The 55578-nt window shown below is 71.5% G+C and carries 55 protein-coding genes and 2 pseudogenes (2 of these 57 only partly in view); 31 read left to right on the top strand and 26 right to left on the bottom strand.

Features of this window, described 5'->3' with window-relative positions:
• Both ACFY1J_RS27760 and ACFY1J_RS27755 read right to left on the bottom strand, forming a co-directional pair.
• On the bottom strand, nt 1-611 hold part of the coding region annotated (locus tag ACFY1J_RS27760; RefSeq protein WP_390732167.1) for a maltotransferase domain-containing protein (this coding region is incomplete at its 3' end). 495 nt of the annotated region lie to the left of the window's left edge; 611 of 1106 annotated nt are visible.
• A gap of 68 nt (nt 612-679) precedes the next feature.
• Nucleotides 680-979, bottom strand: a complete 300-nt coding sequence (locus tag ACFY1J_RS27755) for a DUF5133 domain-containing protein (protein ID WP_390709684.1) — start codon at nt 977-979, stop codon at nt 680-682.
• A 305-nt stretch (nt 980-1284) separates the two neighbouring features.
• Between ACFY1J_RS27755 and ACFY1J_RS27750 the strand changes: the two genes are divergently transcribed.
• Both ACFY1J_RS27750 and glgX read left to right on the top strand, forming a co-directional pair.
• Nucleotides 1285-1785, top strand: coding sequence for a pep a2 (locus ACFY1J_RS27750; protein WP_363295528.1), 501 nt, complete (start codon nt 1285-1287; stop codon nt 1783-1785).
• A 23-nt stretch (nt 1786-1808) separates the two neighbouring features.
• The gene (glgX, locus tag ACFY1J_RS27745) at nt 1809-3926 is read left to right on the top strand and encodes a glycogen debranching protein GlgX (protein WP_390709695.1); all 2118 of its coding nucleotides are present in this window, start codon (nt 1809-1811) and stop codon (nt 3924-3926) included.
• 319 nt (nt 3927-4245) lie between these two features.
• On the opposite strand, the gene ACFY1J_RS27740 is transcribed toward glgX, so the two are convergent.
• Nucleotides 4246-5055 carry a VOC family protein gene (locus tag ACFY1J_RS27740; protein ID WP_390709683.1) on the bottom strand — a complete coding sequence of 270 codons (810 nt, stop codon included), beginning with the start codon at nt 5053-5055 and terminating at the stop codon, nt 4246-4248.
• Nucleotides 5056-5181: 126 nt separating this feature from the next.
• On the opposite strand from ACFY1J_RS27740, the gene ACFY1J_RS27735 reads away from it, so the two are divergent.
• Nucleotides 5182-5505: an ANTAR domain-containing protein gene (locus ACFY1J_RS27735; protein WP_390732166.1), complete on the top strand. Its 324-nt coding sequence runs from the start codon at nt 5182-5184 to the stop codon at nt 5503-5505.
• A gap of 3 nt (nt 5506-5508) precedes the next feature.
• Here ACFY1J_RS27735 and ACFY1J_RS27730 read toward each other — a convergent pair whose 3' ends face one another.
• Nucleotides 5509-6300 carry a SigB/SigF/SigG family RNA polymerase sigma factor gene (locus tag ACFY1J_RS27730; protein WP_390732165.1) on the bottom strand — a complete coding sequence of 264 codons (792 nt, stop codon included), beginning with the start codon at nt 6298-6300 and terminating at the stop codon, nt 5509-5511.
• Nucleotides 6301-6568: 268 nt separating this feature from the next.
• On the opposite strand from ACFY1J_RS27730, the gene ACFY1J_RS27725 reads away from it, so the two are divergent.
• The 4 genes from ACFY1J_RS27725 (at nt 6569) to ACFY1J_RS27710 (ending at nt 9480) form a co-directional block, all read left to right on the top strand.
• Nucleotides 6569-7057: a MarR family winged helix-turn-helix transcriptional regulator gene (locus ACFY1J_RS27725; RefSeq protein ID WP_390732164.1), complete on the top strand. Its 489-nt coding sequence runs from the start codon at nt 6569-6571 to the stop codon at nt 7055-7057.
• Nucleotides 7054-7935, top strand: a complete 882-nt coding sequence (locus ACFY1J_RS27720; RefSeq protein ID WP_390732163.1) for an ABC transporter ATP-binding protein — start codon at nt 7054-7056, stop codon at nt 7933-7935. Before ACFY1J_RS27725 ends, ACFY1J_RS27720 begins: the two co-directional genes overlap by 4 nt.
• Entirely contained in the window at nt 7895-8755 is an 861-nt protein-coding gene (locus ACFY1J_RS27715; protein ID WP_390732162.1) for an ABC transporter permease, read from the top strand. The genes ACFY1J_RS27720 and ACFY1J_RS27715 overlap by 41 nt, the downstream gene beginning before the upstream one ends.
• Nucleotides 8756-8946: 191 nt before the next feature.
• A complete protein-coding gene (locus tag ACFY1J_RS27710) occupies nt 8947-9480 on the top strand; it encodes a hypothetical protein (protein ID WP_390709669.1) in 534 nt (177 codons plus the stop codon).
• Nucleotides 9481-9494: 14 nt separating this feature from the next.
• Here ACFY1J_RS27710 and hemC read toward each other — a convergent pair whose 3' ends face one another.
• The 7 genes from hemC to ACFY1J_RS27675 all read right to left on the bottom strand — a co-directional run bounded on the left by hemC (nt 9495) and on the right by ACFY1J_RS27675 (nt 15945).
• Nucleotides 9495-10430 carry a hydroxymethylbilane synthase gene (gene hemC / locus ACFY1J_RS27705; protein ID WP_390709668.1) on the bottom strand — a complete coding sequence of 312 codons (936 nt, stop codon included), beginning with the start codon at nt 10428-10430 and terminating at the stop codon, nt 9495-9497.
• A 183-nt stretch (nt 10431-10613) separates the two neighbouring features.
• Nucleotides 10614-11081: a GNAT family N-acetyltransferase gene (locus ACFY1J_RS27700; RefSeq protein WP_390709667.1), complete on the bottom strand. Its 468-nt coding sequence runs from the start codon at nt 11079-11081 to the stop codon at nt 10614-10616.
• A complete protein-coding gene (locus ACFY1J_RS27695; protein WP_390709666.1) occupies nt 11078-11596 on the bottom strand; it encodes a hypothetical protein in 519 nt (172 codons plus the stop codon). Before ACFY1J_RS27695 ends, ACFY1J_RS27700 begins: the two co-directional genes overlap by 4 nt.
• A 79-nt stretch (nt 11597-11675) precedes the next feature.
• On the bottom strand, nt 11676-12452 hold the full coding sequence (locus ACFY1J_RS27690) for an NPP1 family protein (protein WP_390709665.1): 777 nt from the start codon (nt 12450-12452) through the stop codon (nt 11676-11678).
• Nucleotides 12453-12633: 181 nt separating this feature from the next.
• Entirely contained in the window at nt 12634-13611 is a 978-nt protein-coding gene (locus ACFY1J_RS27685; RefSeq protein WP_390709664.1) for an ATP-dependent DNA ligase, read from the bottom strand.
• Between the two features lie 272 nt (nt 13612-13883).
• Nucleotides 13884-14927 carry a zinc-binding dehydrogenase gene (locus ACFY1J_RS27680; RefSeq protein WP_390732161.1) on the bottom strand — a complete coding sequence of 348 codons (1044 nt, stop codon included), beginning with the start codon at nt 14925-14927 and terminating at the stop codon, nt 13884-13886.
• A gap of 10 nt (nt 14928-14937) precedes the next feature.
• The gene (locus ACFY1J_RS27675; protein WP_390709662.1) at nt 14938-15945 is read right to left on the bottom strand and encodes an SGNH/GDSL hydrolase family protein; all 1008 of its coding nucleotides are present in this window, start codon (nt 15943-15945) and stop codon (nt 14938-14940) included.
• A gap of 238 nt (nt 15946-16183) precedes the next feature.
• On the opposite strand from ACFY1J_RS27675, the pseudogene ACFY1J_RS27670 reads away from it, so the two are divergent.
• A pseudogene (locus ACFY1J_RS27670) lies at nt 16184-16354 on the top strand (LysR family transcriptional regulator); the annotation flags it as partial.
• A 45-nt stretch (nt 16355-16399) separates the two neighbouring features.
• Here ACFY1J_RS27670 and ACFY1J_RS27665 read toward each other — a convergent pair.
• A complete protein-coding gene (locus ACFY1J_RS27665) occupies nt 16400-17176 on the bottom strand; it encodes a DUF2690 domain-containing protein (protein WP_390732160.1) in 777 nt (258 codons plus the stop codon).
• A 193-nt stretch (nt 17177-17369) separates the two neighbouring features.
• A complete protein-coding gene (locus ACFY1J_RS27660) occupies nt 17370-17924 on the bottom strand; it encodes an SH3 domain-containing protein (protein ID WP_390732159.1) in 555 nt (184 codons plus the stop codon).
• Between the two features lie 174 nt (nt 17925-18098).
• Between ACFY1J_RS27660 and ACFY1J_RS27655 the strand changes: the two genes are divergently transcribed.
• The 7 genes from ACFY1J_RS27655 to ACFY1J_RS27625 all read left to right on the top strand — a co-directional run bounded on the left by ACFY1J_RS27655 (nt 18099) and on the right by ACFY1J_RS27625 (nt 25977).
• Nucleotides 18099-18623 (top strand): MarR family winged helix-turn-helix transcriptional regulator, encoded by a 525-nt coding sequence (locus tag ACFY1J_RS27655; RefSeq protein WP_390732158.1) that lies wholly within the window; start codon nt 18099-18101, stop codon nt 18621-18623.
• Nucleotides 18624-18696: 73 nt separating this feature from the next.
• Entirely contained in the window at nt 18697-19497 is an 801-nt protein-coding gene (locus ACFY1J_RS27650) for a DUF817 domain-containing protein (protein ID WP_390732157.1), read from the top strand.
• A 177-nt stretch (nt 19498-19674) separates the two neighbouring features.
• Nucleotides 19675-21159: a family 43 glycosylhydrolase gene (locus ACFY1J_RS27645; protein WP_390732156.1), complete on the top strand. Its 1485-nt coding sequence runs from the start codon at nt 19675-19677 to the stop codon at nt 21157-21159.
• Between the two features lie 40 nt (nt 21160-21199).
• Nucleotides 21200-22642, top strand: coding sequence for a family 43 glycosylhydrolase (locus tag ACFY1J_RS27640; RefSeq protein ID WP_390732155.1), 1443 nt, complete (start codon nt 21200-21202; stop codon nt 22640-22642).
• A gap of 97 nt (nt 22643-22739) precedes the next feature.
• Complete coding sequence (locus ACFY1J_RS27635; protein ID WP_390709657.1) at nt 22740-23120, top strand: MauE/DoxX family redox-associated membrane protein; 381 nt, start codon at nt 22740-22742, stop codon at nt 23118-23120.
• Nucleotides 23117-23584 (top strand): peroxiredoxin, encoded by a 468-nt coding sequence (locus ACFY1J_RS27630; RefSeq protein WP_390709656.1) that lies wholly within the window; start codon nt 23117-23119, stop codon nt 23582-23584. The genes ACFY1J_RS27635 and ACFY1J_RS27630 overlap by 4 nt, the downstream gene beginning before the upstream one ends.
• Before the next feature lie 53 nt (nt 23585-23637).
• Nucleotides 23638-25977, top strand: coding sequence for a SpoIIE family protein phosphatase (locus tag ACFY1J_RS27625; protein ID WP_390709655.1), 2340 nt, complete (start codon nt 23638-23640; stop codon nt 25975-25977).
• Here the strand turns inward: ACFY1J_RS27625 and ACFY1J_RS27620 are convergent, their stop codons facing one another.
• Complete coding sequence (locus ACFY1J_RS27620; protein ID WP_390709654.1) at nt 25978-26412, bottom strand: cupin domain-containing protein; 435 nt, start codon at nt 26410-26412, stop codon at nt 25978-25980.
• Nucleotides 26413-26534: 122 nt separating this feature from the next.
• Nucleotides 26535-27398: an oxidoreductase gene (locus tag ACFY1J_RS27615; protein ID WP_390709653.1), complete on the bottom strand. Its 864-nt coding sequence runs from the start codon at nt 27396-27398 to the stop codon at nt 26535-26537.
• Nucleotides 27399-27557: 159 nt separating this feature from the next.
• On the opposite strand from ACFY1J_RS27615, the gene ACFY1J_RS27610 reads away from it, so the two are divergent.
• Nucleotides 27558-28442, top strand: coding sequence for a helix-turn-helix domain-containing protein (locus tag ACFY1J_RS27610; RefSeq protein WP_390709652.1), 885 nt, complete (start codon nt 27558-27560; stop codon nt 28440-28442).
• 1 nt (nt 28443) lies between these two features.
• On the opposite strand, the pseudogene ACFY1J_RS27605 reads toward ACFY1J_RS27610, so the two are convergent.
• A pseudogene (locus ACFY1J_RS27605) lies at nt 28444-29043 on the bottom strand (aldo/keto reductase); the annotation flags it as partial.
• A gap of 74 nt (nt 29044-29117) precedes the next feature.
• Here ACFY1J_RS27605 and ACFY1J_RS27600 point away from each other — a divergent pair.
• On the top strand, nt 29118-30083 hold the full coding sequence (locus tag ACFY1J_RS27600) for a TauD/TfdA dioxygenase family protein (protein ID WP_390732154.1): 966 nt from the start codon (nt 29118-29120) through the stop codon (nt 30081-30083).
• A gap of 60 nt (nt 30084-30143) precedes the next feature.
• Here the strand turns inward: ACFY1J_RS27600 and ACFY1J_RS27595 are convergent, their stop codons facing one another.
• Nucleotides 30144-31646 (bottom strand): metallophosphoesterase family protein, encoded by a 1503-nt coding sequence (locus ACFY1J_RS27595; RefSeq protein WP_390709650.1) that lies wholly within the window; start codon nt 31644-31646, stop codon nt 30144-30146.
• A 322-nt stretch (nt 31647-31968) separates the two neighbouring features.
• Between ACFY1J_RS27595 and ACFY1J_RS27590 the strand changes: the two genes are divergently transcribed.
• Entirely contained in the window at nt 31969-34362 is a 2394-nt protein-coding gene (locus tag ACFY1J_RS27590) for a M4 family metallopeptidase (RefSeq protein ID WP_390732153.1), read from the top strand.
• Nucleotides 34363-34419: 57 nt separating this feature from the next.
• Here the strand turns inward: ACFY1J_RS27590 and ACFY1J_RS27585 are convergent, their stop codons facing one another.
• The 3 genes from ACFY1J_RS27585 to ACFY1J_RS27575 form a co-directional block, all read right to left on the bottom strand.
• A complete protein-coding gene (locus ACFY1J_RS27585) occupies nt 34420-35619 on the bottom strand; it encodes a glycoside hydrolase family 64 protein (protein WP_390709648.1) in 1200 nt (399 codons plus the stop codon).
• Between the two features lie 151 nt (nt 35620-35770).
• Complete coding sequence (locus tag ACFY1J_RS27580) at nt 35771-36526, bottom strand: dienelactone hydrolase family protein (protein WP_390732152.1); 756 nt, start codon at nt 36524-36526, stop codon at nt 35771-35773.
• A 121-nt stretch (nt 36527-36647) separates the two neighbouring features.
• Nucleotides 36648-37268: an L-threonylcarbamoyladenylate synthase gene (locus ACFY1J_RS27575; RefSeq protein WP_390709646.1), complete on the bottom strand. Its 621-nt coding sequence runs from the start codon at nt 37266-37268 to the stop codon at nt 36648-36650.
• Between the two features lie 338 nt (nt 37269-37606).
• On the opposite strand from ACFY1J_RS27575, the gene ACFY1J_RS27570 reads away from it, so the two are divergent.
• Nucleotides 37607-39112: a helix-turn-helix domain-containing protein gene (locus ACFY1J_RS27570; protein ID WP_390709645.1), complete on the top strand. Its 1506-nt coding sequence runs from the start codon at nt 37607-37609 to the stop codon at nt 39110-39112.
• A 150-nt stretch (nt 39113-39262) separates the two neighbouring features.
• On the opposite strand, the gene ACFY1J_RS27565 is transcribed toward ACFY1J_RS27570, so the two are convergent.
• From ACFY1J_RS27565 to ACFY1J_RS27540, 6 genes are read right to left on the bottom strand one after another with little or no spacing between them, the layout of a single operon-like run.
• On the bottom strand, nt 39263-40504 hold the full coding sequence (locus tag ACFY1J_RS27565; RefSeq protein WP_390709644.1) for a cytochrome P450: 1242 nt from the start codon (nt 40502-40504) through the stop codon (nt 39263-39265).
• Complete coding sequence (locus tag ACFY1J_RS27560) at nt 40501-41739, bottom strand: cytochrome P450 (RefSeq protein ID WP_390709643.1); 1239 nt, start codon at nt 41737-41739, stop codon at nt 40501-40503. Before ACFY1J_RS27560 ends, ACFY1J_RS27565 begins: the two co-directional genes overlap by 4 nt.
• Nucleotides 41736-42359, bottom strand: a complete 624-nt coding sequence (locus tag ACFY1J_RS27555) for an ATP/GTP-binding protein (protein ID WP_363295565.1) — start codon at nt 42357-42359, stop codon at nt 41736-41738. The genes ACFY1J_RS27560 and ACFY1J_RS27555 overlap by 4 nt, the downstream gene beginning before the upstream one ends.
• Complete coding sequence (locus ACFY1J_RS27550; protein WP_390709642.1) at nt 42331-42693, bottom strand: DUF742 domain-containing protein; 363 nt, start codon at nt 42691-42693, stop codon at nt 42331-42333. Before ACFY1J_RS27550 ends, ACFY1J_RS27555 begins: the two co-directional genes overlap by 29 nt.
• Complete coding sequence (locus ACFY1J_RS27545) at nt 42690-43112, bottom strand: roadblock/LC7 domain-containing protein (protein ID WP_390709641.1); 423 nt, start codon at nt 43110-43112, stop codon at nt 42690-42692. The genes ACFY1J_RS27550 and ACFY1J_RS27545 overlap by 4 nt, the downstream gene beginning before the upstream one ends.
• A complete protein-coding gene (locus ACFY1J_RS27540; RefSeq protein ID WP_390709640.1) occupies nt 43109-44569 on the bottom strand; it encodes a sensor histidine kinase in 1461 nt (486 codons plus the stop codon). The genes ACFY1J_RS27545 and ACFY1J_RS27540 overlap by 4 nt, the downstream gene beginning before the upstream one ends.
• Before the next feature lie 342 nt (nt 44570-44911).
• Here ACFY1J_RS27540 and ACFY1J_RS27535 point away from each other — a divergent pair, with 342 nt between their 5' ends.
• The 12 genes from ACFY1J_RS27535 to hypF form a co-directional block, all read left to right on the top strand.
• Entirely contained in the window at nt 44912-46699 is a 1788-nt protein-coding gene (locus ACFY1J_RS27535; protein WP_390732172.1) for an enoyl-CoA hydratase-related protein, read from the top strand.
• A gap of 70 nt (nt 46700-46769) precedes the next feature.
• A complete protein-coding gene (locus ACFY1J_RS27530; protein ID WP_390709639.1) occupies nt 46770-47858 on the top strand; it encodes a hydrogenase expression protein HypE in 1089 nt (362 codons plus the stop codon).
• A 71-nt stretch (nt 47859-47929) separates the two neighbouring features.
• Nucleotides 47930-49714: a nickel-dependent hydrogenase large subunit gene (locus ACFY1J_RS27525; protein ID WP_390709638.1), complete on the top strand. Its 1785-nt coding sequence runs from the start codon at nt 47930-47932 to the stop codon at nt 49712-49714.
• Entirely contained in the window at nt 49711-50256 is a 546-nt protein-coding gene (locus tag ACFY1J_RS27520; protein WP_390709637.1) for a hypothetical protein, read from the top strand. Before ACFY1J_RS27525 ends, ACFY1J_RS27520 begins: the two co-directional genes overlap by 4 nt.
• Entirely contained in the window at nt 50253-50894 is a 642-nt protein-coding gene (locus ACFY1J_RS27515) for a DUF5947 family protein (protein ID WP_390709636.1), read from the top strand. The genes ACFY1J_RS27520 and ACFY1J_RS27515 overlap by 4 nt, the downstream gene beginning before the upstream one ends.
• Nucleotides 50891-51562 (top strand): DUF6084 family protein, encoded by a 672-nt coding sequence (locus tag ACFY1J_RS27510; protein WP_390709635.1) that lies wholly within the window; start codon nt 50891-50893, stop codon nt 51560-51562. The genes ACFY1J_RS27515 and ACFY1J_RS27510 overlap by 4 nt, the downstream gene beginning before the upstream one ends.
• Complete coding sequence (locus ACFY1J_RS27505; RefSeq protein ID WP_390709634.1) at nt 51559-52980, top strand: hypothetical protein; 1422 nt, start codon at nt 51559-51561, stop codon at nt 52978-52980. The genes ACFY1J_RS27510 and ACFY1J_RS27505 overlap by 4 nt, the downstream gene beginning before the upstream one ends.
• Nucleotides 52977-53540 carry a hydrogenase maturation protease gene (locus ACFY1J_RS27500; RefSeq protein ID WP_390709633.1) on the top strand — a complete coding sequence of 188 codons (564 nt, stop codon included), beginning with the start codon at nt 52977-52979 and terminating at the stop codon, nt 53538-53540. Before ACFY1J_RS27505 ends, ACFY1J_RS27500 begins: the two co-directional genes overlap by 4 nt.
• The gene (locus ACFY1J_RS27495) at nt 53537-53641 is read left to right on the top strand and encodes a DUF6893 family small protein (RefSeq protein ID WP_390709632.1); all 105 of its coding nucleotides are present in this window, start codon (nt 53537-53539) and stop codon (nt 53639-53641) included. Before ACFY1J_RS27500 ends, ACFY1J_RS27495 begins: the two co-directional genes overlap by 4 nt.
• 148 nt (nt 53642-53789) lie before the next feature.
• Complete coding sequence (locus ACFY1J_RS27490; RefSeq protein ID WP_390709631.1) at nt 53790-54185, top strand: hydrogenase maturation nickel metallochaperone HypA; 396 nt, start codon at nt 53790-53792, stop codon at nt 54183-54185.
• Nucleotides 54186-54188: 3 nt separating this feature from the next.
• Complete coding sequence (gene hypB, locus ACFY1J_RS27485) at nt 54189-54926, top strand: hydrogenase nickel incorporation protein HypB (protein ID WP_390709630.1); 738 nt, start codon at nt 54189-54191, stop codon at nt 54924-54926.
• On the top strand, nt 54923-55578 hold the start of the coding sequence (hypF, locus tag ACFY1J_RS27480; protein WP_390732151.1) for a carbamoyltransferase HypF. 1735 nt of this gene lie beyond the right edge of the window; only the first 656 of its 2391 coding nucleotides appear in the window; its start codon is at nt 54923-54925; its stop codon lies off the right edge, out of view. The genes hypB and hypF overlap by 4 nt, the downstream gene beginning before the upstream one ends.

Genomic DNA, 55578 nt, shown 5'->3' with positions numbered 1-55578 from the left:
TACCACGAGCCGTACAGCGCGCGTTCACGCTCCACCAGCAGCGGCATCGGCTCGGACGCGGTCACCAGCTCCCGCAGCGGATACCGCGCCAGCACCCCGTCCACCTCCGGCGCCAACGCCGCCCCGAGACGGGCCTCCAGGGAGAGCGAGTCGTTGCCCAGCGCCCGGGCGGCGGCCAGGACCGCCTCGCGCTCGGGGCCCTCGGGCACTCCGGAGGCGGCCCGGGTGTGGAGGTCCATGCCCTCCTGAAGCACCAGCCCGGTGTCGATGCCCGCCGGGATCTTGATGCGGGCGGTCCGCCGCCAGGTGGCCACCGGATCGCTCCAGGCCTCCACCGTGTACGTCCAGCGACCGGGCTCGCCCGCGGTGACCTCCGCGCCCCAGCGGTCGGTGCCCGGGGCGAGTTCACGCATCGGCGTCCACGGGCCGGGGCGGCCCTCGGGGTCGCGCAGCACCACGTTCGCGCCGACGGCGTCGTGACCCTCACGGAAGACGGTGGCCGTGACCTGGAACGCCTCTGCGGTCACCGCCTTCGCCGGGCGCCTGCCGCAGTCCACGGCCGGCCGGACGTCGCGAACCGGAACTCGGCCGATGTCCGGGGTCGAACTCATGGGTCTCACCTCCGCCGTGCGCGAAGCCGGGCCCCGGGCCCGGCTCGGAATCCGAAGACACCGGAAGGTCAGTGCCTCCCGGCGCTGGAACGCCGGTCCCACGGCGGAGCCCGTCGCGCCGCGCCGCTCCCATGGGGCCGCCCGCCCTGCTCCTGCAGGTAGCTGCCCAGACTGGAGCGCAGATAGCGCTCGGCGGCGTCGGCGGCCTCCCGGGCGCACCGCTTGCCCATCAGCACGCACAGCGTGTAGCCCGAGTCCTCGAACGTGGCCCGCACCTCGCGGTCCGCCGGAGCGGCGAGCATCACGCGTTCCCACGCCCGGTACCGCCGCAACTGCCTGGCCACTTCGGCCTTAGCGGGTAGCAGCATGGCCCTCTTCACCCTCCACGCTCTCGACTGGGCGCGTTTCCCGACGGTCGGGTGGTCTCCGTGCACGGAGAGGCACGGAACCGTTACGGCGATCGAGGCACTTTCACTCATGGTGCACGTGTGACGACTCAGCGTCTTGTTGGATCTTCAACCACCACACGAGTGCTCTCGTGTTGCACGAATGGCGTAGTACCCGCACTGTGGATCTGACTCAGGAGCGATCGGTGCTCGACGCTCAGTGATCGGGGCCGTTGCCCGCGGGGGCGAGAACGAGCGGCAGCTTCGCCGGTGAGGAGCAAGCGACAATGAAGACCGCAGTGCCCTGCTACTACCACCTCGACGTGGAAGTCAGCCCCGAACGGGTCGGACAGGTCAGCCGCATCCTGGCCGCCCACCTTCGCCACTGGGACCTCGAGAACCTCGTGGATCCCGTCTGCCGCGGCACCGAACTGCTGCTGCGGGCCATTGACGAGCATGCGACGGACAAGCACACATCCATCGAGATGTGGTGGAACGGCCAGCATCTGATCACCGCCGTGGGCGAGGACGACCGCGATCTGCGCCCCGACCAGGACCTGCGCGGCTGCCTGACCCAGATCGCCGCGACGAGCGACGGCTGGGGATGCTGCGCCTCGGACACCGGCAGCAAGATCATCTGGTTCTCCCAGCGCGCCCGCAGCGGCGAGCGCGTCCCGCTGGTCCCGACGGCCCCGGAGCCCAGCCTGCGCTATGTGCGCCAGGTGCCCCGGGAGATGCCCGTCGCGGCACTGGCCACCTCGGCGGACCCGGTGGAGGCCGCCCGGTGACGGCACGACCGAAGCGGAAAGGGGTGCCCGTGTGGAGCGGGCACCCCTACCCGTTGGGCGCCGCCTTCGACGGACAGGGCACCAACTTCGCCCTGTTCAGCGAGGTCGCCCAGCAGGTCGACCTGGTACTGGTCGATCATGCCGGCACCGAGACCCGCGCGCCGCTGACCGAGGTCGACGGGTTCGTCTGGCACGGCTATGTCCCCGGGATCGGACCGGGGCAGCGCTACGGCTTCCGGGTGCACGGCCCATGGGACCCCGACCTCGGCCACCGGTGCAATCCGGCGAAGCTGCTCCTCGACCCGTACGCACGGGCCGTGGACGGGCAGATCGACAACCACGCCTCGCTCTACGAGCGCGATCCGGGCGGTGCTTCCCCGGCCGACAGCGCCGGGCACTCCATGCTCGGTGTGGTCACCGATCCGTACTTCGACTGGGGCGAGGACCGCCCGCCCCGGCGGGCGTACGCGGACAGCGTGATCTACGAGGCGCACGTACGGGGACTCACCCGTACCCACCCGGAGGTCCCGCCCCGGCTGCGCGGCACCTATGCCGCCCTCGCGCACCCGGCCGTCATCGAGCATCTGACCTCGCTCGGGGTGACCGCGGTCGAGCTCATGCCGGTGCACCAGTTCGTGCAGGACGGCGTGCTCCAGGACCGGGGCCTGTCCAACTACTGGGGCTACAACACGATCGGCTTCTTCGCCCCGCACAACGCCTATGCCGCCTTCGGCACCCGCGGCCAGCAGGTCAACGAGTTCAAGGCGATGGTGAAGGCGCTGCACGCGGCCGGCCTGGAGGTGATCCTCGACGTCGTCTACAACCACACCGCCGAGGGCAACCAGTACGGTCCCACGCTGTCCTTCCGAGGCATCGACAACGCCTCGTACTACCGTCTCGTCGACGGCGACTGGGCGCACTACTACGACACCACGGGCACCGGCAACAGCCTGCTGATGCGGCATCCCTACGTACTCCAGCTGATCATGGACTCGCTGCGGTACTGGGTCACCGAGATGCACGTCGACGGCTTCCGCTTCGACCTCGCGGCCACGCTCGCCCGGCAGTTCCACGAGGTGGACCGGCTGTCGGCGTTCTTCGACCTGATCCAGCAGGACCCGGTGATCAGCAGGGTCAAGCTCATCGCCGAGCCCTGGGACGTGGGGGAGGGCGGCTACCAGGTCGGCAACTTCCCGCCCCTGTGGTCGGAGTGGAACGGCAGATACCGGGACGCGGTACGGGACTTCTGGCGGGCGGAACCGGGCTCGCTCGGCGAGTTCGCCTCCCGGCTCACCGGCTCCTCCGACCTCTATGCGCACAGCAGGCGCCGGCCCCGGGCCAGCGTCAACTTCGTGACCGCGCACGACGGTTTCACCCTGCGCGATCTCGTCTCGTACAACGACAAGCACAACGAGGCCAACGGCGAGGGCAACCGGGACGGGGAGAGCGTCAACCGGTCCTGGAACTGCGGCGCCGAGGGCGAGACGGACGACCCCGCGGTCCTGGAGCTGCGCGCCCGCCAGCAGCGCAACCTGATGGCCACGCTGCTGCTGTCGCAGGGCATCCCGATGCTCTGCCACGGTGACGAGCTGGGCCGCACCCAGCGCGGCAACAACAACGCCTACTGCCAGGACAACGAGGTCTCCTGGATCGACTGGTCCCCGACCGGGGAACAGCGCACGCTGACGGACTTCACCCGCCATGTCATCGCCCTGCGGGCCGCCCACCCCGTACTGCGCCGCCGCCGCTTCTTCCGCGGCGCGACGGTGACCCACGCCGGGCAACGCCTGCCCGACCTGGTCTGGCTGCTGCCCGACGCACGCGAGATGACCGGCCGCGACTGGCAGCGCCCCGACGCGCACTCGGTCGGCGTGTTCCTCAACGGCGACGCCATCGCCGAACGCGACCCGTACGGCCGGCGCGTGGTCGACGACTCGTTCCTGCTGCTGCTCAACAGCTACTGGGAACCGGTCGACTTCCGGCTGCCCGACGGCACCTACGGCGAGCGCTGGACCACCCTGATCGACACGGCCGACCCGGAGGGAATCCCGGACGAACGCGAGCACAAGGCGGCCACCGGCCTCCGAGTCGAGCCCCGCAGCCTCGTCCTGCTGTCCCGCCCGTCCCGCGCCGACGGCTAGGGCCTGTCGTCAAATTCCCGTCTGCGCCGCGACGCCATGCACGCTCCCTCAAGCTCTTCGAGCAGGGGTGACCCCCACTCGCCGCACCGGGCCCCGACCCAAGTACACCCAGGACGAGGGTCGAGGCCCGGCACGCCGAGAGCACGCTTCCCCAAGCACTCGGCCTTGCTCGAGCAGGGGGGACCCCCATGGCGCCGCGGGGCCCGCCCTTCGGGCGGACGCGACGGGAGTTTGACGACAGGACCCAGGCCATGGCGTCGGATCCCCGCGGGGACGTGACGACAGCACCCAGGACGCGGCACCCGCGATGCAGCGGAGGTCAGTGTTCGCGGCGGGAGGTCACCGTGAACTGTGCGCCGTCGGGGTCGCGCAGTACGGCCTCCTCCTCTTCCTCGCTCAGCACGCTGCCGCCGTGCTTCTCCGCCGCCCGGGCGCAGTCCGTCACGTCGGCCACGGCGAAGTGGATCTGCCAGTGCGGCCGGACCGACGGATCGGGCGCCGCCTCCACCGCGCCGGAGTCGATGCGCGCCACCACGTCGCCCCGGCTGCGCAGCACCACCTCGCCGCCCTCGTACTCGACCTCGCAGCAGCCGGGCCGGTCCGTGGCCCAGTCGAGGATCTCGCCGTAGAAGAGGGCGGCGTCGAAGGCGTTGCGGGTGTGCAGCCGGATGAACGTCGGCGCCGCCCGCCGCCAGGTCTCCCAGTTGGAGATGAGCTCGCCCTCCCAGATGCCGAAGATGGCCCCGTCCCGGTCGGCGAGCAGCGCGGCGCGCCCGGGCGGGAAGGAGAGCGGGCCGACCGCCGCGGTGCCGCCGCGCTCCCGGACCCGGGCCGCGGCCTCGTCCGCGTTCGGGACGGCGAAGTACGGCGTCCAGGTCACCGCCATCTGCCACATGGCGGCGACCGCGGCGATCCCGGCGACCGGCACCCCGCCCGCCAGCGCGATCCGGAAATGATCACCGAGCTTGGCGTTCCGCCATCGCCAGCCCAGTACGGCCCCGTAGAACTCCTCCGTGGCCTTGAGGTCACGGCTGGTCAGACTCACCCAGCAGGGGGCGCCGAAGACGGAGTGCGTGGAGACGACTGCCTCCTTCTTCGCGCCGCCGGGGAGGGTCGTGTCATGGTTCATCGCACTCGCGTCCTGGTGTCCGGGACCGGTGGCCACCGGTCTTCCACCAGTGTCCAACCGGAAGCGGTCCGGGCGCCTGCCGAGCACCCCGGTGGCATACGGCCGGACGAGTGACACGATTGATGGATGGGCGAGCGCTACGAGGCCGAGACGGATCGCATCTTCCAGCTGCAGGAAGAAGTGCACCAGCTGAAGGAGGCTGTCGCCTCGCACGCCGTGGTGGACCAGGCGATCGGGATGGTGGTCGCCCTGGGCCGGGTGACGCCCGACCAGGGGTGGGCGGTGCTGAAGGACGTCTCCCAGCACACAAACATCAAGCTGCGCAATGTCGCGGAACTCATCCTCATCTGGGGACGCACCGGTGACATGCCCCCGGAGATCCGCGCCGAGCTGGAGGACGCCCTCGACCGGCACGGTCCGACGCAGGTTCCGGGGACACCGCCGCAGTGAGGCTCAGCGCGCCTCGGCCAGCAGATCCTTGCGCAGCCGGTCGAAGCAGCCGCTGAGCAGCCGCGAGACATGCATCTGGGAGATCCCGAGCTGTTCGGCGATCCTGCTCTGCGTCATCCCCCGGAAGAACCGCAGATACAGGATGAGCCGCTCACGCTCGGGCAGAGCCTCCAGACAGGGCTTGACGGCGATGCGGTCGACTATGAGGTCGTAGCCGGGATCGCTCTCCCCGAGGGCGTCGCTCAGGGCGTAACCCTCGGTGCCCGGCATCTCGGCGTCCAGCGACAGTGCGGAGAAGCACTCCAGCGCCTCCAGACCGGTGCGGACCTCGTCCTCGGTCAGCTGTGCGTGTGCGGCGATCTCGGCGACGGTGGGTGCCCGGCCCGGGATCGTCTGCCCGAGTTCCTTCGCGGTGCTCCGGACCCGGTTGCGCAGATCCTGGACCCGGCGCGGCACGTGCAGCGTCCACATGTGGTCACGGAAGTGGCGCTTGATCTCACCGGTGACGGTCGGTACGGCGTACGCCTCGAAGGCGCGGCCGCGTGCCGGGTCGTAGTGGTCGACGGCCTTGACGAGGCCCAGGGCGGCGACCTGGTAGAGGTCTTCCAGAGTCTCCCCGCGGTCACGGAACCGGACGGCGATCCGCTCGGCCATCGGCAGCCAGAGCCGGACCAGCTCGTCCCGCAGTGCCCGGCGCTCCGGGCCGTCCGGCAGTTCGACAAGCCGTTCGAACGCCTCTGCCGTGTCGGGGGCGTCGTCGTGCGGATGGGGCTTCGTTCTGGTGGTGGTACCCATGGCGGGTGCGCACCTCCCTCAGCGGGTGCTGGATGGGACAGACACCATGGGAGGAGAGGAACGCGCTGGGACCGTTGAGGGGGCACCCGGGGCCCGGCGAACCGGCTCCCACGGACGTGCCTCCTGTCCGAAGCACTTGCATCAGGATTCCCCCGACCGGACATGCCGAAACAAATCACCCGAAATGGTGACGGCGTCTGGCCGTCAAGTGTCCGACTTGACCGTTCCTTGGGGAGAGATACCTCTGACACAGAGGTAATCTCCAAGTGTGGAAGCCAAGGGACCGGAACCGAAGGGACCAGGGGAGCCGGAGGCCTTCCCGGAGGAGCTGGCGGACACCCTGGTCGGCATCCAGCGGCTGATCCGCCGCCGGCTGCGCAGCGGGCTGACCGCGCCGCGGCTGCGCGGCGCCGAGGTGGAACTGCTGCGCCTGGTCGAGGCCCGGCCCGGCATCGGCATCTCGGACGCCGCCAAGGAGCTGTACCTGGCGAGCAACTCCGTCTCGACCCTCGTCAACAAGCTCGCCAGGGACGGCTATCTGATCCGGGAGACCGACCCGGCGGACCGGCGTGCCGCCCGCCTGCAGCTCACCGAGGCGGCCCGCAACCGGCTGCGGGACTGGCAGCGACGCCGGGCGGACCTCGTCGGGCGCCATGTGGACCGGCTCGACGAGGCGGACCGGGAGGCGCTGCGCGCCGCACTCCCGGCGCTGCGCAAGCTGGCCGTCACCCTGCACGAGGAGGCCTTGGAATCATGACGCGGGACACCGCAGCCGAAGCGTGGGACACCGCCGCCGACGCGGCCGAAGCCGTCACCTGCACACGGCTCGCCTACGCGTTCGGGGAGACCAACGCGGTGGACGGGCTCGACCTGACCGTGCGGGAGGGCGAGGTCTTCGGGCTGCTCGGCCCCAACGGCGCCGGCAAGACCACGGCCATCCGCTGCATCACCACGCTGCTGCCCGTCCCCCCGGGCATGGTCCGCGTCTTCGGCCATGACACGGCCGGCGACCGCATGGCCGTACGACGCCTCCTCGGGTACGTCCCGCAGCAACTGTCCGCCGACAGCGGGCTCACCGGACGGGAGAACGTCGCCCTCTTCGCCCGGGTCTTCGACGTCCCCCGCCGCGAGCGGGCCGCCCGGGTCGCGCAGGCCCTGGCCGCCGTGGGCCTCGCCGACGCCGCCGACCGGCTGGTGGGCACCTACTCCGGCGGCATGGTCCGCCGGCTGGAGCTGGCCCAGGCCCTGGTCAGCGCACCCCGCCTGCTGATCCTCGACGAGCCGACGATCGGCCTCGACCCGATCGCCCGGACCGGTGTCTGGGAGCACATCAACGCCGTCCGGGCGGCCACCGGCATGACCGTCCTGGTCACCACCCACTACATGGACGAGGCGGACCAGTACTGCGACCGCGTCGGCCTGATGCACCACGGCCGCATCCGCGCCCTCGGCACCCCCGCCGAACTCAGACAGGGACTCGGTGAACGCCGTCGCGCCGCGGGCGCCCCGGCCACGGACACGCTGCCCACCCTGGAGGACGTCTTCCGCGACGTCGCCGGCAGCGGTCTCGACGAGAAGTCAGGAGATTTCCGCGATGTCCGAAGCACCCGCCGCACCGCCAACCGCGTCGGCTGATCCCGTCCCCACGGCGGACAGTGACCTGCTGCTGCGGCCGCCCCGGCCCCGCGCGGGCTGGCGGCTGCTGCCCGCCCGGGTCGTCGCGATGTGCACCGTCGAACTGCAGAAACTGCGCCACGACCGCACCGAGCTGTACACCAGGGCGATCCAGCCGGCCCTCTGGCTGCTGATCTTCGGCCAGACCTTCACCCGGATCCGGGCGATACCCACCGGCGGCATCCCCTACATCGACTACCTCGCGCCCGGCATCATCGCCCAGTCCGCGATGTTCATCGCCATCTTCTACGGCATCCAGATCATCTGGGAGCGGGACGCCGGCATCCTCAACAAACTGCTGGTCACGCCGACCCCGCGCGCGGCGCTGATCACCGGCAAGGCGTTCGCGGCCGGAGTGAAGTCGCTGATCCAGGCGGTCGTCGTCATCGTCATCGCCGCCCTGCTGGGCGTCGCGCTGACCTGGAACCCGTTGCGTCTGCTCGGCGTCGCGGCGGCCGTGGTCCTCGCCTCCGCCTTCTTCTCCTGCCTGTCGATCACCATCGCGGGCATCGTCCTCAACCGCGACCGTCTGATGGGCATCGGACAGGCGATCACGATGCCGCTGTTCTTCGGCTCCAACGCCCTCTATCCCGTCTCCATCATGCCCGGCTGGCTCCAGGCGGTCAGCAGGGCCAACCCCCTGAGCTACCAAGTCGACGCCCTGCGTGGCCTTCTGCTCGGCACGCCGGCGCATCTCGCCGCCGACTTCGGCGTCCTTGCCGTGGCCGCCGCGCTCGGCATCACCGTCGCCTCCTCGCTGCTGGGCCGGCTCGCCCGCTGATCTTGCCGGGACGTGATGTGCGGCACGCACCCGGACACCTTCCCGGGGCCCGCCGAGGGGATTCCCGCTGCGCAGCGCTTGATCAGCGATCAAAGCGGGCGAATCCCCTGGCCACAGCGCATTCTGCTCATTTGACAGTGCGCTCGGCACACAGATAGACAGCAGCTCTCCGAGGTCGATAGAGGGGCACCGTGTACGAGCCGAACGTGGTCGGGGACTGGCAGGAGCACGACGAGCATGCCGGTCTGCGTGTCCGCGTCCACAGCCTGGAGGCGGCCGAGCCGCCGCGCGGACGCGACGACGCGGCCGTCGGGCTGACGTACTTCAGTGTCCGGGTGACCATCGAGAACCGCGGCGCGCGCCACTTCAGCGTCCAGCTGGAGGACGGGCAGATCGACGTCCGGGTCGGCCCCGACGGGGAGGGCGCCTTCATCGACTGGCGCAACTCGCAGTTCATCGAGGGCTTCGACGTCTACCCGCTGCGCCGGGCCACCGCCGTGGTGTACGCGGCAGGGCCGGAGGCGGCGCTGACCCAGGTGGACGTCCAGGTCCAGCTGCGGGTCGACGAGGAGTGGACCGACCGCCGGCTGTGGGCGGGCGGCATCGGACTGCTGGAGGAGCCCGTCGCCGCCGCCTCCGCGGCGACCGGACCGGGCAGCCTGGCCCACCAGGTGAGCGTCTTCCTGAAGGACCTGGAGGACCAGACGGAGCCGGGCACCGCCTGACGGCTGCTACGGCGTCAGTGCGGGATGCCGTCGATGATCTCGCGGGCACCCTGCCGCAGCAGGGACACGGCGACCGAGGTGCCGAGCGTGGCCGGGTCGAGCCGGCCCGCCCACTCGTGGGCGTTCAGCCGCGTCTTGCCGTCCGGCGTGAACACACAGGCGCGCAGGGACAGTTCACCACTGCGGTCCACGCGGGCGTAACCGGCGATCGGGCTGTTGCAGTGCCCCTGCAGGACGTGCAGGAACATGCGCTCCGCCGCGGCCTCCCGGTAGGTGTCCGGGTCGCCGAGCCCGCTGACCGCGTCGATCAGCTCGGCGTCGCCCTCCCGGCACTGCAGGGCGAGGATGCCCGCGCCGATCGGCGGCATCATCGTCTCCGGGGACAGCACCTCACTGATCACCTCGCGCCGGTCGATCCGCTCCAGACCGGAGACCGCGAGCAGCAGCGCGTCCGCCTCGCCGGCCGCGAGCTTCTCCAGGCGGCGGTTGGCGTTGCCGCGGAAGGGCACGCACCGCAGGTGCGGGTGGGTGGCGGCCAGCTGGGCGACACGGCGCACCGCGGAGGTGCCGATCCGGGTGCCGGCCGGCAGCTCGTCGAGGGTGAGCCCGCCCGGGTGGACGAGCGCGTCACGGATGTCGTCCCGCTTCAGGAACGCGGCGAACACGGTGCCCGCGGGCAGCGGCCGGTCGGCCGGCACGTCCTTGACGCAGTGCACCGCGAGGTCGGCCTCCCCGGCCAGCAGCGCGGCGTCCACCTCCTTGGTGAACGCCCCCTTGCCCTCCACCTGCGACAGATCGCCCAGCCACTTGTCGCCGGTGGTCTTCACCGGTACGACCTCGGTGCGCACCTGCGGATGGAGGACCGCCAACTCGGCGCGGACACGCTCCACTTGGGCGAGTGCCATCGGTGAGTCGCGGGAGACGATACGGATCAGTTCCGGGACGGACATGGGGACACGATAGACCGTGGCGACGGACATCCGTGCCGATCGCCCGCATTGCTCCGCCGCGCCGCGAGTGCCGGTACCGTCATGACTCCGTGTGCCGGTCGAAGGGAAACAGGTCCGGGGGTCAGTCGGGCCCCTGGCCGGCGAGCAGCCCGCCGAACAACTGCCCGGCCGCACCTTCGGGGTTCATCCGGTGACCCGCAGGCTGTACCGGAGCTTCTCCAGGGAACGGGCACCGAGGCGGTCGTAGAAGCGGACCGCGCCCTCGTTCCAGGCGGGGGTCTGCCACTGCACCTCGCCGAGTCCCAGGGCGCGGGCCTCTGCGGCCACGGCGTCGACGAGCAGGGCGCCGAGGCCGAGACCCCGGTGGCCGGGGGTCAGGAACAGGCAGTCCATGTGGAGGTACTCCCGGCCCTCCCAGGTCGACAGCTCGGGCGAGCAGGTGGCGTAGCCGACGACCTCGCCGTCGGGAGTCTCGGCCACCAGACAGCGCAGGCGTGGTGCGGGTGCGTCGAAGAGGAGTGTGGCGAGCCGTGCGGCGAGATCCGGCACCGGTGGCGCGGCGTGCTCGTACTCCGCGTGCTGTGCGGCCAGTTCGGCGACGCGCGGCAGGTCGGCGCGCTCGGCGTGACGCACCGGGGGAGTGCCGGTCAACGGACCGCTCCCTCGACGGTGTCCGCGCTCCAGGCCGCGAGCCGGTCCGGGAGGGCGCCGGTGCCGCCGAGGACGTGCCGGGAGAACGCGTCGCGCTCGTGCGCGAGGACGGCCGCCTCCCACACGCAGGGCGCGAGCCCGCTCCGGCCCGGCCGGAGCTCCCCGGGGCGGCCTGCCGGGCCGGTGAACACGGCGAGGTCGGACATGTGGCCCTCGATCCAGGTGTGCACCAGGACGTAGTCCCCGTCGCCGCCCGCGTGCACGATCAGCACCGACAGCCCGAGCGAGCCGCGCAGCCGCCCCAGCGCAAGATGCGCCCCGGCGAGCTCCAGCGCCGCGTCCGTGCCGGCCTCGGTGACCGTGCGCCCCGGTGCTGCCAGCGCGTACACCTTCACCAGGTGCCCGGCGGTCTCCCGGGTCCCGGCCGGTCGTACGGTGCGGTCGTGATGGCCCTCGGCGAGCCCCAGCAGGGCGTGCGCGTCCACCGCGGAGGGCAGTTCTCCGTGAAGATCCATCCGGCCATGATGCGGCGCCGACCGGCGGGCGTCCATGGGTTCCCTGCCGCGCCCGGGGCGGCAGGGAACCCGCGGCGGCTCAGGCGTTGGGGTCGAACGGGATGCCGGACGGCTTGGCCGAGGAGAGGTGCGAGGCGAAGCTGTCGTCCCTGAGGCCGAAGTGGGCGCTGCCGAAGTCGTACGTGCTCAACTTGTCGCGCAGGCCCGCCGGGTAGCCGTTCCAGCCGACCAGCGGCGGGTACTGCCAGGTGTGCTTGTGGTTCTCCGGCGGCTCGTCGTTCGAGTTCGCGAGCCGGAAGCAGTGCGTACGGATGCCGTCCTTGTGGTACACGATCTTCGCGTGCGTGCCCTCGAAGCGGACGTCGGAGACCGGGTGCACGGTGAACGAGCCGTGGTTGGACGTGGAGACGTACTTGATCTGGCCGTTCTGCACCCACACCACGACGTGCTCCCAGTCGTGCCGGTGGCCGCCGATGCTGGTTCCGGGCAGCGCCTGGTCCTTCTCGAAGTACAGGCCGTACAGATAGCCGCACCAGCCGTTGTTGCACTTGTAGCGCGAGTAGCTGTTCGTGTTGTCCAGGTCGGAGGCGTCGTGGCACGAGCCGTTGAGGGCACCGGTCGGCTTCAGACCGCCGTTGATCGTGCCGTCGGGGCCGATGGCCGGACTGGAGTAGCAGCCGTCCGTGTCGTAGTCGAAGGCCGGCTGGTACGTCAGCTCCGAGGGCTCGGCGTTGGCCGGGAGCGCCGGCGGCGGGGCGGCGTACGCGGCGGTGGCGGTGGCGACGACGAGCGCGGCGGCTCCCGCGAGACCGGTGAGCCATCTTCTGCGGTGTGCCTTGAACTTCGGTGACGACACTGCGTCCTCCTCTTTGGGCGCAGCCCAACGGCTGTGGGGGCAAAGAGAGTTCAGCTTCCCCGGTTTTCAACTCCGGGCCAAGGGGTCACACACGTACCGGTGGTGAAGCAGGGCCCAACTCTTGGATCATGACGGAGGGTCAGACGGGAGGCGGGTCGGAGTCGGTCCGGTTCAAGCCGGTTCAAGCCGGTTCATCAGGGATGTCCGCCGACGACTCCTCCGGTGCGAGGTCGGGGCGCAGCCGGAGCCAGGACGGCTGGCGCAGCAGTCCGGCCCGGGTACGGGTGCTGTAGGCGACCTCGCCGACCAGTCGGGGCAGCACCCAGTGGGCGCCGGAGACTGGCGGGACCGGGTCGAAGGGGCACACGCCGGTCTCGGCGGCCCGCAGCAACGCGGCCAGTTCGGTGCGTTCAACCTCGCTCCAACCGGTGCCCACACCGCCGACGTACCGCAGGCGCCCGGCGGCCCGCTGGCCGACCAGCACGGCACCGGGCAGTCCGGTGAGCCGGCCCTTGCCGGGCAGCCAGCCGCCGACGATCACGTCCTCGCTGCGCATGTTGCGGATCTTGATCCAGGCGCGGGAGCGCACGCCGGGCTCGTAGACCGAGTCGAGGCGCTTGCAGACCACTCCTTCCAGACCGTGCTCGCGGGTCGCCCGCAGGGCCTCGGCACCATGGCCGATGACGGCGGCGGGCGTGGACCAGTGGGGCCCGTCGAGGCTCAGCTCCTCCAGCCGTGCCCGCCGCTGGGTGTAGGGGCGGGCGAGCAGGGAGCCGCCCAGGTGCATCACGTCGAACAGCACGAGGTGCACCGGGACCTGGGCCGCACGGCGCGCCGCGCGTGCCGGTGCGTGGGCCAGGCCCATGCGGCTCTGCAGCAGCTGGAAGTCGGCTCGACCGTGTGCGTCGAGCGCGAGGACCTCGCCGTCCAGGATCGCCGGGGTGCTGCCGAGGGCGCCGCCCAGCGGCCGCAGCTCGGGGTAGGCGGCGGTGATGTCCTCGCCGGAGCGGGCGCGCAGCAGCACGGTGCCGTCGCCGGGCAGATAGACCACCGCGCGCTGGCCGTCCTGCTTGGTCTCGTAGGCCCACCGGGCGTCCTGGGCGGTGGGCGGCAGCTTTCCGGGAGTGGCGAGCATCGGCGGGATCAGCGGCAGGGTCACGGCAGAACATGTCGACCACGCCGGACGCGGTCACGCCCGTTTCGGGAGCGGTTCCCCTGAACGGCCGCCGCTCGGCGCGCGCTGCCCGCCGCGGGGCGACCGACTGCGGGCGCGGCCCGCACCAGCCCCGACTGATGGGCCGTCACGGCGAGTTGGGCACGATTGCAGGTGGCGGTGCCACGCGCGGTCCCTCGTCGCGCACCGGGACGCGCAGCCCCGTTGCTCCGCTTCTCCGACGGCCCGCGTCTCCGCTTCTCCGACGCCTCGCGTAGCTACGCCGAGAAGGTCACCACGACCTTCTCCGCGGCCCCCGGGGTCAGTGCGAGCTCGAAGGCCCGCCCGGCCTCCGTGAACGGAACGCGGTGGCTGATGAGCTTCGCGAAGCGCTCGTGGTGCTCGACGAGTTCGGGGGTCACCTCGAAGATCTCCGTCGGGTAGCCCTGGGAGGCGATGAGGGTCAGCTCGCTGCGCAGCATGCCGCCGAGGTCTGTCTCGGCCCCCCTCTTCTGCACCGCCACCATGACCAGCTTGGCGTGCCACTTGGCGTTGGCGACCACGGTGTTGAAGACGGCGGCCGCACCGGCCGCGTCGATGTAGATGTCGGTGCCCGGCCGGGGCTGGCCGAGGGCGTTGGCGCTCTGCCCGTGCAGCTCGGTCAGGCGCGCGGTCACGTCCTCCTCGGCGGAGTCGATGACGGCGTCCGCCCCCACGGCCAGCGCCTTCTGCAGCCGTCCCGGGATGACGTCGGCCACCACCACGTGCTCGACTCCGCGCAGCTTCAGCCAGATCGCCGCGCCCAGGCCGATCGGCCCGGCGCCGAAGACGACCACCTTGTCGCCCGGCTCGGCCTCCGAGCGGTTGACGGCGTGCCGGGAGACGGCCATCGGCTCGTTGAGGGACGCGACGTCGAACGGCACGGTGTCGGGGAACACCGCGACGCTCCTGCCGACTTCGGCGTTCTCGATGAGCAGGTACTCGCTCATGCCGCCGTGCTTGCCGCCACAGCCGATGATGCCGCTGGGGGCGTCCTGCGGGTTGACGACCACGCGGTCCCCGGCCTTCAGGCCCGTGACCTCGGCGCCCACCTCGACGATCTCGCCGGCCGGCTCGTGGCCCAGGGCGACGGGGACCAGGTCACCGCCGAGGTGGGCACGCGCCGGCATGCCGCCCATGTGCAGGAAGGTGACGTCGGTGCCGCAGATGCCGCAGGCACGGATCTTCATCAACACGTCCTTCGGACCGGGGACGGGACGCTCGACGTCCACGACGTCGATCTTGCCGACACCTGCGGTCCTGACGGACTTCATCGTGGTCATGGGGTGACTCTCACTTTCTGATGTGCCCTGATGTGCCCTTATCTGAACTGACGTGCCGCAAGCTGCTGGGAGAGGGACGACGCCCGACCTGGGCACCCATGGCGTCCAGGACGGCGTCGGCCATGCCGCGCTCGCCGCGTTCGTTGGGGTGGACGCAGGCCGCGGAGGAGGCGGGGACGAGGGGTTCGATCCAGCGGGTGGCGGAGGCCGAACAGGCGTCATGCCCCTCGGAGGGCTTGTAGGTGTCCACGTAGCTCGCTCCGGCGGCCTCGGCCCGCCGCCGCAGCATGGCGTTGAGCTGCTGCTCCTTCTCGCGGAGGAAGGAGACGTCGCCCGGCGCGAGGCCCATCTCGCGCCCGCAGCCGTGTCCGTCGGCGGGCAGGATCGCCGGATAGCCGACGACGTAGACGCGGGCGTGCGGTGCGCGCCGCTTCACTTCGCCCAGTGTCCGTGAGAGCTTCCGCTCCGCCGTCTCGGTCTTCTGCCGCACCTCGTCGGTGTCCCCGGACACGTACTGCCCACGGCAGGGCGCGTCCCCCGGGAGGTTCCTGCCGTTGCCGGAGGCGAAGTAGACCGTCCCCGCGGTCACACACCGCTTGATCAGGCCGATGAAGTCGATGTCGTTGCCGCCGATCCCGACGGTGACCAGCCGGGTCCGCGTGGTCAGTGCCGACAGCTGGGGCGGGTTGACCCCGTCGTCCGTGGACTGGGCCGCCGAGAGGTCGGCGATGGTGGCGCCGCTGCAGCTCACGTCCCGGAAGCCGGCCGCGTCGAGGCCGAGTCGCCGGGCCACCAGGGTCGGGTAGTTGCGGTCGGACCGCTCGCAGCCGGCCGGTGTGCCCGTTCGGTCGGGAATCCTCGGGCCCGAGGTGTAGGAGTCGCCGAGCGCGACGTAGGGGCCCTTCGGTGGTGTGGGGTCGTCACCGGAGCCGTCGTCGTCCCGGACGATACCGATCGCGGCGCCGATGACGCCGCAGGCGAGCACCCCGGCCAGCCCGGCTCGTACGGAGTTCTTCATGGAGGCGTCCTGTCTCTTCCGTCTCGGCGACACGGAGAAGGAGGTGTCCCCGGGCCGGTGCCGGACGGGGGGACTGAACCGGCGGCCGGGCCCGGGGACCGCACCGGTCCCCGTCCCCACGGGTACGGCGCGAGGGGCCACCCCCGCTCAGGGCGGCCCCGGTCCTGGCGACTTACTTGAGTTAGGCAAGCATATGCGGGTTACTTGAGTCAAGCAAGTTACTCGGATCGCGGCCGATGGCACGACGGCGGAGTCCACCGCGAACCAGCACCCGCGGCCCGGCGTCGTCTACCGGCCGGTGCGCGACGCCGAGCCGGTCGCGGTCCGCCTGGCCTGGTGGCGGGACGATCCGCACCCCGCCCAGCAGGCGGTGATCGAGCTGCTCGGCGACCTGTACCGGGCGGGGTGAACGCTCGGCGCCGGGGCCCTCGCACGGCGTGCGGCGCCGCGCGTTTCAGGGCTGCTCGACGGACTCCGCGGGGTTGTCGGGGTCCAGCCCCGTGCAGGCCAGTTGCCCGGCCACCTCGGCGCACGCCTCCACGCCCCGCGGTGACATCACGGCGAGCATCGGGCTGGTGTAGCCGGTGGAGTCGTCGGCCGGATAGGTGGCCGAGAGCATGTTCTCGCCCGCGCGTACGGTGATCTCCCGGGCGTGCGGGGAATGCACCCGCACCTCCGACCAGGCGGTGCCGCAGGCCGGTGAGTAGCGCAGCCGGACATCGTAGTCCGGGTCGGTGACCGTGCTCTTGGTCTGCGCGTCGCGCGCGCAGGCCGACGGGTCGGGCAGCTGGCCCTGACAGGACTTCCCGTGGCAGCGGGGGGCCGCCGCGACGGCCTGCTTCCCCGGCGAGCCGTGCCGGGCGGGCAGGGCGAGGGCGGCCGCCGCGACGGCCGTCACGGTCAGCAGCGCGAGCGCCGCCGGCCGCTGCAACCGGCGCCTTGCCGGGCCCTCCTGGCCGGCCTCGTCGGGCGGGTTGCCGGCCGGCTGCTCGCCGGACACCTCCCACAGGGCCAGCACCGGGGCCGGGTCGACGCCGGCGATCCGGGCGAGCGCCTCCACGGCCGAGCGGGGCGGCCGCTTGCCCTCGGTCAGATAGCGGTGCCAGGCGGACTTGCTGTACGGGGTGCGGGCGGCCAGCGCCGCCAGGCTCAGCCCCGTACGGTCCTTCAGTTCGCGCAGTCTCACCATCAACGGCTCGTCCGGCGTGGTCGGTTCTGCGGGCTGCCGCATGGTGCGTTCCTCGACTCCGGTTACGCTATGGGCGTTTCGCCCCCTGTTGTCGGAATGGCTTCCCGGGGAAGGGGAAAGCGCAACCTGTCGTGAGGTATGAGGTACGTGAAGTGCGTACACGCCGAAGGCCTGTTCGGGAACGTGAGGTTCCCGAACAGGCCTCGGGGTCAGCGTGTACGACGGGGTGCAGCGGTCAGCACCAGGGGGTGACGGTGCCGACCCGGACGTAGCGGGCGGACACATAGCCCCTGTGGTGGGAGAGCCGGTACCAGGTGTGGTTGCCGCGCACCCGGGACCCGCTCGTCCGGCAGGTGAGTGCCACGAGCCGGTTCGGGTGCCGGTGGCCGACCACGCGGTAGCCGGTGCCCGGACCGGAGCGGACGTTCAGTGCGAGGCGGTGCGTGGTCACACGCCCCACGACGGAAAGGCCGCGGCGGTACCCGGCCGAACGGACGACGTGGCGGACCCGGTGCGTGCAGTGGTGCGTGGTGCGGTGCGCGTGGCGGACGCGGTGCACACGGTGCGTGACGCGGTGCGCGCGGCGGGACTTGTGGTGCGGCGTGCGGTGCTCGGCCTGCCGGTGCGGTGCGGGAGCGGGGAGCAGTGAGGGGGTGGTGTACTGCACCGAGACGTTGGGCGCGGGGAGCGGTACGGTGTGGTCCGCCTCGGCGGCGCCGGCTGCCGTGGGCAGGAGCGCGAGCACCGCGATCGTCGCCAGCAGGCCGCTCTTCACGGTCCGTCGGATCATCGAAACCTCCGGGCTGTCGATCTCGTGACCACGAAGCGTGATCACGAGACCCAGCGTTTCCGTGACGAACCGTCAGGATGCCGTCCCCGCGTCCCATGGAACGCGGGGGACGTCCCCGGGGACGGATCTTCCCCATTTACTTGAGTTACGCAACGATATGGTAAACTGGTGGGTATGCCCACGGAACCGCTGCCCGTCGCCCCCGTCGCCTCCCCGGAAGTCGTCGAGATCGAGCGTGCGCTCACGCGCATCACGTATCTGAGCACCCGGGCCCGGCAGCACGAGCGGCTGATGGCGCTCGCCGGTGTGCCGCTGGACCGGGCCGCGGTGGCGCTGCTGCGCCAGGTCGCCGACTCCGACCCGTTGCGGCCGGGGGAGCTGGCGCAGCGGCTGGGTGTCGAGGCCTCCCATGTGACCCGCACCGTGCAGCAGTTGCAGAAGTCCGGCTATGTCACCCGGATCCCCGACCCCGACGACCGCCGCGCCCAGCGCATCCAGCTCACCGACGCGGGCCGCCGGGCCATCGACCGGGTCCGGGAGGCCGGAGCCCGCGGCATGCAGCTCGCCCTCGGCGAGTGGAAGCCCGAGGAACTGCGACAGCTGGCCACGCTGTTCCACCGCATGGTCGACGACTTCCTGGCGTACGCCGTCGAGGACGAGCCCGGCCAGGAGGCAGGTTCGCCGGTGGGTGCGGGCTGAACGACTCGGCCCCTTCGCCGCCGGGGCTCCGGCAGGCCTGCAACCATCGGCTTCGAACAGTCGTCTTCCTGGCATGCACAAGATCAAGCAGCAGGCCGGGATGCTCGTCCGCCAGATCACTCTGTTCGGCTGGGTGCAGGCCCGCTGCTGTGCCTTCGCGGTCGCGCTGTTCGGCGGTATGGCGGCGGTCCGGATGCTGCCGCCGCTCCCCGTGGCGCGCTACGACCTCCTTCTCGCCTACGGGGTGCTGCTCACGGTCGTGTGCCGTCTGCTGGGCTGGGAGACCCGCCGGGATCTCGCGGTCGTCGCCGTCTGCCATGTTCTCGGACTCGTCTTCGAGCTGGTCAAGGTGCATGTGGGCGCATGGAGCTATCCCGAGCCCGCACTGACCAAGGTCGCCGGTGTGCCGCTGTACGGCGGGTTCATGTACGCGGCCGTCGGCAGTTACGGCTGCCGGACCTGGCGGCTGCTGGAGCTGTCGTTCACCGGCTATCGCGCCCGGGTCACCGCCGTGGTGGCCGCCCTTTTGTACGTCAACTTCCTCACGCACCACTGGCTGCCGGACCTGCGCTGGGTCCTCGGTGGTCTGCTGCTGTGCGCGACGTGGGGCACCTGGACGTACTTCACGGTCGGCGAGCGGCGCCACCGTATGCCGCTGGCCCTGTCCTTCGCGCTGGTGGGCTTCTTCCTGTGGCTGGCGGAGAACGTGGCCACGTACCTCGGCGCCTGGCGGTATCCCTACCAACTCCACGGCTGGGAACCGGTGTCGATGTCGAAGTGGGTCTCCTGGGCGCTGCTGATCACGGTGTCCTTCGTCGTCCGCGCCAACTGGCCGGGCAGGCCGGCCCGTCAGCCCGTCGCACGGTACCCGTGATTCCGTGGCATTCGGCCCCGCCTCCGGCTGGAAAACTCAACTCAACTCGCCCGACCCATTGACGTGTTATTGCCACACCCCTACCTTCTGGTCGAAGTTCCGTACATAGTTCGAAATACCGAACATCTCATATCTCGTACGTCTCGGACATGAGGCCGCCGGAAGGGACTACCGACCGTGTTCCGCACCCGCCACTGGCTCGTGCTCGGAGCGGCACTGCTGGCCGTGCTCGCGTCGCTCGTGACCGCACAGCCCGCAGCCGCGGCCGAGGGCCGCCCGTACACCAACCCGGTCAAGGCGCAGAAGGGCGCCGACCCCTGGCTGGAGTACGACAACGGCAACTACTACCTGATCAACACGACCTTCACCGGCGAGCTCACCATGCGGAAGTCCCCGACGCTCGCCGGGCTGGCCACCGCCCCGAGCGTGCAGGTGTGGGCCGACTCCACCGCCGGGCGCAACGCCAACATGTGGGCGCCGGAGTTCCACTACTTCAACGGCCACTGGTACCTGTACTACGTGGCCGGGCAGGCCGGCGCCGCCTGCTGCGACACCCAGCGCACGCATGTGCTGGAGAGCGCGGGCTCCGACCCCATGGGGCCGTACACCTACAAGAACACGCTCACCGGCTCCAACCTCAACCCCGGCGGCTGGCTCATCGACCCCAGCGTGCTGGAGTACGGCGGCAAGCTGTACCTGGTCGGCAGCGGCTCCGTCGGCGGCAGCGCACAGAGCCTGGTCATCGCGCCGATGAGCAATCCCTACACCCTCGGCAGCTCCACCTTCACGGTCATCTCCCGGCCCACACTGAGCTGGGAGACCTCCGGAGCCCCGGTCAACGAGGGCCCCGAGCCGCTGTACCACGACGGCCGGACCTTCCTGACCTTCTCCGCCAGCTACTGCCAGACCGCCGACTACAAGCTGGGCCTGCTGGAACTCACCGGCAGCGACCCGCTGAACCCCGCCGCCTGGACGAAGTCGCAATCCCCGGTCTTCCAGCGGGACGACGCGAAGGGCGTGTACGGCCCCGGGCACAACGGCTTCTTCACCTCGCCGGACGGCAGTGAGAGCTGGATCGTCTACCACGCCAACAGTTCGGCGAGCGGCGGCTGCGGCAACGCCCGCACCACCCGGGCCCAGAAGTTCACCTGGAACGCCGACGGCACGCCGAACTTCGGCACCCCCGTGGCCACCGGGACGACGCTGGCCGGCCCCGCCGGGGAGAGCGCCGCGACCCCGACGGCGTACACGCTGGTGAACCGCAACAGCGGCAAGTGCCTGGACGTCGTGGGCGGCAACACCGCGGACGGCACCAACGTCCTGCAGTGGACGTGCAACGGCGGTGCCAACCAGAAGTGGCGCATCGAGGACCAGGGCAGCGACACCAGCCGTCTCGTCAACGTCGCCACCGGCAAGGTCCTGGACACCGCGGACTGTTCCACCGCCGACGGAGCCGACCTCCGGCAGTGGTCGTGGCTGGGCAACAACTGCCAGAAGTTCCGCCTCGTTTACACGGGCGGCGACCACGTCCGGATCGTCAACGCCAACAGCGGCAAGGTCGCCGACGTCGCCAACTGCGGTACCGCCGACGGCATCGACGTACGCCAGTGGACCTGGCTGAACAACACCTGCCAGCAGTGGCGCCCGACGCCCACCACCTGACCGAGCCCCACCGACAGAACAGAGAGGAATACCGATAGCCGTGAAAGGCCTCGTCGGACGGGTGCTGACAGCCCTCCTCGCCGCACTCGCCCTGCTCGTCACCGCCGCCCCCGCGCACGCCGCCCCCGCCTCACCCGCCGTGATCTTCACCAACCCCCTCGCCGAACAGCGCGCCGACCCGCATATCTTCAAGCACACCGACGGCTACTACTACTTCACCGCGACCGTGCCCGAGTACGACCGGATCGTGCTGCGCCGGGCCACCACCCTCCAGGGCCTCGCCACCGCCCCCGAGACCACCATCTGGACCAAGCACGCGAGCGGAGTCATGGGTGCGCACATCTGGGCGCCCGAGATCCACCACATCGACGGCAAGTGGTACGTCTACTTCGCCGCCGGCTCCACCAGCGACGTGTGGGCGATCCGCATGTACGTCCTGGAGACGAGCGCGGCCAACCCGCTGACCGGCACCTGGACCGAGAAGGGCCAGATCACGACGCAGTGGGAGAGCTTCTCGCTCGACGCCACCACGTTCGTGGTGAACGGGGTCCGGTATCTCGCCTGGGCCCAGCACAATCCCAGCGAGGACAACAACACCAGCCTTTTCATCGCCAGGATGGCCAACCCCTGGACCATCAGCGGCACTCCGGTGGAGATCTCTCAGCCAACCCTGTCCTGGGAGACCATCGGCTACAAGGTCAACGAGGGCCCGGCGGTCATCCAGCACGGCGGCAAGGTCTTCCTGACCTATTCGGCGAGTGCCACCGACGCCAACTACTGCCTGGGCATGCTCACCGCGTCCGCCTCCGGTGATCTGCTCAGCGCCTCCTCCTGGAGCAAGAGCCCCCAGCCGGTCTTCAAGAGCAACGCCGCGACCTCGCAGTACGGGCCCGGCCACAACTCGTTCACGGTCTCCGAGGACGGAAAGTCCGACATCCTCGTCTACCACGACCGCAACTACAAGGACATCACCGGCGACCCGCTCAACGACCCCAACCGCCGCACCCGGCTGCAGAAGGTCTACTGGAAAGCCGACGGCACCCCCGACTTCGGCATCCCGGTGGCCGACGGCCTCACCCCGGTCCGTCTCTCCTCGTACAACTACCCGGACCGCTACATCCGCCACTGGGACTTCCGCGCGAAGATCGAGGCGAACGTCACCAACCTCGCCGACTCCCAGTTCCGGGTCGTCACCGGCCTCGCGGGCAGTGGCACGATCTCCCTGGAGTCGACGAACTACCCCGGATACTACCTGCGCCACAGGAACTTCGAGGTCTGGGTCGAGAAGAACGACGGCACCGCCACCTTCCGGAGCGACGCCTCCTTCCAGCGGCACTCCGGCCTCGCCGACGCGACGGCCGGCGTCAGCCTGGAGTCGTACAACTACCCGGGCCGCTACATCCGCCACTACAACAATCTGCTCTACGTCCAGACGATCAGCACCGCGCTCGACAAAGCGGACGCGACCTTCTACATGGAGTAGCCCCGGCCTTCATGGAATGGCTCCGACTTGATCCCGGGCGATCCACTGTGGCCTACCGTCGAGTAATATCCGGCGACAGGTCGTCAGAGGAGGAACCGTGCCCCGGTCCGAACGCTCACCCCTGCTGCTGGCCGGTCTACTGGCCACGGCAGGGGTCGCCCACTTCGCCGCTCCCCGGCAGTTCGACGCGACGATTCCGAAGATGCTGCCGGGCTCGGCCCGCACCTGGACGTACGCGAGCGGGGCCGTGGAGCTGGCCCTCGCCGCGGGCCTGGTGACGCGGCGGACCCGGCCGGTGGCCGCGCGGGCCGCGGCCGCCTTCTTCGTCGGGGTGTTCCCCGCGAACGTGAAGATGGCCGTGGACTGGCGGCACCGCCCCGCACCGCTGAAGGCGGCCGCCGTAGCGCGGCTGCCGCTCCAGGTGCCCCTGGTGCTGTGGGCCCGCGGTGTCGCCCGGAGCGGGGAGGGCCGGTCATGAGCGAGCGTGTCGACGTGGGTGACAAGGTCGAGGACTTCACGCTGCCGGACGAGACCGGCACGCCGAGGAGGCTGTCGGAGCTGCTCGCCGACGGACCCGTCGTGCTGTTCTTCTACCCCGCCGCCCTGACCGCCGGCTGCACCGCCGAGGCCTGCCACTTCCGCGACCTGGCGGCCGAATTCGCCGCCGTCGGCGCGCGGCCCGTCGGGATCAGCGGCGACACCGTCGAGCGCCAGCAGGAGTTCGCCGGACGCCACACCCTCGGGATGCCGCTGCTGTCCGACACCGACGGATCGGTCCGTGAGCTGTTCGGCGTGAAGCGCGGTTTCTCCATCGCGCCCACCAAGCGGGTCACCTTCGTCATCGCCCAGGACCGCACGGTCCTGGAGGTCGTCCGCAGCGAACTGCGCATGAACACCCACGCCGACCGTGCCCTGGCCGTACTGCGCGGTCATCGGGGCTGAGGCGGGCCGCCGCGCGCTTGATGCCCCGAGCCAATGGGATCATCCTGGGGCATATGGAGCATGTCGCGGCCGCGGCGATCATCGATGCCCTCGGCATCGTGCAGGGGTGGAGCGAGGGCGCGCGGCTGCTGACTGGCCACCCGGCGGAAGAGGTCGTGGGGCGGCCGGCCGCCGCACTGCTCGACGGGGAGGTGCCGACGGAGACCGTCGCCGCGCGCACCGGCGTCGTCGCCGTGCGCCACCGGGACGGCCACCGCGTCGAGCTCACGCTGACCACCTGCCCCGTGCTCGGCCCGGACAGCACGCCCCTGGGACACGTGGTCATCGCCCACCGGCCCGGCGGAGCCGAGCCCACCCTGGCCGGACAGGTCTTTCAGCAGGCGTCCATGTCGATGTCCGTCTTCGACACCAGCCAGCGCTATCTGCGGCTCAACGACGCGGCCTGCCGGCTGATGGGTGTTCCGGAGGAGACGCTGGTCGGCCGGGCCTGCCTGGAGAGCCTCAAGGACACCGAGCACAGCCAGGGCTTCCTGAGCCATCTGCGCCAGGTCGTGGAGACGGGCAGACCGGTCCGCTACGAGAGCTTCACCGGCACGCCCACCCTGCACCGGGACCACGCCTGGAGCATCGAGATGTGGCCCCTGAGGGACTCCGCCGGTGAGCTGACCGCGGTCGCCCTGGCCGCGTTCGACAGCACCGACCAGTACTGGGCCCGGCGGCGGCTGGCCCTGCTCAACGACGCGGCGACCGCCGTCGGCACCACCCTGGACGTGGTGCGCACCGCCGAGGAAGTCGTGGAACTCCTGGTGCCGAGGTACGCCGACTTCGCCAGCGTGGACCTGCTCGACTGGGTCCTCGGGGCGGACGAGCTGCCGATGATCGCGGGTGAGGACGTCTTCCTGCGGCGTGTGGCCCACGGTTCCACCACCGAGGGAAACCCGGGCGCGGCGGTGCACCTCGGCGATGTGAACGTCTACCAGCCCTCCTCGCCGCCGGCACGAGCGCTGCGCGAGGGCCGGGCCGTGCTCAGCCAGGCCGGGGAGCCGGAGTTCGTCCAGTGGCTTCAGGAGCGCAACGCGCTCGCGCCCGCCGGTCGCGCCTACCGCCGGGGCGTCCATTCCATGATCGCGGTGCCGCTGCGGGCCCGTGGCACCACCCTCGGCGTCGCGGTGTGCGTCCGCAGGGCACACCCGGACGACTATGTCGCCGACGACGCCGTGTTCGCCGAGGAACTGGCCAGCCGCGCCGCCGTCTGCATCGACAACGCGCGCCGCTTCGCCAAGGAGCGGACCACCGCGCTGGCCCTGCAGCACAGCCTGCTGCCGCAGGGACTGCCCGGCCAGGCGGCGGTCGACGTGACCCACCGCTATCTGCCGAGCGGGTCGCTGGCCGGCATCGGCGGCGACTGGTTCGACGTGATCCCGCTGTCCGGCAGCCGGGTCGCCCTGGTCGTGGGCGACGTGGTGGGGCACGGTATCCAGTCGTCGGCGACCATGGGGCGGCTGCGGACGGCGGTGCGGACCCTCGCGGACGTGGACCTGCCTCCGGACGAACTCCTCACCCACCTGGACGACCTGGTCACGCACCTCGCCGCCGGGGACGGCGATGCGGAGGCCGCCGAGCTGGGAGCCACCTGTCTGTACGCCGTCTACGACCCCCTCTCGCGCCGGCTCAGCCTGGCCGCCGCCGGCCACCCGGCGCCGGCCCTCGTGCTGCCGGGCGGCATCGCCGAACTCGTCGACATGTCGGCCGGACCACCGCTCGGCGTGGGCGGTCTGCCGTTCGAGGCGACGGAACTGGAAGTGCCCGAGGGAGCGGTCGTGGCCCTCTACACGGACGGCCTCGTCGAGGGCCGCGACCGTGACCTCGACCGGGCGATGGACGAGTTGCTGCGCGCCCTGACCGCGCCCGCCGACTCGCTGGAGGCCCTCGGAGACAACGTGCTGAAGGCCGTCCTGCCGGAGCAGCCCGGCGACGACGTGGCCCTGCTGCTCGCCCGCACCCGGGCGCTCGGCGCGGACCGGGTGGCCACCTGGGACGTGCCGCGCGACCCCGCGCACGTGGCCACCACCCGCCAGGCGGCCATCGAGCAACTGGCCGTCTGGGGGCTGGACGAGGCCGCCTTCGTCACCGAACTCGTCGTCAGCGAACTGGTCACCAACGCCATCCGCTACGGCGTAGCACCCATCCAGCTGCGGCTGATCCGCGACCGCGCGCTCATCTGCGAGGTCTCCGACGGCAGTTCCACCTCGCCGCATCTGCGCCGGGCGCACGCCTTCGACGAAGGAGGCCGCGGGCTGCTGCTCGTCGCGCAGCTCACCCAGCGCTGGGGCAGCCGGCAGACGGGCAGCGGCAAGACCATCTGGGCCGAACAGCCGCTTCCCGAGACATGATCACTGGAAGGCGCAGCCCGGGTTCGGGGCGTCCTCGGAGAACGGCGCGCCGTGCGGCAGGACGTACAGCACATCGAGCACGACCGGGGTGTCACCGAGGTTGCGGCCGATGTGTACGTTCCCCGGCCCGGCCGGCTCCCGGATGGCACTGCCCGCCGGGTACAGGCCGTCCTGGGCGCAGGTCGAGTCGAAGTGGCTGAGGGTGCCCTGCTTCACCCAGCCGTACAACGGCCCGTCGTGGTAGTGCCATCCGGTGGCCTGCCCGGCCGGGATCGTGATCTCCCGCAGGATGTAGTCGGTGTTGCCGACGGTGGCCTGGCTGATCAGCCGGGCGGTGACCCCCGGTCCGGCCGGGGTGGCCTGTGCGGTACCACAGGTGAACAGGGTTCCGGCGGCCACGACCGCGGTGAGGGCGGTACGGAGCGCGTTGCGCATGGCGAGCAGCCTCCTGAGACGACGGACGACGATCGAGCACCGCCGTGAACATAAAGGCCCGGTGGGGCAGTTGGGGGCGGAACCCGTCAATCCGCGTGTTCAGGAAATGAGTTGCCCGTCGGTCACTCGGTGATGCCGTCCAGTGCGGTGATCGCGTCGGCGGGCAGGGTCAGACCGGCCGCGGCGATGTTCTCGCGCAGGTGCTCGGGCGAGGACGTGCCGGGGATCAGGACGATGTTCGGTGAGCGGTGCAGCAGCCAGGCCAGCGCGACCTGTTGCGGCGAGGCGTCCAGCCGGGAGGCGACCTCGCTCAGTGTCCCGGACTGCAGTGGGGTGAAGCCGCCCAGCGGGAAGTACGGCACGAAGGCGATGTTCTCGGCCGCCGTGCGCTCGACAAGGGCGTCGTCCTGCCGGTCGGCCAGGTTGTACAGGTTCTGCACGGTGACCACGGGCGCGATGGCCAGCGCCTCGTCGAGCTGCCCGGCGGAGGCGGCGCTGAGCCCGAGGTGGCGGATCAGGCCCTGCCGGCGCAGCTCGGCCAGGGCGCCGAACTGGTCGGCGATCGAGTCCTCGTTCGGGGTGTCCATGTCACCGAGACGCAGATTGACCACGTCCAGGGTCTCCAGGCCGAGGTGCCGCAGATTGTCGTGGACCTGCGCCTTCAGATCCTCGGGGTGCCGGGACATGATCCAGCCGCCGTCGGCACCGCGGCGCGCCCCGACCTTGGTGACGATGTGCAGGCCCTCGGGGTAGGGGTGCAGAGCCTCCTTGATGATCTCGTTGACCACCACGGGCCCGTAGAAGTCGGCGGTGTCGATGTGCGTGATGCCCGCCGCCACCGCCTCGCGGAGCACCGCGACGGCCCGGTCCCGGTCCCCGGGCGGACCGAAGACATGGGGTCCGGCGAGCTGCATGGCGCCGTAGCCCATACGGGTGAGGGTCGGACCGTCGGCCGGGGTGAAGGTTCCGCCGAGCGTCGCAGACATGTCGTACCTCTCGTGCTGTCCGTTTCCGGCGGGCCGGCGATCCCGCGGCCCGCCCTCGACCTCCACCCTGCGCCGGTCACGGGGGCGGCGGCAGTGCCCCCGCGTTCCTGGGAGTGACAGGGCCGGTCACCGGGCCGGGCCCGGCCGTACGGTGGTGGCATGGACGGAACGAACGCGCTGGGGGAGTTCCTCCGGGCCCGCAGGGCGCTTGTCCGGCCGCAGGACGTGGGGCTGCCCGGGGGCGGTCTGCGCCGGGTGCCGGGACTGCGCCGCGAGGAGGTCGCGATGCTCTCCGGCATCAGCTCCGACTACTACCTGAGACTGGAGCAGGGCCGCGACCGCAACCCGTCCGTCCAGGTGCTGGAGGCCGTCGCGCGCGTGCTGCGGCTGGACGAGGACGCCACCGCCTACCTCGTCGGCCTGGCCCGGGAGCGGCCCGGCGGCATACGGCGCCCGGCCCGCCGGACGCGCCAGGCGCGCACGCAGGAGCAGGTGCCCGTCAGCATCCGCCGGCTCATCGACGGCTGGACCCGCAACCCCGCCTATGTCCAGAACCGCTACACCGACTGCCTGGCCGCCAACACCCTGGCCCGGGCGCTGAGCCCCAACTACCGGCCCGGTGTGAACCTGCTGCGGGCCGTGTTCCTCGACCCGGCCGAGCGGGAGCTGCGCCGTGACTGGGCGGACCTCACCGAGGAGGGCGTGGCCACCCTGCGGGCCCACGCCGGGCCGGACGCGGACGACCCGCGGCTGCGGGACCTGGTCGGAGACCTGTCCGTGCGCAGCGAGCGCTTCCGTCTCCTGTGGGCCCGGCACGATGTGCGGCCCCGGCGCGGCCGGGTGAGCCATCTGACCCACCCGCAGGTCGGCGACCTCGACCTGCACTCCGACAAGCTGTCCATGGACGGCACCGACGGCCTGACCCTCGTCGTCTTCCACGCCGAGCCGGGTACCCGCAGCGCCGAACTACTGGACATCCTCGGCAGCCTCACCGCGCCCGGGCCGGGCAGTGACACCGCCCAGGAGCGGGTCGAGGAGCCGTAGGTCAGAACTCCTCGTGCACCTCGGGGTCCCCGCCGAGCCGTGTCCGGGCGTGGTCGGAGACTGCGGCCGTCTGGGCGGGGCCCAGTTGGAAGCCGAACACGTCGAGGTTGTCGCGCTGCCGGCCCAGATCGGCCGACTTGGGGATGGGGATGGGGATGGGGAGGGCACCCAGCTGGACGTGCCGGCGCAGCACCACCTGCGCGGGGGTCACCCCGAGCGCCTCGGCCACGGCGACGACCGTGGGATCGGCCGGCAGCAGACTGCCCCGGCCCAGCGGGCTCCAACTCCACCTGGTTGACGGACGGCAAGACGCCCGTCTCCCGCTCCAGGCGCTCGATGTGCTCCGGCGTGAAGTCGGAGACGCCGATCGACCGCACGAGCCCCTCCTCGCGCAACCTGATCATCGCCTTCCACGAGTCCACGTACCTGCCGACGCGGGGAGCGGCCAGTGGATCGGATACAGATCGACGTACTCCAGGCCCAGCAGCCGACGGGACTCCTCGAACGAGGCCAGGGTCTCCTCGTAGCCGTGATGGCGGCCCGGAAGCTTCGTGGTCACCACGATCTCCTCCCGGGGCACCCCGCTGCTCGCGATCCCTCTCACGGATAGGGTGAGCGGTGATCAACCGCGGAACGGAGCGGCCCGGCCGAGGACGGCACCGGATCGGAGCGTGCATGACGACGGACAGGGGCACGGCACAGCGGGGCGCGGGGATCGAGGTGAAGCCGGTCGCCGGCCACATCGGAGCCGAGATCACCGGGGTCGACCTCGTGGAGGAGCTCGACGACGCGGTGGTCGCTCGGATCCGGGCGGCGGTGCTGCGCTGGAAGGTGGTCTTCTTCCGCGACCAGAAACTCGACCATGCCACCCATGTGGCGTTCGCGCGCCGGTTCGGCGAACCGGTCGTGCCCGGACGGCGCGGCAGCGCCTCCCCGCCGGACTTCCCCGAGGTGGAGACCACGGCCGACCGGCTGGAGCTGGGCGGACGGTTCGGCATGGAGCACGACGAGTGGCTGCGCCGGCGCCGGCACACACTGCTGCGCGGCTGGCACTGCGACCACGGAGCCCGTGTCGACCCGCCGGCCGCGACGATCCTGCGCGCCGAGACCGTCCCGCCGTACGGCGGCGACACCACCTGGTCCAATCTGGCCGCCGCGTACGCCGGGCTGTCGGCCCCCGTGCGGGCGTTCGTCGACGGGCTGCGCGCCGAACACCGGCTCGGCGTCGGCTATCAGCCGCGGCCCGGTGACGACGCGTATCTGCGGCATCTGCTGGACCATCAGGTCGCCTCCGTCCACCCGTTGGTGCGGGTGCATCCGGAGACGGGGGAGCGGGTGCTGTTCGTCAACGGCTACTACGTCGAGCAGATCGCCGAGGTGTCCCGGCCGGAGAGCGCGGCGCTCCTGGAGTTGCTGCTGGAGCAGGCGGTCAGGCCCGAGTACACGGTCCGTTTCCGCTGGGAGCCCGGCAGCGTCGCCTTCTGGGACAACCGGGCCACCATCCATCTGGCTCCCAGCGACAACGCCCACCTCGGCTTCCCCCGGACCATGCACCGGGTGATGCTCACCGGCGAGGTGCCCGTCGGCGTGGACGGCAGACCGTCGGAGGCGATCACCGGCACGGAGCCGGGCCGCTGGTGACCGACGCAGGGCCGCCGCCCGGCGCCGGGATCAGCCGGCCCGAACATGGCGCCGGTGTCCTCAGAGCAGCGGGATGGTGATCTCGTCCTCGACCGGCGGGTCGAGCTCCTGCGCACGATTGCCGGTCGCGGCGAAGCAGCGCAGCCGGACCGCCTCCGGGGTGACGTCCAGACGCAGGAAGCACTTGAAGAACGGCGGGCTGTATGTCGCCGAGCCCGGCGAGAAGAGCTGCGTGTAGATCTTCCGCACGGGAAGCCGGAACCGGGAGGTGCGGTCGGGGCGGCCGCCGGCTCCCAGGAGGCTCGCGACCAGCCGGGTGCGCCGGGTGACGCGCGTGTCCGGGCCGGGGGCGCGGCCGGGCCTGATGCCGAGCCGCCCGGCGATGACGGCCGTGGCCTCGGCCTCCGTGAGGGTGAAGAAGCGGCGCAGGCGCAGCCGCCGGCCGTACAGCCGGCTGTAGAAGGCGAGGGAGTCGCCGCGCAGCGGGTAGCAGCGGAAGTCCTCCTCGGTGACGTCGGCGATCTGCACGCGCGGGATGGTGTGGGTGGCGTGCATGAAGGCTCCGCCGCCGCCCGAGACCACGTACTGGATGGTGCGGCCGTCCACGTCGACCGGATAGCGCTGGTAGTTGTGGATGTCGCCGCCTATCGCCGCGACATAGTGGTGAGCCGGGTCGCGGACGATGTCGTCGACGGTGCCGCCGCCCTCGATGGCGCAGGGGTGGTGCTCGCCGTCCACGTACAGCGGGGACCCGGTGAGAAGGATCTTCGGGCGGGAGCCCTGTGACACCTCGCGGAGCCAGGCGCCCTGTTCGGCGTCGATCGTGCCCAGCAGACCGGTGTCGATGCCTATGATCCGCACCGGTCCGGCGTCGATGGCCCAGTACGGGCCCGGCTGTACGGCCTGTTGGGCCGGAGCCGAGCGCAACTTCCGTGCCTCGGTGAGGCGTTGCTCGTCCGTCGGGCGGGGCCTGTGCCACAGCAGGGCACGCCACCAGGCGCGGGTGAGCGGGCGGGGCGCGGGCTCGGGGGCGAGGGGCGGGGCGTCGTCGCAGAAGACGCGCATGAACGCGCCGAGGTCCTCGTACCAGTCGTGGTTGCCGGGTATCGCGTAGATCGGTGCCGGGTAGTCCTGGTACGGGCGGAAAAACTTCGTGCCGTAGTCGTCGGTGGCGCCGACCGGATAGATCACGTCGCTCGCGATCACCGCGAACGATGTGTCCTGACTGGCCTTCAGAAAGCCGGGCACGACGGCGTACTGGGAGTCGTCGCCCTCGCCGGTGTCACCGATGACCATGAAGGAGAAGCGGTCCGGATCGTTCCGCCGGACCACCTTGTCGGCGGCGGCGCCGGCGGCCGTGCGCTGCGCCGCCCAGCGGCTGCGGGTGCGGCCCGTCGGGTCTGAGAACCAGGACGCCACCACCCCGTTGCGGGCGGCCCACAGCGTCTTCGGGCTGAGCCACGACAGCTTCTCGACATGGTCCGGCATCAGCTGCTTGTAGGCGCCCCGTTCGGCGGTGCCCCAGCCGGCGCCTTCTGCGGTATCGCGTGAGGAGTCAGACACGGCGTGAACCGTAGCAACGTCCGGTACGAAGCCCACCAACGGCTCGCCTGCGCAGGTCTGTTGACCATGTCACTGCCGAGGCCCCTGAGGCGTCGGGTGGATCCGTCGGGCGGCCCGTCATAGGGAAAACCCTTGAATGTCACCGGCCGTACTGACATGGACGAGTCAAAGCTGCGATTCTCCCTGCGACCCCCCACACCGTTCCTCCCCGGTCTGTTCACGGACCACGCTCCCGCACAACTGAGCTCGTCCCGGACAGCACACCCCGTCTGTCCGGTCTGTCACCGGCCGCGACCCGGCGGCCGCAGCAGGAGGAATTCGAGTGAGACGCCTTCCCCACAGACGTTCCGCGGTCGGAGTCGCCCTGGTTTCGACCGCGGCCTTCCTTGCCGTCGGCATCCAGTCCGTCCCGGCGAGCGCCAAGCCCGCCGCCCCCCACCCCAGCCCGCTGCGCACGGGCGGTCTCGAGGCCAAGCTCAGTCCGGCCCAGCACAAGGCACTGATCAAGAGCGCCCAGCAGAAGACCGCCACGACCGCCCGCACCATCGGTCTCGGCGCCAAGGAGAAGCTGGTCGTCCGGGACGTCGCCAAGGACAACGACGGCACCGTGCACACCCGTTACGAGCGCACCTACGCCGGGCTCCCCGTCCTCGGCGGCGACCTCGTCGTGCACACTCCGCCGGCCTCCCTGGCCGCCGGCACGGTCAGCACCACCTTCAACAACAAGCACGCCATCAAGGTCGCCTCCACCACCGCGACCTTCACCAAGGCGGCCGCCGAGACCAAGGCCCTCAAGACGGCCAGGGCACTTGACGCCAAGAAGCCCTCGACCGACAGCGCCCGCAAGGTCATCTGGGCCGGCAACGGCACCCCGAAGCTCGCCTGGGAGACGGTGATCGGCGGCTTCCAGGACGACGGCACGCCCAGCCAGCTGCACGTCATCACCGACGCCACCAGCGGCAAGGAGCTCTACCGCTACCAGGCGATCAAGACCGGCACCGGCAACACCCAGTACAGCGGCACGGTCTCGCTGACCACCACGCTCTCCGGTTCGACGTACCAGTTGTACGACACCACGCGTGGCGGCCACAAGACGTACAACCTCAACCGGGGCACCTCCGGCACCGGCACCCTGTTCACCGACTCGGACGACGTCTGGGGCGACGGGACCGGCTCCAACACCCAGACCGCCGGCGCCGACGCGGCCTACGGAGCCCAGGAGACCTGGGACTTCTACAAGAACACCTTCGGCCGCAGTGGCATCAAGAACGACGGCGTCGCCGCCTACTCGCGCGTCCACTACGGCAGCTCGTACGTCAACGCGTTCTGGGACGACAGCTGCTTCTGCATGACCTACGGCGACGGCACGAGCAACACCCACGCCCTGACCTCGCTGGACGTGGCCGGCCACGAGATGAGCCACGGCGTCACCTCCAACACCGCGGGCCTGAACTACTCGGGCGAGTCCGGCGGCCTGAACGAGGCCACCTCGGACATCTTCGGCACCGGTGTGGAGTTCTACGCCAACAACTCCTCCGACGTGGGCGACTACCTCATCGGTGAGAAGATCGACATCAATGGCAACGGCACCCCGCTGCGCTACATGGACAAGCCCAGCAAGGACGGCGGCTCCGCCGACAGCTGGTACTCCGGTGTCGGCAACCTCGACGTGCACTACTCCTCGGGCCCCGCGAACCACATGTTCTACCTGCTCTCCGAGGGGAGCGGCACCAAGGTCATCAACGGTGTGACCTACAACAGCCCGACCTCGGACGGAGTCGCCGTCACCGGGATCGGCCGGGCCGCGGCCCTGCAGATCTGGTACAAGGCGCTGACGACGTACATGACGTCGAGCACCAACTACGCCGATGCCCGCACCGCGGCCCTCAACGCGGCGGCGGCCCTGTACGGCACCAACTCGACCCAGTACGCGGGCGTGGGCAACGCCTTCGCCGGCATCAACGTCGGCAGCCACATCAACCCGCCCAGCAGCGGCGTGACGGTCACCAACCCGGGCAGCCAGACCGCCACGGTCGGCACGGCGGTCAGCCTGCAGATCCAGGCGAGCAGCACCAACAGCGGTGCGCTCACCTACAGTGCCTCCGGTCTGCCGGCCGGTCTGTCGATCAACAGCTCGACCGGCCTGATCTCCGGCGCGCCCACCACCGCGGGCAGCTCCAGCACCACGGTCACGGTGACCGACTCCACCGGCGCGACCGGCACCGCGACCTTCGGCTGGACCGTCAGCTCCACCGGCGGCGGCTGCTCTTCGACCCAGTTGCTCAGCAACCCGGGCTTCGAGTCGGGCAGCACGGGCTGGACGGCGACCAGCGGGGTCATCACCACCGCCAGCGGTGAGGCGTCCCACAGCGGTTCCTACAAGGCCTGGCTGGACGGGTACGGCACCTCGCACACCGACACCCTGTCCCAGTCGGTGACGATCCCCGCGGGCTGCAAGGCGACCCTGACCTTCTACCTGCACATCGACACCTCGGAGACCACCAGCAGCACTCAGTACGACAAGCTGACGGTGACCGCCGGTTCGACGGCCCTGGCGACCTACTCGAACCTCAACGCGGCCTCCGGCTACAGCCAGAAGTCCTTCGACCTGTCCTCGCTGGCGGGCTCGACGGTCACGCTGAAGTTCAACGGAGTCGAGGACTCCTCGCTCCAGACCAGCTTCGTCGTGGACGACACCGCCCTGACGACCGGCTGATTTCGCAGCGACGCGGTCCCGCACCCGGATGCCCTCCGGGTGCGGGACCGCACCATGTCAGCCGAGCGGATCCAGTGTCAGATACGCCTGCTGCGGGTTTCCGTCGTGCACCAGCGACTCGTGGTTCCCGACGTCGTCGAAGGCGAAGGCGTACGCCTTGCCGTCCGCCATCTGCGCGTGGATCTTGCGCGCGTAGTGGTTGGTCACCGCGTCCTGGTAGAAGTTCGCCGCCGAGGTGTCCGGCTGGTTGGGGTTGACCAGCAGCGTCGACCGGTTGAAACCGGCGCACAGCGTACGGGAGATGGGTCCGCGCACGGCGTCGTTGGGGGCGTCCAGCAGCTTGTGGCAGCCGAAGATGCTGTCGGAGTCCGGCTTCTGGAAGCTGGTGACGACCGCTCCCGAGGAGTTGGTGAAGTTCATGACGTTCCCCGACACCCGCCCGTAGTACTTGGTGTTCGGCTGGTCGGTGAACGGCGTGACGGTGAGCGTCGTCGTGGCGTACTTCTGCCAGACCCGGTTGACGTAGTCGGCCATGACGTTCGCCGGAAGGGCCCCGGTCTCCACCCCGTACAGCGGTGAGAGCGCCCGCAGGACGGTCCCGTCGGACCGCGTCTGGATCAGATTGGCCCAGCCGCCCGGCTGTCCGCGCAGCGCGTTGAAGAACCCGCTGTATCCACCCGGCTTGAGGTGCCCGGTACTGCTCACGCTCCCGTCGGAGCGCTGCACCCCGACCGCGTAGGGCGCGGAGAACATGTCGACCTGGGTGCTGTTGAGCCACAGCCCGGAGTCGCCCAGGGTGTACTCCGACCAGTTGAAGAGGATGTCACGGTTGGGGTCGCTCGGATTCTGCACGGCCGGCTGCACCAACCCGCCGGTGGTGAGCCGGAAGTCGAGCTTTCGGCCGTAGGAGAAGTAGATCCGGCCGGAGAACTTCGGGATCCGGATCGTCTTCGACTGCCCGGCGGCGGGCCCGGGAATCGCGGCGTCGGGCGCGGGTGTCGGCGGGTTGCCACCCGCGGGCCAGGCGTGGAACGTGCCGTTCGCGTCCGCCCAGCCCTGCCGTCCCGTCGACAGCTGGGTGCCGAGATCGTAGATGTAGACCGCTTCACCGCGGCCGGAGTTGTTGGTCACCTTCAGGGGGATCGTGTCCGGCACGGCGGCACCGGCCGGTTCGGGCGTGGCCAGCGCGAGCAGCGCGCCGACCAGGGTCGCCGCGGCCGCACAGGGCAGCGCGGAACGGGTGAGTCTTGCGAGCACTCTCCACCTCCGTGTGGGGTCGGGGTGGTGCGGATATTGGTCCGGACCAGTTTGAGAGCGCTCTCAGCGTTGCGCCGGGGCGCGTGCATGTCAATGAGTTGGACGGAGTCCGTGCGGTGCCCGTCGCGCGGCGGGCACCCCACGGCCCGGTTCAGAAGGTGCGGTCCAGCAGGTCGAGCAGCGCCGCCCAGTGCCGCTCGTCGGCCTCACGGTCGTACGCCGGGGTGTCCGACTGCGTGTACCCGTGCCGGGCACCCGGGTAGACCTCGCAGCGATGCCGTACGCCCGCCGCGGTGAGCGCGTTCTCCAGCCGCTCGATCTGCTCCTCGGGCAGGGACGGGTCATGGTCCGCGTGGCCGAAGTACAGCTCGGCGGTGATGTGTTCGGCGACCAGGTGCGGGCTGTCCGGGGTGTCGGTGGCGAGCCGTCCGCCGTGGAATCCGGCCGCGGCCGCGACCCGGTCCGGGTGCGTGCCGGCGGTCAGCAGGGCCAGCCGGGCGCCCATGCAGTAGCCCGTCACGGCGACCGGGCCGTCGGCGACCAGCGGACTGTCGGCCAGCCAGCGCAGGTAGGCGCCCGCGTCCCGCGCGACGAGATCGGGCGTCAGCGACTGCACGAGGGGGCCGATCCGCCGCCAGACGCCGGGGTCGGCGCCGGGGTCGATGAACTCGGGCAGTTCGACGACCGGTGTCCGGCCCTGACGGTAGAAGACGTTCGGCACCAGGACCGTGTAGCCGGCCGCGGCGAGCCGGTCGGCCATCGACCTCAGGCACGGGCGCAGTCCGTAGGCGTCCTGGTAGAACAGGACGGCCGGACGGGGGCGTTCGTCGCCGGGGTGGGCCAGATAGGCGTCGGCGGTGCCGTCCTCGGTCGGGATGTCCACGGCGGTTCCCTGTACGGCGGTCATGGCGCAAGAGCCTCCCTGAGGAATCGTCGTTCGGAGGGGGACCTCCGAGACGCGGCGGGTACGCGGTCATGGTGTCGCGCAAGATCACCCTTCCCGCTTTTGGCCCACGGGCCCTCGCGGGTCACTCGAAGCGTGCCGTGTCGCCCGCTCCCCGCCGGACGATCTCCGCCTCGCCGCTGGAGAAGTCGATGACCGTGGTCGGTTCGGTGCCGCAGTCCCCGGAGTCCACCACCGCGTCCACCGCGTGGTCGAGCCGGTCCTTGATCTCCCACCCCTGCGTCATCGGCTCCTCCTCGTCCGGCAGCAGCAGCGTGCTGGACAGCAGCGGTTCGCCGAGCTCGGCCAGCAGGGACTGGGTGACCGTGTGGTCGGGGATGCGCACCCCGACGGTCTTCTTCTTGGGGTGCAGCAGCTTGCGCGGCACTTCCCTGGTCGCCGGGAGGATGAAGGTGTAGCTGCCCGGGGTCGATGCCTTGACGGCCCGGAACACGTCGTTGTCCACGCGCACGAACTGGCCGAGCTGCGCAAAGTCGCGGCACATCAGGGTGAAATGGTGCCGGTCGTCGAGCCGGCGGATCGAACGGATCCGGTCGATGCCGTCACGGCTGCCGAGCTGGCATCCCAGCGCGTAGCAGGAGTCGGTCGGGTATGCGATGAGCGCTCCCGAGCGCACGGCGTCGGCGATCTGGGCGATGCTGCGCGGTTGCGGGTTCTCGGGGTGCACGTCGAAGTACTTCGCCATCCGCCGAGCTTATGCCGTCACCGGGCACCCGCGACGCAGGCGGGGGCCGGGACCCGTGCCCGATCCGGAGCGAGGCGGGCACCGCCGATCGCGTATGCCCCGAACTCCCCTGTGTGGCCCGCCGGTTCGGGGGAACCCGAACCGGGAGCCGCTCGGGGGCCTTCCCCCGGCCCCGGGCCACACGGCTCCGCCGGCGGTCCCTCCCCCGAGACCACCGGCGGAGCCGCTCCTTCGCTCTTTGCCCACTCGCCCGGCAGCCCCGCGACCCGCGACCGTCCGTCGGGTAACGTCCACCTCCGAATGCCGAGGTCAACGCGATGGACGAGGAGAGGGCAGCCGTGGGTGGCAGAGCGGACGAGGACCCGCGCTCACAGACGCCGTACGACACGGACGCCCTGTGGGCCGAGGAACTGCTCGATCATCTCCGCCCCACCGGGCGCGACCTGCGCCGGGTCGTCGCCTGGCTCGCACACGCCGTGCGCGGAACGGCCTTCCTCCAGGGCGCCGACGGTGCCCTGCTCGCCGGAGAGCGGATGACGCTCGACGACGCACTCGTCACCGGCGTCGTCACCGGGCGGATCTCCTCCGCGGCCGTCGAGGACGCGGGCCGGCACGTGCGCCTGGTCGCCGTCCGGCACCCCGGCCCGCGCCCGGCGTCCACGGGCCTGCTGGCCGTGGCACGCGAGGCCCCGTTCGACCGGCGCGCCGCCGAGATCGTCACCCGGACCGCCGCGGTCGTCGAACTGCTGCTCAGGGACCGCGAGCTGACCGCCGCCGGCCACCGGCTCAGGCGCGCCGCGGCCGATCTGCGGCTGGCGATCCTGCAGCTGCTCATGGTGGAGGACACCGTCTCCGCCCGCCGGGTCGCCGCGGGCCTGTGGCCGGGACTGCTCGACACCGACACGGCCAGTGTGTACGTCGTCGAGGGGACCGCCGAGGAACGGGACCGCCTCGCCGACGAATGCCTGGACGTGACCGACGGTCAGGCACTGGTCGTGCGCTGTCCCGCCATGGACGGGCACGTCATCGTCGTCAGCCCCGTGGCCGCGGCGGGGGAGCGGCTGCGCTCGTTCGTCGGCGGCCGCCCCGGGATCTTCCTCGGCGGCAGCACCCGGCAGAGCCTCGCCCAGACCGCCACCGCCTACGGCCAGGCCATCAGCGCGCTCGCCGTCGCCCACTTCCACCCGGACCAGGCGGCCGTCTACGCCGAACGGACCCATCCGGAGCGGCTGATGGACTACGCCCCGCTGTGCGCCTGGTCCGCCGACCTGCTGCGCCCCCTCGACACCCTGCCCCACCACACCCGCGCCGAACTGCTGGCCACCACCCGGCTGGGCCTGGAGTTCACCGCGGTGAGCGCCGCCAAGGTGCTCGGCGTCAGCCGCAACACCGTGCGCGCCCGCATGGACCGGGTCGAAGGCCTGCTGGACACCGACTTCTCCGATCTCACCGTCCGCGCCGTCGTCCACCTCGCCCTGAACACCCAGGCCGGCTGCGCGGAGAGCGCCGCGTACGGCGCGGATGCGCGGCCGGCTGCCGTCCGGATCGGCGATCTGCTCGCCGGGACCGTGCTGCGCACCTGGGCCCATGAGCTGCTCGGGCGGCTGACCGGGGACGGACGGGATCTTCGCGGCACGCTGCGCGCCTGGATCGCCGCGGGCGGCAACGCCGAGCGCGCCGCCCAGGACCTGGGCGTCCACGCCCAGACCGTGCGCGAACACGTCCGCAGCGCCGAGCCCGTGCTGGAACGCCAGCTCCTGGCCGCGGGCACCGACCTGTACGAGGTCGTACTGGCCCTGCTGGCGGTCGGTGACCTCGCCGAACCCGCACTCCACGGTACGTAACCGGGTGATTCGGACGCACCTGTGCACGGGTGAGTCCTCCGTGCCCCGAAACGGGCACCGCCGCGATACCCAACGGCTCCACCTGCACGTAAGTTCACATGCTGCGGGGGCACGACCGGAACGGGGGACCGGTCGCGCCCCTTCTCGCACTCAGCCCCGCAGCCGGACCGGAATCTCTCGCCAGCCGAAGGCGATGAAGGACGGCACCTGACGCAACTCGTCGTCCGTGACGGCGAGCCGCAGATCCGGGAACCGGTCGAACAGCGCGGGCAGCGCGGTCAGCGCCTCCACCCGGGCGAGCGGCGCGCCGATGCAGCGGTGCACGCCGATACCGAACGAGAGATGGTCGTCTGCCGCCCGCGAGGCGTCGAAGACAGCGGCCTCGGGCCCGTAGTGCGCGGGATCCAGTCCGGCGGCGGCGTACGTCGTGATGATCGCGTCCCCGGCCGGAATCGTGACGTCCGCGACCTTCAGGTCGCCGACCGCGAAGCGCAGCGGGAGCGAGGCGATGGAGGGGTGCACCCGCAGCGTCTCGTCGATCACGGCGTCCCAGGAGACAGCACCGGAGCGGACGGCTGCCAGCTGCCCGGGGTCGCGCAGCAGGGCGACGACCGCGTTGCCGATGAGATTGACCGTGGTCTCGAAACCGGCGCCGATCACCAGCAGCAGCGTGTAGAGCAGCTCCTCGTCGCTGAGCCGGTCGCCGTCCTCGTCCCGGACCCGGATCAGCTCCGTGGTCATGTCGTCGCCCGGGTGCTCGACCTTGTACGCGATCAGCCCGCCCAGCACCGCGCCGATCCGCTCCTGCACCCACGCGGCGTGCTCCGGGCTCGGGTCCGAGGTGTCCATGATCGCCGCGATGAGCTCGGCGGTGTCCTCCCGCATCTCCTCGGGCACACCGAACAGTTCGCAGATCAGCCGCATCGGCAGCGGGTGCGCGAGCGCCTGGCGCACATCGACCGCCTCGCCGTCGGCGCCCGCGCCCTCCAGGGCATCCAGCAGCTCCGCGGTGATGGCCTCCACGCGTGGCCGCATCGCCTCGGTGCGCCGGTGCGTGAAGCTCGGCGCCACCAGTTTGCGCAGCCGGGTGTGGTCGGGGCCGTAGGTGGAGAGCATGTTGACCACGCCGACCCAGCCCAGGATCCAGGCCCAGGAGGGGTTGTCGCCGATCTGTGGGAACAGCCGCCAGTGGAGCCGGGGATCCTTGCTGACCTGGGGATCGAGGATCAGTTCCTTGAGGACGTCGTAGCCGGTGGGGGCCCAGGCCGGGATGCCGCCGGGCAGTTCGACGGGCACGATCGGGCCGAGCGCGCGCAGCCGGGCGCTCTCGGCGTGGATGTCGGCGCCGAACGGGTCGATGGCGAAGCGGTCGATGCGGTCGGTCACGGTCAAGACAACTCTCCTGGCTGGTCGGGGGAGCGGGGGCTGAACCGCACGGGCAGGGACGTCAGCGAGCGGTGGAAGGGGCCGGGCCGCCAGTCGAGGCGGTCCCGGGGCACGACGGGTTCGAGGTCGGGCAGCCACTGGGTGAGCTGCTCGATCGCCTCGGTCACGATGAGCAGCGTGTGGTGTCTGACCGGGCAGGCGTGCGGGCCCGCGCCCCAGGACAGGTGCGAGGCGTCCGCCGGGTGCCGGACGGCGGTGGCTTGCTGCTCGGCGAACAGCCCGACGGCCCCGAAGGAGACCACCACCGGCACCGCGGTCCTGACCCACGTCCCGTGGAACGACACCGGTCTGCGGGCGTAGTAGATGCCGTAGTTGGCCAGTGGCGTCTCGTGGTGCAGCACCTCGATCACCGCGTCCACGACCGGGCGGGCGCCGCTGGTGAGGGTGGAGTAGTAGAGCGGGTTGCCGAGGATGCGGGACAGCGCGTTGGACAGCAGGTTCGCGGTCGGCTCGTAGCCGGCGCCGAGGGTGAGGAACACCTGCCAGGTGACCTCCTCCGGGGTCAGCCCGGCCGGATGGTCCAGAAGCCGGCTCGGCAGGTCGTCGCCGCGCCGCTCGACCTTGGCGGCGATGAGCTTGAGTACGTACTCGGCGTACTCCGCCTCGCCCTCGGCGGCCTGCGCGCCGCCCTCCATCATCTTGCCGAGGCCCTCGTTCAGCCGGTCGCCCTGGCTGTCCGGCAGCCCGAACAGGTTGTTGAAGGTCAGCGCCATCAGCGGCCGGGTGAATTCGCCCACCAGGTCCGCCTCGCCGCGGGGTCCGAAGCGGTTCACCAGCAGCCGCACCGCCCGGTGCACCCGGGCCCGCAGATCGTGCGGCTCCACCAGGTCGAAGACGTCGATCAGTGTGGTGCGGTAGCGGACATGCGCGCCGTCGTCGGAGAACAGGGCGTTGGGCCGCCAGCGCATCATGGCGAGCACCGGCGAGTCGTCGGGGACCGTGGCCTCCCACGCGCGCGGATCGTGCGAGAAGGCGTCGGTGTCGCGCAGCACCTCCAGCGCCGCCTCGCGCTCCGTGACGACGTACGCCGGTACACCCGGCGCGAGCTCCGCCCAGCCCACCGGGCCCTGGGCGCGCAGGGCCGCGTAGTAGTGGTGCGGGTCCTTCGCGAAGCCGTCCTCCCACAGCCGCACGGGCGCGGCAACGGTGGAGGACCGCCGGTCGGTCGGCTCGGTGGTCACCGGTTCTCCGCTTCGTGGTCGTCGATCAGGTGCTGGACCAGGGCGAGCAGCGCGTCGACGGAGGAGTGCGCATCGCGTGCGTCGCACGTCACCATGGGTGTGCCCGGCTCCAGGTCCAGGGCCGCGCGCAGCTGCTCGCCGGTGTAGTGGCTCGGGGCGTCGGGGAAGGCGTTGAAGGCGACCGCGTACGGCAGCCCGCTCTCCTCCACGAGGCCGAGCACGTCGAAGGAGGCGTCGATCCGGCGGCTGTCGACCAGCACGAGGGCACCGAGCGCCCCGTACGCGATGTCCTCCCACAGGGGCCGGAACCGCTCCTGGCCGGGTGTGCCGAACAGATACAGCACCACCCCGCCCGGCAGGCTGATCCGGCCGAAGTCGATGGCGACGGTCGTCGTCGCCTTGTCCCGCACCCCGTCGAGGTCGTCCACCTGGGCGGACGCCTCGGTGAGGTGTTCCTCGGTGTGCAGGGCCCGGATCTCCGACACCGAGTCGATCAGGGTTGTCTTGCCCACCCCGAAGGGGCCCGTGACCAGGATCTTCACCAGGTGGCGGGCGGTGTCGGGCAGATGCATGCCACCAGTGCCGCGGCGGTCACTGGTGCTTGAGGGCGCGGAGGCCATCGGCCACTCTCTTCAGCAGGTCGGGGTCGAACCGTTCGGCGGGCGGGATCGGCGCGCGGGCCAGGACCAGGTTCCGGTCGACGAGTTCGGCGGCCAGTACGCGTACGGCGGAGACGGGCAGCTCCAGCAGGGCCGCCGCCTCCATCACCGTCAGCGACCCGCCGTCCAGCAGGTCCAGGAGGGCGAGTTGGGCGGCGGGCAGCCCCGCGGGCACCGGCTCCGCGCCGGCGGTGAGCACCGAAAGCCGCTCCAGGTACGGACGGCTCGGCCGGGCCACACCGCCGGTCGACAGATACGCGGGAACCAGAGGACGGCCGCCACGGCGGCCGGTCATGCCGGCGCGCCGCCTGCGGCGGCTCTGGGCGCGGCCGCCATCGCCTTCTCGCCCAGCCGCGCCACCTGCGAGTGAACCCGGTGCGCCAGCAGGTCGAGACGCACCTCGGGGTCGCCGTACGCGGCGACACACGTGCCGTGGTCCGTGGGCACGATCAGCACGTACCCGTGGTCGGACTCGATGACGACCTGTCGTATCTCGGCCCGGTCCCGGTCGGCGAACGCGGCCGCGGCGGTACGGCAGGCACCCTGCACGGTGCTGGTGATGGCGGCCACCCGCTCGGCCGAGGGCTGCGACAGCGCGTCGGTGTATCCCGTCACGAGTCCGTCCCGGGTGAGCAGGACGGCGGCGACGACGTGCGGCACCTGCAGGATCGGTTCGAGCACCCATGCCGTGTCGCCTGCATCGCGGCTGGTCATCGAGCCGCTCCCCCTTCGTGTTCGGTCTGTTCGGTGTCGTCGGCCCGTTGTGCCGGCGCCGGTTCGGACTCGGTGCGGCCCGCGTCCGCGGGGCCGCGCGCCGCCGCGGTGCCGTGCTGCAGCGCGGCGAGCGCGGCGGCGGCGTCCTGCGGGCGGCGGGCCGGAGTGCGCGGCGCGGGTGCGGCGGGGGCCGCGGCCCGGGTACGGCGCCGCCGCTGCGGAAGACCGCCCGCGTCCCGCGGCCCCTGGTGCCCCGGCGCGGGGCCGGGGTCCTGGTGATCGGTGCCGTACCCGTGGGCGGCGTCGCGGCTCGGTGCGGCGGCCGCCGCGTCCCGTACGGCCTCCGCCGGCGCCGGCGAGGCGGCGGTCTCGGCGGCGGTGCTCTTGCGCGTCGAGCGCGGGGCGCTGGCCGCCGGCGGCTGCTCGACCGGGTCGACACGGCTGAGCAGATGGCTCTCCACGCGCAGCACCGCGCGCACACCGCCGTACGGCGAGGGGGAGGAGACGTCGACGCCCAGGTCGAACTGCCGGGTCAACTGGCCGATCGCGGCCAGGCCCATGCGGGGCGGGTCACCGAGGTCGGTGAGCAGGATGGGGTCGTTGCCGGCCACCATCCGCTGGGCGCGGGCCCGTTCGTCCTGCGTCATGCCCAGGCCCGCGTCGTCGACGGTGACGCACACCCCGTGGTGGACGTGTTCCAGGTTGACCACGACGTCGGTCTCCGGCGCGGAGTGCCGCAGCGCGTTGTCCAGGAGCTCGGCGACGATGATGGCGACCGGCTCGACCGCGTGCGACACCAGGGCGGTGCCCGGCTCCAGATGGTTGTGGACGCGGACCCGGTGGTAGCCGGCGAGCCGGGCCTGAGCGCCCGTCACCGCGTCCACCAGATGGGACTCCTCACGGGCAAGCCCCACCCAGGCCCCGCACACCACCGCGGCGACCTGCGCCCGGCGCAGCGACTGCTCGTTCTCGTGGTCCAGCGCGAACAGCGTCTGGGTCAACTCGGGGTCGTCGTAGCGCTGTTGGAGGCCGCGCAGGGCATCCTGCAGCCGGTACAGGGCCGCCTGGATCTCCCGGGTGGCACCGCGCAGGCCCGCCTGGGCGGCCGCGTCGATCCGGGTGCGCTGCGCCGTCAGCTCGGCCCGTACCGCGGTGAGCGTGTGCTCCAGCGCGATCCCCGCGGGCGTATGGGCGGTCTGCTGCAGGGCCGGGCCCGGTACGACGACGTGGGGATGCGCCAGTTGCTGGGCGGCGGCCGGGACGCGCCGCGCGGCAAGGTGCTCGACCTCGGCGGTGAACGCCTGCTGGGCGCTGTCCAGACGGGCCCGTATCTCGGTCAACTCGGCCCGGAGCAAGGCTCGTTGGCGCCGGGACCGGAGCAGACCGCCGCCGAGCGCGAGCGCGGACAGCGTGCCGGCGGCGAGACCGCCGGCGACCAGGTCCGGTATTTCCATCATCGAAAGGGTTCCAAGGAGGTCGGGCAGGAAACAGGGCAGGGAGTTGTGCGGGAAGTCGGGCAGGGGGAGTCCGTGGCGCTCACTGAAGGCGCTCGCAGCACAGTACACACTGTCATCGACCGAACTCGCACGGTTGGGCGAGAACTCTTTTTGAATCGGCCCTGAATCTGTTCGCTTCTGTGTGGACTGTCTGAATTGCCATGTCCACACGGCCGGGTGGCGGCGTGAGCGCCGCTTTCGGGTGACCCCGCCGCTTGTCTGCCGGTGCGAGGACTGCCCGTGACGCAGCATCGCAGTCGGCCGGGCACGACTGCCCGGTGCGTCGTCCGCCGGGAGTACGCCGTGCACATCCTGCTCGTGGCCAGCGCCTTCAACAGCCTCACCCAGCGCGTCCACGCCGAGCTGCGCGACCGCGGCCACACCGTCGCGGTGGAGCTCGCCCCGCCGGGCCGTTCGCTCGCGCGGGCCGTCGAGCGGCACGCCCCCCAACTGGTCCTGGCCCCGATGCTGAAGACGGCGATCCCCCGGGAGGTGTGGTCCGCCCGGCCCTGCTTCGTCGTCCACCCGGGGCCGGTCGGGGACCGGGGGCCGTCCTCGCTCGACTGGGCCGTCCAGGAGGGCGTCGAGCACTGGGGAGTGACGGTTCTTCAGGCAGAGGAGGAAATGGACGCCGGCGCCGTGTGGGCGTCCGTGCGCTGCCCGCTCCCGCCGGTGTCCAAGAGCGACCTGTACCGGGGCGAGATCGCCGACGCCGCACTGTCGGCCGTGCTGCTCGCCGTGGACCGCTTCGCCGACGGGGGTCACACCCCGCTGCGCCAGGACGCCGGGCACACCCGCCCGTACCTCGACCAGAGCGTGCGCCGGATCGACTGGGCGGCGGACTCCACCGAGACCGTCGTCCGCAAACTCCGCGCCGCGGATTCGCAGCCCGGAGTGCTCGACGTCCTGCTCGGCGACGAGTGGTATCTGCACGGCGGCCACCCCGAGGCCGGACTCCACGGCGCCCCGGGAGCACTGCTGGCCACCCAGGCGGGGGCGGTCTGCCGGGCCACGAAGGACGGCGCCGTGTGGATCCCGGAGCTGCGGCGCCGGCGCCTTCGGGGGCAGCCGCCCACGTTCAAGCAGCCGGCGGTGACGGCCCTCGGCGACCGACTGCCGCCCCTGCCGGAGCTGTCCTCGTCACCGGCCCTGGCCGGGAAGAACTGGGCCGACATCCGCTACCGGGAGGAGGGGAACGTCGGTTTCCTGTCGTTCTCGTTCCCCGGCGGTGCCATGAGCACCACTCGGTGCCGGCGCCTGCTCGCCGCGTACCGCGAGGCGTGCGCACGCCCGACGACCGTGCTGGTGCTGGGCGGGCAGCGGGACTTCTTCTCCAACGGCATCCACCTGGGCGTCATCGAGGCCGCCGCCGACCCCGCCGCGGAGTCCTGGGCGAACATCAACGCCATCGACGACCTGGTCGAGGCGGTCCTGACGACCACCGACCGGCTCGTCGTCTGCGCCGTCGGGGGAAACGCCGCAGCAGGCGGCGTGATGCTCGCCCTGGCGGCCGACGAGGTGTGGTGCCGGGCCGGGTCGGTACTGAACCCGCACTACCGGCTGATGGGCCTGTACGGCTCCGAGTACTGGACGTACACGCTGCCCCGCAGGGTCGGCCCCGCCACGGCCGGCCGGCTCATGAGCGAGGCCCTGCCGATGAGCGCCGCGAGCGCCGCGAGCCTGGGCCTCGTCGACCGGGTGGTCGACTGCGGGCCCGGGGACTTCGCCGCCGAGGTGGGCGCGCTGGCCGCCCGGCTGGCCGCGCTGCCGGGCACACCGTCCCGCATCGCCGCCAAGAAGGAGTCGCTGGACCGCCAGGAGAGCACCGAACCACTCGCCACGTTCCGGGAGCGGGAGCTGGCCCTGATGCGCCGGACCTTCGACGACCCGGACGCCCCGTACCACGCGCTGCGCCGCGCGTTCGTCCACAAGGAGCGGCCCGCAGGCACACCACCGCACCTCACCGCGGGCCCGGGCGCCAGGGGAGCCGCGGGACCGGACCCGTCCGGGGCCGGTGTCACCGGAACGGACGTCGGCGGCGTCACTGGAACGGACCTCGTCCGCGTCTCATCGCCACCGGACCACTGGTAGCAAGAAGTGCAAGGAATCCCTTAGCCGAAAAGCATGCCTCAGTCCCTTACCTCCCCGAGGAGGCGGTCCCATGACACCGGCGACGCCCGACACGGCCGGCACGACGCACACCGCGGGCGCGCCCGCCGACGAGACGCCCACGATCCACATCCTCTGGATCAACGCCGGACTGAGCTGCGACGGTGACTCGGTCGCGCTGACGGCCGCGATGCAGCCGAGCATCGAGCAGATCGCGCTCGGCGTGCTGCCCGGACTGCCGAAGATCGAAGTCCACTGGCCCCTGATCGACTTCGAATGCGGGCCGGTCGGCGGTGCCGACACGTTCATCGAGTGGTTCTTCAAGGGCGAGCGCGGCGAGATCGACCCCTTCGTGCTGGTCGTCGAGGGGTCCGTACCGAACGAGGCCATCAAGCCCGAGGGCTACTGGTGCGGCTTCGGCGACGACCCGGCCACCGGCCAGCCCATCACCACCAGCGAGTGGATCGACCGCCTCGCGCCCAAGGCCCTGGCCGTCGTCGCCATCGGCACCTGCGCCACGTACGGCGGCATCCACGCCATGGAGGGCAACCCGACCGGTGCCATGGGCGTGCCCGACTACCTCGGCTGGGACTGGAAGTCCAAGGCCGGCATCCCCATCGTGTGCGTCCCGGGCTGTCCGATCCAGCCCGACAACTTCGCCGAGACGCTCACCTATCTGCTGTACCAGGCGGCCGGCTCCGCCCCGATGATCCCGCTGGACGACAAGCTCCGCCCGTCCTGGCTGTTCGGCGCCACCGTGCACGAGGGCTGCGACCGCGCCGGCTACTACGAACAGGGCGACTTCGCCTCGACGTACGACTCGCCCAAGTGCCTGGTCAAGCTCGGCTGCTGGGGCCCGGTCGTCAAGTGCAACGTGCCCAAACGGGGCTGGATGAACGGCATCGGCGGCTGCCCGAACGTCGGCGGCATCTGCATCGCCTGCACCATGCCCGGCTTCCCCGACAAGTTCATGCCCTTCATGGACCAGCCCCCCGGCGCGACCCTCTCCACCGCCGCGAGCGGCGCCTACGGAGCCGTGATCCGCAGGCTGCGCTCCGTCACCCTCCACACCGTCGACAAAGAGCCGAAGTGGCGCCACAAGGGCCGCAAGCTCACCACCGGATACCGGCGTCCGTGGTGAACCCGCGGCACGCCTGACCCCACCTCCGCCCACCTTCCGACCCCCGGCACACGAAGGACACCACACAGACCATGACCCCGAAGACCAAGGCGGCCGGCGACGGCAGCGGCCTGATGGAGATGTCCTGGGACCCGATCACCCGGATCGTGGGCAGCCTGGGCATCCATACGAAGATCGACTTCAAGCAGAAGCGGGTCGCCGAGTGCTACAGCACCTCGTCGGTCTTCCGCGGCTACAGCGTCTTCATGCGCGGCAAGGACCCGCGCGACGCGCACTTCATCACCAGCCGCATCTGCGGGATCTGCGGCGACAACCACGCCACCTGCTCGGTGTACACGCAGAACATGGCCTACGGCGTGAAGCCCCCGCACCTGGGCGAGTGGGTCATCAACCTCGGCGAGGCCGCCGAGTACATGTTCGACCACAACATCTTCCAGGAGAACCTGGTCGGGGTCGACTACTGCGAGAAGATGGTCAAGGAGACCAACCCAGGCGTCCTCGAACTCGCCGAGCGCACCGAGGCCCCGCACGCCGCGGAGCACGGCTACCGCACCATCGCCGACATCATGCGGTCCCTCAACCCCCTCGAAGGCGAGTTCTACCGCGAGGCGCTGCAGGTCAGCCGCTACACCCGCGAGATGTTCTGCCTGATGGAAGGCCGCCACGTCCACCCCTCCACGCTGTACCCCGGCGGCGTCGGCACCAACGCCTCCGTCCAGCTCTTCACGGACTACCTCAGCCGGCTGATGCGGTACGTGGAGTTCATGAAGCGGGTCGTCCCCCTCCACGACGACCTCTTCGACTTCTTCTACGAGGCGATGCCCGGCTACGAGGAGGTCGGCCGCCGCCGCGTCCTGCTCGGCTGCTGGGGAGCGCTCAACGACCCCGAGTACTGCGACTTCACCTACGCCAACATGACGGACTGGGGCCGGCGGATGTTCGTCACCCCCGGCATCGTCGTCGACGGCAAGCTGGTCACCACCGACCTCACGCAGATCAACCTGGGCATCCGCATCCTGCTGGGCAGCTCGTACTACGAGGACTGGGAGGGCAAGGACCTCTTCGTCACCCACGACCCGCTCGGCAACCCGGTCGACCCGCGCCACCCCTGGAACCAGCACACCATCCCGGCCCCGCAGAAGCGGGACTTCGACGACAAGTACAGCTGGGTCATGTCCCCCCGCTGGTTCGACGGCAAGGACCACCTCGCCCTGGACACCGGCGGCGGCCCCATCGCCCGTCTGTGGACCACCGCCCTGGCCGGACTCGTCGACACCGGCGGCGTCAAGGCCACCGGCCACAGCGTGATCATCAACCTGCCGCGCACCATGACCAAGCCCGAGACCACCTTCGAGTGGAAGATCCCGCAGTGGAGCAACGCGCTCGAACGCAACCGCGCGCGCAGCTACTTCCAGGCCTACACCGCCGCCCTCGCCCTGCACTTCGCCGAACAGGCCCTGGACGAGGTCCGCGCCGGACGCACCCAGACCTGGGAGAAGTTCGAGGTCCCCGACGAGAGCATCGGCGTCGGCTTCACCGAGGCGGTCCGCGGCGTCCTCTCCCACCACATGGTGATCCGCGACGGCAAGATCGCCAACTACCACCCCTACCCGCCCACCCCGTGGAACGCCAGCGTCCGGGACTCCTACGGCACGCCCGGCCCGTACGAGGACGCCGTGCAGAACACCCCGATCTTTGAGGAGAACTCCCCGGAGAACTTCAAGGGCATCGACATCATGCGCGCCGTGCGCAGCTTCGACCCCTGTCTGCCCTGCGGTGTCCACATGTACGTCGGCGGCGGCAGGACCGTGCAGAAGATGCACGTGCCCACCGGCCTGAGCGGACTGGGCGGATGAGCGCGCCCACGGCGGCCGCCGCCGCGCGCCCGATGAGCGCGGAAGAGGCCGGGCGGCGGATCGAGGACGTCCTCGACCGCCTGGCCGCCACCGGCGACACCGCGGCGGTCGCCGCGGCGGAGGAACTGGTGCGGTCCCTCATGGAGTTCTACGGCGCCGGGCTCGCCCGGATCGTGGACCTGCTGTCCGCGGGAGCCCCCGCCGAGGCCCTGCTCGGCGACGAACTGGTGGCCGGCCTGCTGGTGCTCCACGACCTCCACCCCGAGGACCGGGAGGCCCGCATCGCCCGTGCCCTGGCCACCGTTCCCGACCAGGGCCTGGAGGTCGAGGACTTCGACGAACCCACGGGCAGGCTCCGGCTGAAGGCGGCGGCCGGGGCGGGCTGCGGCTGTGCCGCCACCGCGTCGGCGGTGCGGCAGGCGGCCGAGGACGCCCTCACCTGCTTCGTACCGGAGGTCACGGCCGTCGAGGTGCGCACCGCCGACACCCCCGGCGAGCCCGCGCTGCTCCAGATCGGCACCCGCCCCGGGGCCCGCGGATGACCGCTACGTCGGCCCCGGCGTCCGGCCTGCGCAGATTCCTCACCGAACGCCCGCCGCAACCCGAGCGGTGCGGACTGTGCTCGCTCGTCGTGGCCGAGGGGGAGCACCGCCACCTCGTGGACACCGAGCAGCGGGCGCTGGTGTGCGCCTGCCCGTCCTGCTTCCTGCTGATGGAGCGGCCGGGCGCCGGCGCGGGCCGCTTCCGGCCGGTCCCGGCCCGCTGCCTCACCGACCCGGACCACCGCCTCGACGACAACGCCTGGGACACGCTGCGCATCCCGGTCGGTGTCGCGTTCTTCTTCCGCAACACCGCACTCGACCGGCTGGTGGCCCTCTACCCGAGCCCGGCCGGCGCCACCGAGAGCGAGCTCGAACCGGAGGCCTGGACGGGAGTCCTCGCCGCCACCGGGCTCGCCCGGCTGCTCGAACCGGACGTCGAGGCGCTCCTGCTGCGCCGCACCGAGGCCGGTATCGAGTGCCATCTCGTACCGATCGACCTCTGCTACGAACTGGTCGGCCGGATGCGCCTGTTGTGGCAGGGCTTCGACGGCGGAGCCGAGGCCCGCGCCGCCCTGGACGCGTTCTTCGCACGGGTCGCGGCCCTCGCCAGGCCCGTCGGCGAGGAGGACCGGCCGTGACCGCACTCTCCTTCGCCTGTACCGGCGTACGCGCGGACCGCTACGCGGCCGGACCCACCCTGGTGTTCCGGCTGCGCATCACCAAGCCCGACGACGAACCGGTGCACGCCCTCCTGCTGAACTGCCAGCTCCGCATCGAGCCCGCCCGGCGCGGCTACGACGGCGCCGAGGCCGAGGCGCTCACCGACCTCTTCGGCGAGCGCTCCCGCTGGGGCAGCACCCTCCAGCCGGTGCAGTTCGCACAGGTCCCGCTCATGGTCACGGGCTTCACCCGGGAGACCGAGGCGGACCTGGTCGTGCCCTGCACCTACGACATGGACATCGCCGCGACCCGTTACCTCGACGCCCTGAGCGGCGGCGAGGTGCCGCTGCTGATGCTCTTCTCCGGCACGGCCTTCACCGGCAAGGGCGGCTTCCGTGTCGAGCCCGTGCCCTGGGACCGGGAGGCGACGTTCCGGATGCCCGTCGCGACCTGGCGCGAGATGGTCGAACAGCACTTCCCCGGCTGCGGCTGGATCCGGCTGCCCCGCGACACCATGGTCGCCCTGCTCGCCTTCCGCTCACGCAGGGCACTGCCCTCCTGGGAGGCGACCGTACGGGCCCTGCTGGACGAGACACGGAGCGCGTCCGGCACCGGCGCCGTCATCACCGGAAGGACCGCTTCGTGAGCGTGACCACGTTCGCGCCCGAGACCGAGGCGCGGCTCGCCCTCGCCCGGCAGGTGGCCGACGCCGTGCTCTTCGAGGGCTATGTGCTCTACCCGTACCGTGCCTCCTCCGCGAAGAACCGGCTGCGCTGGCAGTTCGGTGTGCTGGTGCCGCCCGGCTGGGGCGCCGAGTGCGAGGAGCACGCCTTCCAGCACACCGAGTGCCTGATGGAACCCCGGTCGGGCGCCACCCTCGCCGTCGAACTGCGCTTCCTGCGCGCCCGCCGACGAACCGTCCAACGGGCGCTTGCGGACGGCGGGTTCGAGACGGTCCCCGAACTCCGGCTCGCCGACCGGGTCCTGGTCCCCTGGGACGAGGGCGTCGAGGAACGCGTCGAGGCCGTCGTGCCGGTCGCGGACCTCCTCGCCGGAGACGTCACCATCCCCTTCGACCGCCCCGCGGGCGAGGACAGCGAGCCAGTCCTCGACGAGAACGGCCGCACCGTCGGCCGGACGATCCACCGCCACGAGGAACTCGGCGGACTCCTGCGCCTGTCGGCGCGCGAACTCGACGGGCCCTACCGGGTCGTGCGGCTCACCGCCGTCGCCGAGAACACCAGCACCTGGCTCCCGCCGTCCGGACACGCGGCCGACCGGGACGCGGCACTCCCGCGCTCCCTCGTGGCCGCCCACCTCCTGATGGCGCTGAGCGAGGGGTCGTTCCTGTCGATGACCGATCCCCCCGAGTGGGCGAAGGCCGCGATCGCCTCCTGCCGCAATCTGCACACCTGGCCGGTGCTCGCGGGCGAACCCGGCCGCGCCGATGTCGTCCTGTCCTCACCGATCATCCTGGAGGACCACCCGGCCATCGCGCCCGAAAGCCCCGGCGCCCTGTACGACGCCACCGAGATCGACGAGATCCTCGCCCTGCGCACCGCCGCCCTCACCGACGAGGAGAAGCGCGAGGCACGGGGCACCGACGAGCGGGCCGCCGCCGTGATCGACCTGGCAGACTCGCTGCCCCCGGAGGTACTGGAGCGCCTGCACGGCACCGTGCGCGGCCTGCGCGAGGTGACACGACCCGCGCCCGCCGCGGGCTTCCCCGACGAGCACGGCGTACCACAGCCGGACAAGCCCTGGTGGGACCCGGCGGCCGACGCCGGCTTCGACCCCGCCCGCGACCGGGTCACGGTCGGCGGGCGGCAGGTGGGCGCCGGCAGCCGGGTCGTCCTGAACCCCGGCCTGCGCCGCACCGACGCCCAGGACCTGTTCCTGCGCGGGCGCACCGCGACGGTCGAGGCCGTGCTGCACGACGTGGACGGCGCAGTGCACCTCGCGGTGACGGTGGACGGCGACCCCGGCGCCGACCTGCGCCGCGAACAGGGCCGCTATCTGTACTTCCAGCCCGACGAACTGGCCCCCCTGGAGGACGACGCATGAGCCCTTCCCCGGAGCGGGGCCATGACGGCCGTGTGCTCGTGGCGGGCATCGGGAACATCTTCCTCGGCGACGACGGCTTCGGCGTGGAGACCGTGCGCGCCCTCGCGGGACGTGAACTGCCCGGCCACGTCGAGGCCGTGGACATCGGAGTGCGGGGCGTGCACCTCGCCTACCAGCTCCTCGACGGCTACGACACCCTGATCCTGGTGGACGCCACGGCCCGCGGTGGCGCCCCCGGCACCCTGTATGTGATCGAGCACGACGACATCGGCGCGGACGGCACGGAGCACACCCCGCTCGACGGCCACCGGATGACCCCCGACGCCGTGCTCGCCCTGCTCGGCACTCTGTGCGCCGGCACCGGCGGCCGGCCCCCGCGCCGCACCCTGGTCGTGGGCTGCGAACCGGCCTGTGTGCAGGAGGGGATCGGCCTCAGCGGGGCGGTGTCCGACGCCGTACCGCACGCCGTCCGGCTGATCGAAGAGCTGCTGGCCGCGCCCCCGGAGTCCGGGGCGCCGCCCCGGGCCGCCGAAGCCGTCAACCTAGGAGAGACAGGATGAAGAAGAACATCGCGCTCGGAGTGCTGTCCGCCGCCATCGCGGCCCTGGTCGTGCAGTCGCTGCCCGACATCAGGCGCTACCTGAAGATCAGCCGCATGTGAGACACGGTCCCGTCCGCCCGGCGACACGTTGCGGCGAACGGCGTACGTGCCCGGGCGGCGACGGCGTGCCGAGCCGCCCGCCCGTGCTGCCGCGCCTGTAATGGGGGCCGGTGACCGGCGCGCACACCACGCGCCAGGACGGAGACCGATGCACGAGATGTCCATCGCGCTGGCGGTGATCGGACAGGTGGAAGAAGCGGCCGAGCGGGCCGGGGACGTCACCGCCGTGCGTTCGGTGCACCTGGAGGTGGGTGAACTCGCCGGTGTCGTGGCCGACTCCCTGTCCTTCTGCTTCGAACTGGCCTGTGCCGGCACCGTGCTTGAGGGCGCCGAACTGGTCACCGACACCGTCCCGGGGCGGGCACGCTGCGCACCCTGCGCGCACGAATGGGCCGTCGGCATGCCGCCCTCGCTGACCTGCCCACGGTGCGCCGGCGGGACCACCGAACTGCTGTCGGGCCGAGAACTGCGCGTCACCCGTGTGCGGTGGGACGACGGCGGCGCGCCCTCGGCCACCCGTGAACCGATCGTCCAGGAGCGCTGAACCATGTGCCGTGTGCTCGATCTGCAACAGGCGGTCCTCGCCCAGAACGACGAGGCCGCACACGCCCTGCGCACCGAACTGACGGCCCGCGGCACCACGGTCGTCAATCTGCTCTCCAGCCCCGGCAGCGGCAAGACCGCGCTGCTGGAACACGAGTTGACGCTGGCGCGCGAGCGGTCCGTGCCGGTCGCGGCGCTCACCGCCGACCTCGCCACCGAGAACGACGCGGCACGGCTGGCGCGTTCGGGCGTCCCGGTCAGGCAGGTCCTCACCGACGGACTGTGCCATCTGGAGGCGGGGATGCTCGCCCGGCACCTGGACGGATGGCTGCCCGAGCCGACCCGGCTGCTGTTCGTGGAGAACGTGGGCAACCTCGTCTGCCCCGCCTCCTACGACCTCGGGGAGACGCTCCGCGTCGTGCTGGCCTCCGTGACGGAGGGCGAGGACAAGCCGCTGAAGTACCCCACCGCCTTCGGCCTGGCCCATCTGGTGGTGGTCACCAAGACCGACATCGCCGAGGCGGTCGGTTTCGACGAGGCAGCCTTCCGCGCGAACGTCGAGCGGGTCAATCCCGGTGTCGAGGTGCTGCTGACCTCGGTGCGCGCGGACCAGGGACTCGGCGCCCTGCTCGACCGGGCCCTGGCGGCCGCGGAGGGCGCCCCGCCGCACAGTCCCGTGATGGCCCGTCAGCCCCTTCACCAGCATCACCACGACCACGCCACGGTCCCGTCCCGATCGTGAGCGTCCTGCCTCCACCCCTCGAAGCCGAAGGCCTCACCCGCCTGCGCCGCCGGGTCACCGTGCGCGGTGTGGTGCAGGGGGTCGGCTTCCGGCCGTACGTCTTCACCCTCGCCACCGCACTGGACCTGTCCGGGCACGTGACCAACACCCCCGAGGGCGTTGTGGCGGAGGTCGAGGGCGCGCCCGAGGCGGTCGCCCGGTTCTGCGCACGGATCGCACCGGACGCACCGCCCCTGGCCCGCGTGGACCTGGTCGATCACCAGGACGTGCCCGCCCTCGGCGAGAGCGGGTTCACCATTCTCGTCTCGCGCACGGCAGGACCCGCCGGCACACTGATTCCCCCGGACACGGCGACCTGCGCGGAGTGCCTGCGCGAACTGGCCGACCCCGCCGACCGGCGCCACCGGCACCCCTTCGTCAACTGCACCCACTGCGGCCCGCGGTTCACGATCGTCACCGGCCTGCCCTATGACCGGGCACAGACCACGATGGCCGGCTTCCCGATGTGCCCCGACTGCGCCCGCGAGTACGCCGATCCCGCCGACCGGCGCTTCCACGCCCAGCCGGTCGCCTGCCCGGCGTGCGGGCCCCGGCTGCGACTGCTGGTGCGCGCACCCGAACCCGGAGGCCGGCCGGTCCCGGTCACCGCGGC

The organism is Streptomyces sp. NPDC001406 (assembly GCF_042895285.1).
Classification (GTDB): domain Bacteria; phylum Actinomycetota; class Actinomycetes; order Streptomycetales; family Streptomycetaceae; genus Streptomyces.
The sequence above is the reverse complement of the archived record's forward strand: the minus strand, read 5'-3'. Positions and strand labels throughout refer to the sequence as shown.

What these genes read in the sequence shown, in the direction of transcription:
- ACFY1J_RS27695 (WP_390709666.1), bottom strand. Translation starts at nt 11,596, where the DNA reads ATGGATCTTCACGGAGAACTGCCCTCCGCGGTGGACGCGCACGCCCTG.
- ACFY1J_RS27740 (WP_390709683.1), bottom strand. Translation starts at nt 5,055, where the DNA reads ATGAACCATGACACGACCCTCCCCGGCGGCGCGAAGAAGGAGGCAGTC.
- ACFY1J_RS27575 (WP_390709646.1), bottom strand. Translation starts at nt 37,268, where the DNA reads ATGGCGAAGTACTTCGACGTGCACCCCGAGAACCCGCAACCGCGCAGC.
- ACFY1J_RS27675 (WP_390709662.1), bottom strand. Translation starts at nt 15,945, where the DNA reads ATGAAGAACTCCGTACGAGCCGGGCTGGCCGGGGTGCTCGCCTGCGGC.
- ACFY1J_RS27500 (WP_390709633.1), top strand. Translation starts at nt 52,977, where the DNA reads ATGAGCCCTTCCCCGGAGCGGGGCCATGACGGCCGTGTGCTCGTGGCG.
- ACFY1J_RS27715 (WP_390732162.1), top strand. Translation starts at nt 7,895, where the DNA reads ATGTCCGAAGCACCCGCCGCACCGCCAACCGCGTCGGCTGATCCCGTC.
- ACFY1J_RS27515 (WP_390709636.1), top strand. Translation starts at nt 50,253, where the DNA reads ATGACCGCTACGTCGGCCCCGGCGTCCGGCCTGCGCAGATTCCTCACC.
- ACFY1J_RS27655 (WP_390732158.1), top strand. Translation starts at nt 18,099, where the DNA reads ATGCCCACGGAACCGCTGCCCGTCGCCCCCGTCGCCTCCCCGGAAGTC.
- ACFY1J_RS27610 (WP_390709652.1), top strand. Translation starts at nt 27,558, where the DNA reads ATGGACGGAACGAACGCGCTGGGGGAGTTCCTCCGGGCCCGCAGGGCG.
- ACFY1J_RS27680 (WP_390732161.1), bottom strand. Translation starts at nt 14,927, where the DNA reads ATGACCACGATGAAGTCCGTCAGGACCGCAGGTGTCGGCAAGATCGAC.
- hypB (WP_390709630.1), top strand. Translation starts at nt 54,189, where the DNA reads ATGTGCCGTGTGCTCGATCTGCAACAGGCGGTCCTCGCCCAGAACGAC.
- ACFY1J_RS27555 (WP_363295565.1), bottom strand. Translation starts at nt 42,359, where the DNA reads ATGGCCTCCGCGCCCTCAAGCACCAGTGACCGCCGCGGCACTGGTGGC.
- ACFY1J_RS27520 (WP_390709637.1), top strand. Translation starts at nt 49,711, where the DNA reads ATGAGCGCGCCCACGGCGGCCGCCGCCGCGCGCCCGATGAGCGCGGAA.
- ACFY1J_RS27540 (WP_390709640.1), bottom strand. Translation starts at nt 44,569, where the DNA reads ATGATGGAAATACCGGACCTGGTCGCCGGCGGTCTCGCCGCCGGCACG.
- ACFY1J_RS27495 (WP_390709632.1), top strand. Translation starts at nt 53,537, where the DNA reads ATGAAGAAGAACATCGCGCTCGGAGTGCTGTCCGCCGCCATCGCGGCC.
- ACFY1J_RS27625 (WP_390709655.1), top strand. Translation starts at nt 23,638, where the DNA reads ATGGAGCATGTCGCGGCCGCGGCGATCATCGATGCCCTCGGCATCGTG.
- ACFY1J_RS27660 (WP_390732159.1), bottom strand. Translation starts at nt 17,924, where the DNA reads ATGATCCGACGGACCGTGAAGAGCGGCCTGCTGGCGACGATCGCGGTG.
- ACFY1J_RS27755 (WP_390709684.1), bottom strand. Translation starts at nt 979, where the DNA reads ATGCTGCTACCCGCTAAGGCCGAAGTGGCCAGGCAGTTGCGGCGGTAC.
- ACFY1J_RS27530 (WP_390709639.1), top strand. Translation starts at nt 46,770, where the DNA reads ATGACACCGGCGACGCCCGACACGGCCGGCACGACGCACACCGCGGGC.
- ACFY1J_RS27615 (WP_390709653.1), bottom strand. Translation starts at nt 27,398, where the DNA reads ATGTCTGCGACGCTCGGCGGAACCTTCACCCCGGCCGACGGTCCGACC.
- ACFY1J_RS27550 (WP_390709642.1), bottom strand. Translation starts at nt 42,693, where the DNA reads ATGACCGGCCGCCGTGGCGGCCGTCCTCTGGTTCCCGCGTATCTGTCG.
- ACFY1J_RS27630 (WP_390709656.1), top strand. Translation starts at nt 23,117, where the DNA reads ATGAGCGAGCGTGTCGACGTGGGTGACAAGGTCGAGGACTTCACGCTG.
- ACFY1J_RS27600 (WP_390732154.1), top strand. Translation starts at nt 29,118, where the DNA reads ATGACGACGGACAGGGGCACGGCACAGCGGGGCGCGGGGATCGAGGTG.
- ACFY1J_RS27620 (WP_390709654.1), bottom strand. Translation starts at nt 26,412, where the DNA reads ATGCGCAACGCGCTCCGTACCGCCCTCACCGCGGTCGTGGCCGCCGGA.
- ACFY1J_RS27545 (WP_390709641.1), bottom strand. Translation starts at nt 43,112, where the DNA reads ATGACCAGCCGCGATGCAGGCGACACGGCATGGGTGCTCGAACCGATC.
- ACFY1J_RS27580 (WP_390732152.1), bottom strand. Translation starts at nt 36,526, where the DNA reads ATGACCGCCGTACAGGGAACCGCCGTGGACATCCCGACCGAGGACGGC.
- ACFY1J_RS27720 (WP_390732163.1), top strand. Translation starts at nt 7,054, where the DNA reads ATGACGCGGGACACCGCAGCCGAAGCGTGGGACACCGCCGCCGACGCG.
- ACFY1J_RS27730 (WP_390732165.1), bottom strand. Translation starts at nt 6,300, where the DNA reads ATGGGTACCACCACCAGAACGAAGCCCCATCCGCACGACGACGCCCCC.
- ACFY1J_RS27525 (WP_390709638.1), top strand. Translation starts at nt 47,930, where the DNA reads ATGACCCCGAAGACCAAGGCGGCCGGCGACGGCAGCGGCCTGATGGAG.
- hemC (WP_390709668.1), bottom strand. Translation starts at nt 10,430, where the DNA reads ATGTCCGTCCCGGAACTGATCCGTATCGTCTCCCGCGACTCACCGATG.
- ACFY1J_RS27665 (WP_390732160.1), bottom strand. Translation starts at nt 17,176, where the DNA reads ATGCGGCAGCCCGCAGAACCGACCACGCCGGACGAGCCGTTGATGGTG.
- ACFY1J_RS27735 (WP_390732166.1), top strand. Translation starts at nt 5,182, where the DNA reads ATGGGCGAGCGCTACGAGGCCGAGACGGATCGCATCTTCCAGCTGCAG.
- ACFY1J_RS27750 (WP_363295528.1), top strand. Translation starts at nt 1,285, where the DNA reads ATGAAGACCGCAGTGCCCTGCTACTACCACCTCGACGTGGAAGTCAGC.
- ACFY1J_RS27490 (WP_390709631.1), top strand. Translation starts at nt 53,790, where the DNA reads ATGCACGAGATGTCCATCGCGCTGGCGGTGATCGGACAGGTGGAAGAA.
- ACFY1J_RS27650 (WP_390732157.1), top strand. Translation starts at nt 18,697, where the DNA reads ATGCACAAGATCAAGCAGCAGGCCGGGATGCTCGTCCGCCAGATCACT.